Annotated in this window: 34 protein-coding genes and 2 tRNA genes; 25 read left to right on the top strand and 11 right to left on the bottom strand. The window is 57.8% G+C overall.

Features of this window, described 5'->3' with window-relative positions; translation table 11 throughout:
• Nucleotides 1-343, top strand: a 343-nt coding sequence (locus ABCP74_RS03065) for a hypothetical protein (protein WP_343102190.1), incomplete at its 5' end; no start/stop codon positions are given.
• Here the strand turns inward: ABCP74_RS03065 and gyrA are convergent.
• The 7 genes from gyrA to ABCP74_RS03030 all read right to left on the bottom strand — a co-directional run bounded on the left by gyrA (nt 299) and on the right by ABCP74_RS03030 (nt 11,358).
• Nucleotides 299-3,007 (bottom strand): DNA gyrase subunit A, encoded by a 2,709-nt coding sequence (gene gyrA / locus ABCP74_RS03060; protein WP_343000774.1) that lies wholly within the window; start codon nt 3,005-3,007, stop codon nt 299-301. The two genes, ABCP74_RS03065 and gyrA, sit on opposite strands and share 45 nt — an antisense overlap.
• A gap of 41 nt (nt 3,008-3,048) precedes the next feature.
• On the bottom strand, nt 3,049-5,079 hold the full coding sequence (gyrB, locus tag ABCP74_RS03055) for a DNA topoisomerase (ATP-hydrolyzing) subunit B (RefSeq protein WP_161155910.1): 2,031 nt from the start codon (nt 5,077-5,079) through the stop codon (nt 3,049-3,051).
• A gap of 105 nt (nt 5,080-5,184) precedes the next feature.
• Nucleotides 5,185-5,748, bottom strand: a complete 564-nt coding sequence (locus ABCP74_RS03050) for a DciA family protein (protein ID WP_152068592.1) — start codon at nt 5,746-5,748, stop codon at nt 5,185-5,187.
• Nucleotides 5,735-6,841 (bottom strand): DNA replication/repair protein RecF, encoded by a 1,107-nt coding sequence (recF, locus tag ABCP74_RS03045; RefSeq protein WP_006236184.1) that lies wholly within the window; start codon nt 6,839-6,841, stop codon nt 5,735-5,737. The genes ABCP74_RS03050 and recF overlap by 14 nt, the downstream gene beginning before the upstream one ends.
• 10 nt (nt 6,842-6,851) lie before the next feature.
• Nucleotides 6,852-7,955 carry a DNA polymerase III subunit beta gene (dnaN, locus tag ABCP74_RS03040; protein WP_152068594.1) on the bottom strand — a complete coding sequence of 368 codons (1,104 nt, stop codon included), beginning with the start codon at nt 7,953-7,955 and terminating at the stop codon, nt 6,852-6,854.
• Nucleotides 7,956-8,193: 238 nt separating this feature from the next.
• Nucleotides 8,194-9,918 (bottom strand): DnaA ATPase domain-containing protein, encoded by a 1,725-nt coding sequence (locus ABCP74_RS03035; RefSeq protein WP_152068595.1) that lies wholly within the window; start codon nt 9,916-9,918, stop codon nt 8,194-8,196.
• Between the two features lie 15 nt (nt 9,919-9,933).
• Nucleotides 9,934-11,358: an ATP-binding protein gene (locus ABCP74_RS03030; protein WP_229025827.1), complete on the bottom strand. Its 1,425-nt coding sequence runs from the start codon at nt 11,356-11,358 to the stop codon at nt 9,934-9,936.
• 273 nt (nt 11,359-11,631) lie between these two features.
• Here ABCP74_RS03030 and rpmH point away from each other — a divergent pair, with 273 nt between their 5' ends.
• The 9 genes from rpmH (at nt 11,632) to ABCP74_RS02985 (ending at nt 16,671) form a co-directional block, all read left to right on the top strand.
• Complete coding sequence (gene rpmH / locus ABCP74_RS03025) at nt 11,632-11,766, top strand: 50S ribosomal protein L34 (protein ID WP_019127408.1); 135 nt, start codon at nt 11,632-11,634, stop codon at nt 11,764-11,766.
• Between the two features lie 20 nt (nt 11,767-11,786).
• Nucleotides 11,787-12,125: a ribonuclease P protein component gene (rnpA, locus tag ABCP74_RS03020; protein ID WP_006236191.1), complete on the top strand. Its 339-nt coding sequence runs from the start codon at nt 11,787-11,789 to the stop codon at nt 12,123-12,125.
• On the top strand, nt 12,122-12,346 hold the full coding sequence (gene yidD, locus ABCP74_RS03015; RefSeq protein WP_082222962.1) for a membrane protein insertion efficiency factor YidD: 225 nt from the start codon (nt 12,122-12,124) through the stop codon (nt 12,344-12,346). Before rnpA ends, yidD begins: the two co-directional genes overlap by 4 nt.
• Before the next feature lie 29 nt (nt 12,347-12,375).
• On the top strand, nt 12,376-13,146 hold the full coding sequence (locus ABCP74_RS03010) for a YidC/Oxa1 family membrane protein insertase (RefSeq protein ID WP_035136499.1): 771 nt from the start codon (nt 12,376-12,378) through the stop codon (nt 13,144-13,146).
• A gap of 44 nt (nt 13,147-13,190) precedes the next feature.
• Nucleotides 13,191-13,760, top strand: coding sequence for a Jag family protein (locus tag ABCP74_RS03005; RefSeq protein ID WP_022093802.1), 570 nt, complete (start codon nt 13,191-13,193; stop codon nt 13,758-13,760).
• Nucleotides 13,761-13,856: 96 nt separating this feature from the next.
• The gene (gene rsmG, locus ABCP74_RS03000; RefSeq protein ID WP_343000769.1) at nt 13,857-14,594 is read left to right on the top strand and encodes a 16S rRNA (guanine(527)-N(7))-methyltransferase RsmG; all 738 of its coding nucleotides are present in this window, start codon (nt 13,857-13,859) and stop codon (nt 14,592-14,594) included.
• A gap of 134 nt (nt 14,595-14,728) precedes the next feature.
• On the top strand, nt 14,729-15,529 hold the full coding sequence (locus ABCP74_RS02995) for a ParA family protein (protein WP_022093800.1): 801 nt from the start codon (nt 14,729-14,731) through the stop codon (nt 15,527-15,529).
• Nucleotides 15,522-16,427, top strand: a complete 906-nt coding sequence (locus ABCP74_RS02990; RefSeq protein ID WP_343000770.1) for a ParB/RepB/Spo0J family partition protein — start codon at nt 15,522-15,524, stop codon at nt 16,425-16,427. Before ABCP74_RS02995 ends, ABCP74_RS02990 begins: the two co-directional genes overlap by 8 nt.
• Nucleotides 16,417-16,671 (top strand): hypothetical protein, encoded by a 255-nt coding sequence (locus ABCP74_RS02985; protein WP_149926478.1) that lies wholly within the window; start codon nt 16,417-16,419, stop codon nt 16,669-16,671. Before ABCP74_RS02990 ends, ABCP74_RS02985 begins: the two co-directional genes overlap by 11 nt.
• A 199-nt stretch (nt 16,672-16,870) precedes the next feature.
• On the opposite strand, the gene rlmN is transcribed toward ABCP74_RS02985, so the two are convergent.
• Nucleotides 16,871-17,923 (bottom strand): dual-specificity RNA methyltransferase RlmN, encoded by a 1,053-nt coding sequence (gene rlmN / locus ABCP74_RS02980; protein ID WP_035136497.1) that lies wholly within the window; start codon nt 17,921-17,923, stop codon nt 16,871-16,873.
• An 85-nt stretch (nt 17,924-18,008) separates the two neighbouring features.
• On the opposite strand from rlmN, the gene ABCP74_RS02975 reads away from it, so the two are divergent.
• Nucleotides 18,009-18,974 carry a D-alanine--D-alanine ligase family protein gene (locus ABCP74_RS02975; RefSeq protein WP_035136496.1) on the top strand — a complete coding sequence of 322 codons (966 nt, stop codon included), beginning with the start codon at nt 18,009-18,011 and terminating at the stop codon, nt 18,972-18,974.
• Complete coding sequence (locus tag ABCP74_RS02970; protein ID WP_343000771.1) at nt 18,968-21,862, top strand: helicase C-terminal domain-containing protein; 2,895 nt, start codon at nt 18,968-18,970, stop codon at nt 21,860-21,862. The genes ABCP74_RS02975 and ABCP74_RS02970 overlap by 7 nt, the downstream gene beginning before the upstream one ends.
• On the opposite strand, the gene ABCP74_RS02965 is transcribed toward ABCP74_RS02970, so the two are convergent.
• Both ABCP74_RS02965 and ABCP74_RS02960 read right to left on the bottom strand, forming a co-directional pair.
• Nucleotides 21,859-22,776: a helix-turn-helix transcriptional regulator gene (locus ABCP74_RS02965; RefSeq protein ID WP_161155904.1), complete on the bottom strand. Its 918-nt coding sequence runs from the start codon at nt 22,774-22,776 to the stop codon at nt 21,859-21,861. The genes ABCP74_RS02970 and ABCP74_RS02965 overlap by 4 nt on opposite strands.
• Entirely contained in the window at nt 22,763-23,818 is a 1,056-nt protein-coding gene (locus ABCP74_RS02960) for a helix-turn-helix transcriptional regulator (RefSeq protein ID WP_196031402.1), read from the bottom strand. The genes ABCP74_RS02965 and ABCP74_RS02960 overlap by 14 nt, the downstream gene beginning before the upstream one ends.
• A gap of 164 nt (nt 23,819-23,982) precedes the next feature.
• Between ABCP74_RS02960 and ABCP74_RS02955 the strand changes: the two genes are divergently transcribed.
• Both ABCP74_RS02955 and ABCP74_RS02950 read left to right on the top strand, forming a co-directional pair.
• On the top strand, nt 23,983-27,174 hold the full coding sequence (locus ABCP74_RS02955) for a hypothetical protein (protein ID WP_055287286.1): 3,192 nt from the start codon (nt 23,983-23,985) through the stop codon (nt 27,172-27,174).
• Nucleotides 27,175-27,195: 21 nt separating this feature from the next.
• Nucleotides 27,196-27,414 carry a hypothetical protein gene (locus tag ABCP74_RS02950; protein WP_022094153.1) on the top strand — a complete coding sequence of 73 codons (219 nt, stop codon included), beginning with the start codon at nt 27,196-27,198 and terminating at the stop codon, nt 27,412-27,414.
• A 66-nt stretch (nt 27,415-27,480) separates the two neighbouring features.
• On the opposite strand, the gene ABCP74_RS02945 is transcribed toward ABCP74_RS02950, so the two are convergent.
• Nucleotides 27,481-30,912: a SpaA isopeptide-forming pilin-related protein gene (locus tag ABCP74_RS02945; protein ID WP_343000772.1), complete on the bottom strand. Its 3,432-nt coding sequence runs from the start codon at nt 30,910-30,912 to the stop codon at nt 27,481-27,483.
• A 297-nt stretch (nt 30,913-31,209) separates the two neighbouring features.
• Here ABCP74_RS02945 and ABCP74_RS02940 point away from each other — a divergent pair.
• From ABCP74_RS02940 to ABCP74_RS02890, 11 genes are all read left to right on the top strand, one after another.
• Nucleotides 31,210-31,284, top strand: a tRNA-Gly gene (locus ABCP74_RS02940).
• Nucleotides 31,285-31,709: 425 nt separating this feature from the next.
• Nucleotides 31,710-33,056 carry an adenylosuccinate lyase gene (gene purB / locus ABCP74_RS02935; RefSeq protein ID WP_161155898.1) on the top strand — a complete coding sequence of 449 codons (1,347 nt, stop codon included), beginning with the start codon at nt 31,710-31,712 and terminating at the stop codon, nt 33,054-33,056.
• Between the two features lie 128 nt (nt 33,057-33,184).
• Nucleotides 33,185-33,448, top strand: a complete 264-nt coding sequence (locus tag ABCP74_RS02930) for a TIGR03905 family TSCPD domain-containing protein (protein ID WP_117848466.1) — start codon at nt 33,185-33,187, stop codon at nt 33,446-33,448.
• Nucleotides 33,448-34,659, top strand: a complete 1,212-nt coding sequence (locus ABCP74_RS02925) for a twin-arginine translocation signal domain-containing protein (RefSeq protein ID WP_055310311.1) — start codon at nt 33,448-33,450, stop codon at nt 34,657-34,659. The genes ABCP74_RS02930 and ABCP74_RS02925 overlap by 1 nt, the downstream gene beginning before the upstream one ends.
• A 153-nt stretch (nt 34,660-34,812) precedes the next feature.
• The gene (locus tag ABCP74_RS02920) at nt 34,813-35,535 is read left to right on the top strand and encodes a response regulator transcription factor (protein WP_006236208.1); all 723 of its coding nucleotides are present in this window, start codon (nt 34,813-34,815) and stop codon (nt 35,533-35,535) included.
• A gap of 11 nt (nt 35,536-35,546) precedes the next feature.
• Complete coding sequence (locus ABCP74_RS02915) at nt 35,547-37,112, top strand: sensor histidine kinase (protein WP_040360026.1); 1,566 nt, start codon at nt 35,547-35,549, stop codon at nt 37,110-37,112.
• Nucleotides 37,113-37,230: 118 nt separating this feature from the next.
• Nucleotides 37,231-38,109: a phosphoribosylaminoimidazolesuccinocarboxamide synthase gene (locus ABCP74_RS02910; RefSeq protein ID WP_035136481.1), complete on the top strand. Its 879-nt coding sequence runs from the start codon at nt 37,231-37,233 to the stop codon at nt 38,107-38,109.
• The gene (locus ABCP74_RS02905) at nt 38,110-38,685 is read left to right on the top strand and encodes an ABC-2 transporter permease (RefSeq protein WP_022093792.1); all 576 of its coding nucleotides are present in this window, start codon (nt 38,110-38,112) and stop codon (nt 38,683-38,685) included. It begins immediately after the preceding gene.
• A gap of 89 nt (nt 38,686-38,774) precedes the next feature.
• Nucleotides 38,775-40,055 carry an aminopeptidase gene (locus ABCP74_RS02900; protein ID WP_343000773.1) on the top strand — a complete coding sequence of 427 codons (1,281 nt, stop codon included), beginning with the start codon at nt 38,775-38,777 and terminating at the stop codon, nt 40,053-40,055.
• A gap of 28 nt (nt 40,056-40,083) precedes the next feature.
• Nucleotides 40,084-40,159 (top strand) — tRNA-Lys (locus ABCP74_RS02895).
• A 145-nt stretch (nt 40,160-40,304) separates the two neighbouring features.
• Nucleotides 40,305-41,102 carry a TraX family protein gene (locus ABCP74_RS02890; protein WP_161155892.1) on the top strand — a complete coding sequence of 266 codons (798 nt, stop codon included), beginning with the start codon at nt 40,305-40,307 and terminating at the stop codon, nt 41,100-41,102.
• Nucleotides 41,103-41,841: the final 739 nt, after the last annotated feature.

The raw sequence follows: 41,841 nt of genomic DNA, 5'->3' as shown, positions 1-41,841 counted from the left end.
ATCGCGCAAGGGATATATTAGACGAGTCGTCACGCGCACGTCAACAACTTTTTTGAAAATCTTTGGGAGGGATGGTCGCTGGGCTGGCGAGATGGTTTTGGTTTGCTGCTCGGACAGTCCTGCGCAAGACGAAGGCCACATTAAGTGGCCTTCTTTGCGTGCGGAACTCGCGACAAACCAAAACCATCTCGCCAGCCCAGCGACCATGGGGTCCCAAGGTTTTCAAAAAAGCGGTCGGCGCGCAGGTGCGCCGACCGCCGATATATGGGGTCTGATGTTTTTGACCGGAGAGGACTACTTACTCGTCGAGGAGATCCTCCGGCATGTCGTTGCCGTCGCCTAGATCGACAGGGGTTTCTTCGGGAGCGGAGCTGTCTTCTGTGGCTTCGCCTTCGGGCTTCTCTTTGGCGGCTGTCATGCGGGCTACGGCGCAGATGCGGTCGTTGTCGTCGACGGTCATCATCTTGACGCCCTGGGTGGCGCGGCCGGTCTGGCTGATCTCGTCGGTCTTGACGCGAATGACCGTCGCGCCCTCCGTCACGATGAACAGCTCGTGCTGCGGGCCCACCGTCTTCATGGCCGCGAGGTTACCCTTACGCTCGGTCATTTGAATGGTGTAGACGCCCTGGCCGCCGCGATTCTGCTCCGGGTAGTCCGCGACCGGCGTGCGCTTGCCGTAGCCGCGCTCGGTGATGACGAACAGATCGCCGTTGCCGTTAGTGACCTCCATGCCCAGAACGCTCACGCCGTCCTTCATACCGATACCGCGAACGCCGCTGGTATCGCGGCCGGTGGCGCGCACCTGCTCCTCGGAGAACATGATCGCCTTGCCCGCGGTGGTGGCCAGGATAATCTTGTCGCCCTCGCGCACGCGGCGCACGTTCAGCAGCGCGTCGTCGTCACGCAGGTTGATAGCAATCAGGCCATCACGGCGGCTACGATCGTAAGCACTCATCACGGTCTTCTTGACCATGCCGTTCTTGGTGGCAAACATCAGGTACTCGTCGGCCGGGAAATCGCGGCAGCTGATGACGCTCGCGATCTTCTCGCCCTCCTCGAAGGGCAGCAGGTTGACGATCGCGGTACCGCGCGCCTGGCGCGTACCCACCGGCAGCTCGTGCACCTTCAGGCGATAGACCTTGCCCTTGCTCGAGAAGAACAGCACGTACTCGTGCGTGGACGCGATGAACATCTCATCGATAACGTCGTCCTCTTTGAGATTGACGCCCGACACGCCCTTGCCGCCGCGCTTCTGGGCGCGGTAGGCGGCCACCGGGATACGCTTAACGTAGCCGGTGTGGGTGATGGTCACGACCATGTCCTCGTCGGCGATGAGGTCCTCGACATCCAGGTCCTTCTCAACCTGGCTGATCTCGGTGCGGCGCTTGTCGCCAAACTTCTTGGAGATCTCGCGCATCTCTTCCTTGATGACGCCCAGAATCTTCTCCTCGTGCGCCAGCAGGTCCTCGTAGTAGGCGATGGCGCGGCGCAGGCCGTCCAACTCTTCTTGGATCTTGTCGCGCTCCAGGCCGGTCAGGCGGCGCAGCTTCATCTCGAGGATAGCCGTGGTCTGCTCGGGCGTAAAGCCAAAGCGCTCAATCAGGCGGCTGCTGGCCTCGGAGTCGGTCTGCGAGGAGCGTATGATGCTAATGACCTCGTCGATATGGTCAAGGGCCATCAGGTAGCCCTCGAGGATATGGGCACGCGCCTGGGCCTTCTTAAGGTCGAAGCGGGTGCGGCGGGTGACTACGTCGACCTGGTGGTCGATGTAGTGTTGCAGCATCTCGCGCAGGCTCAGGCATTTGGGCACGCCGTTGACGAGCGCCAGGTTGTTGGCGCCAAAGGTCGTCTGCAGCGAGGTGTACTTATACAGGTTGTTGAGCACGACCTGCGGAATGACGCCCTTCTTGAGCTCGATGACCAGACGGATGCCCTTCTGGTTGGACTCATCGCGCATATCCGAGATGCCCTCGATGCGCTTGTCGTTGACGAGCTGGGCGATCTTCTCCTGCAGGGTGCCCTTGTTGACCATGTAGGGAATCTCGGTAAAGACCAGGCGGCTGCGACCGGTCTTGGTGGACTCCACATGTGCCTTGGCACGCACGGTAATGGAGCCGCGGCCGGTCTCGTAGCTCTGCTTAATGCCGGCGCTGCCCATGATGATGGCGCCGGTGGGGAAGTCCGGACCTGGCATGATCTGCATGAGCTCGTCGACGGTGGCGTCGGGGTTGTCGATCAGGTAGCAGGTGGCCTCAATCGCCTCGGTGAGGTTATGCGGGGCGATGTTGGTGGCCATGCCGACGGCGATGCCCTGGCTGCCGTTGACCAGCAGGTTGGGGAAGCGCGCAGGCAGCGCCACGGGCTCGGCAAGTGATTCGTCGTAGTTGGGCTGCCAGTCGACGGTATCCTTCTGCAAGTCACGCAGCAGTTCCATGGCGGGCTTTGCCAGGCGGCTCTCGGTGTAACGCATGGCCGCCGCGCCGTCGCCGTCGATGTTACCGAAGTTGCCGTGACCGTCGATGAGCGGCGTGCGCATGGAGAACCACTGCGCCAGGCGGACCATGGCCTCATAGACCGCGGAATCGCCGTGCGGGTGGTACTTACCGATAACTTCGCCGACCGTCCAGGCCGACTTCTTATGTGGGCGGTTGGGGTAGATGCCGCTCTCGTTCATCGCGTACAGGATGCGGCGGTGAACCGGCTTTAAGCCGTCGCGCACGTCCGGCAGGGCGCGCGCCGTGATAACCGACATCGAATACTCGATGAACGACTGCTTCATCTCGCGACCGAACTCCGAAATCTGGAGCTGGCCGCCGTTGATATCCTCGCCGGCCGAGGCACCACGGTCGACTTCGCCAAAGCTCTCCTCGAGCTCGGCGTCGTCTTCTTCCTCATCATCATCGGCATCGGGGTTATAGGCGTCCGGGTCGCCGTCCTCGCCCTGCTCAGCACGGGCAAGCAGGCGCTTCAGATCATCGGGCATACCGGCATCGCCGGTCTCGTCCATACCCCCGTTATTGTTGATATCGTCTGCCACGTTACCTCCTCTTAAGCGTCAAGGAAACGCGCATCATGCGCATGTTTTTCAATGTACTCGCGACGATAGCCGACCTCGGAACCCATCAGCTCGCGCACGGCGCGGTCCGCCACCACGGCGTCCTCGATCGACACGCGCTGCAGAATGCGGGTCTTGGGGTCCATCGTCGTCGAGGCAAGCTGCTTGGGGTCCATCTCGCCCAGGCCCTTGTAGCGCTGGACGGTATAGCCCTTGCGCTTTTTGGTAATCTTGCCGTCCTTGGCCTTGCCGTCCTCGTCGTTATCGTCGGGGTTCAGGCCCAGACTCTGGATGGTGTCGCGCAGGATCTCGTCTTCGGGCTGGCGGCCGTTGGGATACACGTAGTGGATCTTGTTGCGCACCTTAATGCCAAAGATGGGCGGGCAGGCAACATAGACGTAGCCGGCATCGATCAGCGGACGCATGTACTTGTAGAAGAACGTCAGCAGCAGGATGCGGATATGCGCACCGTCGACGTCTGCATCGGTCATGATGATGATCTTGTGGTAGCGCGCCTTGGTGATATCGAAATCGCCGCCGTCGCCGGCACTCGTCGTGACGCCGCAACCGATCGCGGTAATCAGCGACTGAATGGTGTCACTCGAGAACGCGCGATGGTCACCAACGCGTTCGACGTTCAAAATCTTGCCGCGCAGGGGCAGAATCGCCTGGATGTCTCGGCGACGGCCGTCCTTGGCCGAACCGCCTGCCGAGTCGCCCTCTACGATGAAGAGCTCGGTCAGCTCGGCATCGCGCACCGAGCAGTCAGCGAGCTTACCGGGCAGGGACGCCGTCTCGAGCAGGCTCTTGCGGCGGGTCGCCTCGCGCGCCTTGCGGGCGGCATTGCGCGCCTTGCAGGCCTGTTGCGCCTTCTTGACGATCTCGCGAGCGGGCTTGGGATGCTCCTCGAGGTAATCGACAAGGCCGTCGGTCACAATCTTGAGCGTGAGCGCTCGCATATAGGAGCTGCCGAGCTTTGCCTTGGTCTGGCCCTCAAACTGCGGATCGGGCAGCTTGACCGAGATAACGGCCGAAAGGCCCTCGCGCACATCGTCGCCGGTCAGATTGGCGTCTTTTTCCTTGAGCAGGTTCTGCTTGCGCGCATAGTCGTTGATCACGCGGGTGAGCGCGGTGCGGAAGCCCTCAAGGTGCATGCCGCCCTCGGGGGTGTAGATGTCGTTGGCAAACGACATGACGTTCTCGCCGTAGCCGCTATTCCACTGCAGGGAAACCTCAACCTCGCCCATCTTGGCCACAGGTGCGTCCGGGTCCGATTTGCCCTCGATGTAGATAGGCTCCTTAAAGGCCTCGGGGACGTCCTTGCCCTCGTTAAGGAACTTGACGAAGTCGATGATGCCGCCCTCGTAGCAAAACTCCTCCACGTGGGGAGTAGACTCGCGCTCGTCAGTCAGCACGATTTTGAGGTTCTTATTGAGGAACGCCGTCTCCTGCAGACGGTTGTGCAGCGTATCGAAATCGTAAATGCAGGTCTCGAAGATCTCGTCGTCGGGCCAGAAGGTGACGGTGGTGCCCGTCGAATCCGAGGTGCCCACGACCTCCATCTTCTTGACGGTCTTGCCGCGCGAGAACTCCATCTCGTAGGTGTTGCCGTCGCGACGAACCTGAACGACCACGCGCTTGGACAGTGCGTTGACGACGGAGATGCCAACGCCGTGCAGGCCGCCCGAGACCTTATAGGCCGAATTATCGAACTTACCGCCGGCGTGCAAAATCGTCATGACGACCTCGAGCGTCGGGATCTTTTTAACAGGGTGCTCGTCGACGGGGATACCGCGCCCGTTGTCGACGACCGTGATGGAGTTGTCGGCGTGGACCGTCACCTGGATCTCGGTGCAGAAACCGGCCATGGCCTCGTCGACGGAGTTGTCAACGATCTCCCACACCAGGTGATGCAGACCGCTGGCGCTCGTCGAGCCGATATACATGCCCGGGCGCTTACGAACGGCCTCGAGACCTTCGAGAATCTTAATCTCGCCGCCATCGTAATCGTTTTCGTTTGCCACACGTCCTCCTTCAGTCAAGAAAATGTGTACAGCCTTACTAGTTTATCGTAAAAAAATACCCTCGGGAACGATGGTATTTGGCTCTACAAGGCCACCAGATGCGATTTAAGGCTCTTTTTTGCTTTGCACGCCCTTGGCCCACTCGGCACTGGCTCTCATGGCGTTCTCGAGGGCCTCGCGCAGTTTTTGGTCTTCGATGGGCGCCACTTGGCGCTCAATCTCGGTGCGCTCGGCATCGCTGAGGTCGGCGTGTGGGGCCGGCGGGCGCTCGGTCGCCGCTGGGCGAAGGCGCTCCTTGGCGGCGGGCGGCGTGTGACCGGGCGCGGTGGTTTTGAACACCAGGCCATCCACATGCGCACCGGCGCGCTCCATGCGCGCGCGGATGATCTCGCGCAACAACGTCATTTCCTGCGTCCACGAGGGCGAGTCGAGATATACCAGCAGCTCATTGGACTCGGGCAGGTAGCGCAGGCCCGTCACATGCCGCCCCTCGCGCGTGCCCGAGCACACCGCGTTCCACGCGCGATAGACCGCGCGCGACTCCTCGGCGGCCTCCATCTGCGCACGGCGCTCAGGGGTCGCAGCCGCCAGGATGCGCTGGCGCTCTGCGTTCAACAAGCCACTGAAGGCGACCGTTTCGCTCTCGCGCTCGTAATTAGCACGTCTCACCCATGCTCACCACCTTGGCTCGATCAAGCAGGTCATCGGTAAAGTACCCCAGGTTGGTCGTGGTTATGACCGTCTGGATATCATCGCCGATCAGCCGCAGGAAAGCACCGCGGCGTTCGCCGTCGAGTTCGCTCATCACGTCGTCCAAAAGCAGCAGTGGGGCGGTGCCCAGGACATCGCGAGCCACGGCCACCTCCGCCACCTTCCAGGCCAGAACCAACGTTCGCTGCTGACCTTGGCTGGCAAATGAACGGGCGGAGCGACCCGCCACAGCAAACTCAATCTCGTCGCGATGCGGTCCCACCAACGTCACGCCGCGGCGAATTTCCTCGTCGGCGTGCTCATCAAGGGCAGCCAGCATGCGCTCGTACGCCCAGCCCTTCAGCTCTTCGCGATCATCGACCTGGGGCAAATCCCCCAGCGTGGACGCATAGGACACGTTGGCGGCTTCACCGGACGCCACTTGCCCGTAGGCAGTACGCACATGGCCCGCCAGCCGGTCGAGCAGGGCCAACCGGTGCACGAGCAGAGCCGCGCCCGCGCGGGCAATCGAATCGTTCCACGCGCCGAGCATCTCGCGGCAGCACCAGGCCTCCTTGAGCAAGGCGTTACGCTGGGTCACGCAGCGACCATAGGTGCTCGCAAGATCGGCATAGCGTGCGCTCAGTTGCATGCCAAAGTCGTCGAGGGCGGCGCGGCGCACACTGGCGCCTCGCTTAACCATGTCCAGATGGTCGGGGCAAAACAGCACGCTCGGCAGAACCCCGCGCACACCGGCGGCAGAGCATCTCTTGCCGTTGCGGCTAAACGAGCGTTTACCGTCCTCCGCGCTCAATCCCATATCAAGCACGCGGCCGTCGCCCTCGAGCCTCAGCTCGACCTTGCACGAGCCCACGCCGTCATGGACGAGCTCGGCTGCGGTCGGATGCCTAAACGAGGCGCCGCTCGTCAGCAGCTGCAGCGCCTCTATGAGATTGGTCTTTCCCGCCGCGTTGGGTCCCGCAAGTATCGTCACGCCCTCGTCCAGGGCAAGGCGATAGCTATCGAAGCTGCGGTAGTGCGCGACGGAAAGATCGCGGGCGAACATGGTCATAGGGCAGTTGCTAGATGCGGACCGGCATGACCAGGTACAGGTAGTTGATCTTGTCGTAGGACTTGAAGATGCCCGCCTGCGAGTAGCTCTTGAGCTCCAGCGTGATCTCCTTCTCCTTGGACAGGGCATTGAGGCAGCCAAAGATGTAGTGGTAGTTGAAGGCGATGGTGCCCGACTCGCCCTCGGCCTCGACATCGATCGTCTCCTGCGCAAGGTCCTGGTCATTGGAAATGGAGGACAGGCCCATCTGCCCGTTCTCGACATCGATCTCGAACTTGACGGCGGGGTTGGCGCTCGCGATAACGGCCACGCGCTTGAGGGCGGCGTTAAAGGCGGCGACGTCGATCTTGACGCTCGTCACGCACGAATCGGGGATGAGCTGCTTGTAGTTGGGGTACACGCCCTCGATGCGGCGCGACACGTAGGTGGTGTTGCCGGCCTCAAAGACGACCTGGGTGTCGGTAGCCCCGATCATGATGGTCGCCTGGCTGGCCATGATGTTCAGCGCGTCGTTAAAGGCGTCGGCCGGAACGTTGAGTTCAAAGGAGCCCTCGAGGGTTGAGGTCTCGACCTGCGTATCGCACACGGCCAAGCGGAAGGAATCGGTCGCCACCAGGCGCACGGTGTTGTTCTCGACCTTCATGTGCACGCCACCCAGGATGGGGCGGGCCTTGTCAGTCGAGGTGACGCGCCACACGCGGCCGACCATTTCGGACAAGATATCGGTCGGCAGTTCCACGGCGCTCTCGATGGCATAGGCCGGAAACTCGGGGAAGTCATTGGCATCGAGCGTGTTCAGGCGGAAAGAGCTCTTCTCACAACCAATCAGCACCTGGCGCTCGGACAGCTCAAAGGTGACCGGGGCATCGGGGAGGGTCTTGGTGATATTGGAGAGCATCTTACAAGGGATAACCATCTCGCCCCCTTCTTCGACATGTGCCGCGATGCGATGACGGATCGAGATGGTGTAGTTAGAGGTCTGGAATTCCAAGATGCCGTCTTGCGCCTTGACGAGCACGCCCGACAGGATGGGAAGGGTGGACGCCGAAGCGACACCCTTCATAACGACGCCGATGGCTTGTGTAAGCGAGCTCTGGCTGACGGTGAACTTCATCTTTTAATACCTTTCTTTAGATATAAATATCTTAATAATAGTAATAGCACTGACGAAACTGTTGATTACTCCCAAAGACGCAGGTCAGACCCAGAAAGAGAATCGACAGCAACCTGTGTGCAACGGGGGTGGTTTTCCACGTTCAAAACCTGCGCAAAACTTTTCACCACCGCGGGTTGGGTTTTAGACACCTTATGCCCATGGTTTCGACAAGTTTTCAACAGGTGTCTCTATTTCCCTACGAGCGCAGTGTAATTTTATCGCGCAGCGATTTGAGGTCTTCGGTGACGGTACGGTCTTCCTGGATCATCTTCTGGACCTTTTTGTAGCTCGTGCTGACGGTCGAGTGGTTGCGGTTGCCAAATTCGGCGCCCACCGCCGTGGTCGTCATCTCGCACATCTCGATGGCCAGGTAGATAGCGATATGGCGTGCTTTGGCGATATTGGCGTTGCGACGCGGGCCGATGAGCTCCTCGTGCGTCACGCCGTACTGCTCTTCGATGACGGACTGAACCGTCTGGACGTTGATCTTTTTGGCCGATGTGTCGAAGTACTGGCTGGCGATGGCGTCGATATCGTCAAAGGTGAGCTCCCCGCCCTCGCGCTCGCGGTCGCCCGCCTCGCCGGCGCAGCGCTCGCAAAAGCTCTCGAGTTCGCGGATGTTGGTGCCCGAGACCTCGGCCATGTGTTTAAAGTGCTCGTCGGTCAGGTGTCCGCCGTCGCCCCCATAGGCCGCCAGCAGCGAGTCGTCGCCTGCCTCGGGAGCGGCGACGATGGTGTTCTCGTAATAGCGCTGCAAGATCTTGTATTTCATCTCGTAGCTGGGCTCTGCGACCAGGCAGAGCATGCCGGCGTTGAAGCGGCTGGTCAGACGCTCGTCCATGCTCAGGTCCTTGGGGGCACGGTCTGCCGCGATGACGACCTTCTTGTTGTTGCGGATGAACTCGTCCATGAGCTGGAAAAAGTAGTCCACGCTCGCGCGCTTGCCGATGATGTTTTGGATGTCATCGATGATGAGCACGTCCACGCCGTGGTACGCCTGCATGATGGGGGCGTTGCTCTTCTTTTGGCGGTCGAACTCGGTCATCAGGTCGTCCAGATATGCCTGGGAGTTGGCATACTTGACCTTGATCTCGGGCGACTTCTCGGCGAGCTCGTTTTTGATGGCAAGCAGCAGGTGCGTCTTGCCCAGGCCCGATTTGCCGTAGATGAACAGTGATGTGCATGTGCCGCGCTCGTCCGCGAGGGCGGCAAACTTGAGTGCCGAGCGATAGGCATGGCTGTTTTCGGGGCCGTAGACAAAGTTCTCAAAGGTAAATTTTGAGTTCGCGGCGAGCGGGGCTCCATCCGTATTCTGCTCGGCCGGCACGGTCGGCGCCGGTATGGGTGAAGCGGGGGTCGCAGCTTGCGTGGATTTAGTCGGCGCTCCGCCCTTCATCTGGTTCATCATGCGACGAAAATCATCGGCCGAGAGCGTGTTCTTGATTGCAATGCCCGAATCCGCGCCCGCCGCTGCGTCGTGAGCGATAGGCATGTGCGTGACGGGTGCGTTCGTTGACGTCGCCGCCGCGGTCGGCAACGGTGCCATGGTTTCACGGGAAACATCGCTGTGCTGGTGCTCGATTGTCGGCACGTCGCCTGCGGAGGTCGGTGCCGCCGGGGAAGCGGCGGGAGCCGTGGCGGGCGCCGTCGCGGCAGCGGATTCCGTTGCGGCGCCTTGCGGTGCCACGATGTCGAGCGCGATCGGTGCAAAGGCGATTTCTTCCAGATAGGCCTCAATAGTCGGCTGATGCTTTTTGAGCTGCGCGATGGCAAAGCGCGAGGGGGCCTCGATCGTGAGCGTATCTTCGGTCAGGCTTATGGCCCGCGATTGCCCCAGCATGTTGATGAGGCGTGCATCTTGGCCGTCGCGCTGGCAAAAGGCGATGGCATCCCCCAGGATGATGCTTGCTTCCTCGTCCACTGTCTCTCCCGTTCTTTAGCTCTGAGCTCGCACGCGAGCGGCGCCGAGTTCGGTCAGATGGTATTTCTGGCCATGCTTGATGACCAAGCCGGCCTGCGCCAAGTCATTGAGCGTGCGTGACCAAGTGGGGGCCGAGTTTCCAAACGCCCTCGCCAGATCGGTTGCACCGCACGCTTGATTTTGCGCCAGATAGCCCAGCGCGGCGTTGCCGCGATCGCTTACGAACACGTCCGGTTGTGGCTGCGCATACTGATTTGCTGCATTAGGATACATCATTTGAGCTGCTGGTTGTTGAGAACTCTGCATCGGCGGCATTTGCTGTTGAAAACTTTGAGGCCACTGTTGGTAAGGCTGCAGAGGCATCTGTTGGGCCCAGGGGTTGTACTGCTGCTGCGGCATCTGCTGGTACGGCTGCTGATATCCCTGCTGGTACTGCTGCGGGAACTGCTGGCCATACCCCAGTGGCGGCATCTGCTGATATGGATATCCCCGTTGGTACGGCTGATAGCCCATTTGCTGGCCACCCGGTGCCCCCGTCGCCTGCTGCATTGCTGCTGCATCCTGATCTGCCAGCGGCATGGCCTCTGGCATGTTTGGCGTCATCGACATAGATGCCGCCTGGGGCTCTTGTGTGGGAAGCATTCCGGGCTGCTGCATCTGCCCCACGGGGGGCTGCATCTGCTGCGTTGCCATGGGCTGCTGCGCAAAAGCTCCCGGCAGGGGATATGTGGGCTGCTCCGTCTCGGGCCGCACGGCAGCACCGCGTCCGCCGGCACGCTCGATTTCCTGCACGCGTTTAGGGTTCAGGCTTACCGTAACCACGGTGCCGTTGCCCATGTTGTCCTCGATGGATACGGCACCGCCGGCGTTTTCCAAATACTCCTGCACCATGGGAAACCCTGCTCCGGTTCCACGGATATAGCGCTTCATCTTGCTGTTTGCGCTGGTAACGCCAAAGTCGAAAGCGCGTTCCTTGTCGTCGATGCCGGGTCCTTGGTCAGCAAAGCGGATGGTGTCTCCGCCGTCCAGAATCGAGATGATGGGCTCTGCAAAGTGTGCGTGGATAAAGTTTTCGACAATCTCGCGGATGACCATGAGCGAGATATGGCCACCTTGTTCTTTCATGCACTGGTAGACGGTGTTGGTCGTCTCTTCCAAATACGTGCGGACATCTTGCGGATCGATGACGATCACACGCGGTGTCGACAGCATGTCGTCATAGACGGCGATGCGCGCGGCGTACATGGCTTTTGGCGCCTGCGTTGTCGTCTGTTCACCTTCGTCACGCTCTTCGCGCACGCCGGTGATGTGCTCGTTGTCGGGTGCCGGGTCTCCGGAATCGACCATGGTGTAAAAGTCGTCAGACATGCCGCTCGCAATCTTCCAAAAGGTTTCGAACAAATAGTAGCTCACCGTGCAATGTTTCTCATCTTTCGACAAACTTTCAAAACCTGTTGAAAACTTTGGAAAATGGACGAAAAGTTCTCAACATTGCCAACATGACCTGTTGAAAACTCGATGAAATATCATGAAAAGTTGCCATGCACCGCTAAATCGAGCTTGGCTTATGGGGGAACCGTGTGAACTGCGCAACCTTTTACCTTTGATTTCTTGACATTTGAACATTGATTTCCCTACAATCTTCAAGCTCACGTGTCTATATCTGCGTCCGCGTCCCCGCGGACACTCGAAATGCAGCAGGAGGAACTTAAGATGAAGCGTACGTATCAGCCTAATAAGCGTAAGCGTGCCAAGACCCATGGCTTCCGTGCCCGTATGGCCACTAAGGGTGGTCGTGCCGTGCTCGCCCGTCGTCGCGCCAAGGGCCGCAAGCGTCTCACTGTCTAGCAGCGATACACACATCTCGCATGAAGACTATTAAGTCTCGGCAAGATTTCGAGCATGTGTTCAGTCAGGGGCGTCGTTTCAATCACCCTCTGATTCGAATGACCATATGTGAATCGGTTGGCGAAGGCGACTCCGGAAGGGTCGCCTTCGTTGGTGCTAAGCGACTCGGTTGTGCCGTCGTGCGCAACCGATCTAAGCGTGTGATGCGCGAGGCCGCCCGCAGCTGCGGATTTCCCGTTGCGGGTTATGACATCATCTTGTTTGCAACTCCCAAGACGAGGGTTTCCTCGCCGCAGGAGATGGACAAGGCGTTGCGTTCGCTTATGAAGCGCGCCGGCGTTGCCGGGGAGGAGCGATGAGCAATCACGTTTTGCGACGTGTTGCCATCGCTCCTATTCGCATATATCAACAGGTTATTTCGCCCTTATTGCCTGACGCCTGCATTTATTACCCAACGTGCTCGCAATACGCCATCCAGGCGATTGAGAAGCACGGTGTTTTGAGAGGCTGCTGGCTTGCCGTGAGGCGCATCGCTCGCTGCAATCCCCTGCACGTCGGCGGTTATGACCCTGTGCCCTAGCGGGCACTCGCTATCGGAGGAAAACTTACATGTGGGATTGGATCGTTAACATCCTTTTCGAGCTGCTCAAGCTCATCCAGACCTTTGCGGTCGACTGGGGCCTGTCCATCATCATCCTGGTGGTCATCATCCGTCTGCTGCTGACGCCGCTTATGCTCAAGTCGACCAAGTCGACGGCTCGCATGCAGGTGCTGCAGCCCAAGATGCTCGAGATCCAGGAGCGCTATGCCGACGATCCCCAGCGTCAGGCCGAGGAGATGCAGAAGTTCTACAGCGAGAACAAGTTCAACCCCATGGCTGGCTGTCTGCCGCTGCTGATTCAGATGCCTATCCTGTTCGCCCTGTTTACATTGCTGCGCAACCTGCCGCAGTACTTTAACAACGGCACGTTCTCGTTCTTCAACATCCTGCCCGACCTGACCACCACGCCGAGCGCTTCCTTTGCCGATGGCTTTATGGTTGCACTGCCTGCGCTGGTTTGCCTGATCCTGTTTGCCGTCCTGACCCTGATTCCGCAGCTCTATATGTCGCGCAACCAGACCGGCCAGCAGGCTCAGAGCATGCGTATGATGGCCGTTGTCATGACGGTCATGATGCTTTGGATGGGCTGGAGCCTTCCCGTTGGTGTTCTGCTGTACTACGACGTCTCGTCTGCTTGGCAGGTTATCCAGCAGATTTTTGTGACGCAGAAGGTCATCGACAAGGCGAAGGCCGATGAGGAGGAGCGTCTTAAGAACGCTCCGCTGCAGGTTGAGGTCACTCGTCGCGAGAAGAAGCCGCGCCCGCACAAGAAGAAGTAGTGGGATATCAATCTTATTTAGGTACCTAACTTTTGGAGTACGTTATGTCTGAAGAGATCATCGAGGATATGCTTGAGGAGGTTGCCCCGCAGGTCGCGGGCGATTATCCCGAGATTGCACAGCGCTACAAGGCTGGTGAAGAGCTGACCGATGAGGAGCTCGACACCATTGCCGATGTTGCGATTTCCATCCTGCGTTCCATCCTTTCGCACTTCGATGCCGCCAACTCTCCTATCGATGAGTATGAGGGCGACGAGGGTGAGCTGATTTTGGATGTAACGGCTCCCGACCTTGCTGTTCTCATTGGCCGTCATGGTCGCACTCTTGATGCTCTTCAGGTTATGTTCTCTTTGCTGGTGAGCCGCAAGCTTGGCTTTAGGTATCCGGTTGTAGTGGACGTCGAGGGATACAAGAGTCGCCGTCAGGATAAGGTCGCCTCCATGGCTCAGTCTGCTGCCGAGCGTGCCATCCGCACTCATAAGAGTGTTTCGCTTCCGCCCATGAATGCCTACGAGCGCCGACTGGTTCACATTGCACTTCGTGGCAACGATGCAGTCGATACTCATTCTGAGGGTTCTGACCCTGATCGCCATGTGGTGATTGTTGCTCGATAATCTACTCGAGCTTATGCTAGGGGGACGTGGTTTCCACGTCCCCTTTTTTTGTCAAAAGTTCTCGATACGCTGATTTTTGTCAGAAAGGAGCTTCTGTTGTTTGTACTTACCGATCAGCAGGCTGACGAGATGTTGAGTCGCCTAACTTCCTATTGCAAAGAATATTCCTTGAGCGTAACTGATATTGAGCTGAGGAAATGTATCCAGCATTTGGATTTGGTTCTAGAAACAAATAAGACAACCAATCTCACCCGTATTCTTAACGTAGAAGATGCTGCCGTACTTCATATCCTCGACTCACTTGTTTTGCTCCCCTATATCAATAAGGCTCCTGAGGGAGCTTTGCTCGATATGGGAACAGGTGCGGGCTTCCCTGGTATTCCATTAACCATAACCACGCATCGTAAAGCTACTTATATTGACTCTGTTGGCAAGAAGGTTGATGCGGTTAATTCCTTTGTCCATGCTCTTGGATTGAAACATGCTCATGCGGTTCATGATCGTCTTGAAGAATATGCTCGAAGCCATAGGAAGCAGTTCTCCGTTGTAACCGCCCGCGCACTGGCCCCTCTACCGATTCTTGTTGAGTATGCGGCTCCGTACCTGAAGGATGGAGGGCTATTTGTTATCACCAAGGGCAATCCTTCGGATGAGGAGCTTGCTTCCGGCATGTCAGCAGCTAAGATTTGCGGCTTCACTTTGCTTCTGAATGACGCAATTGATTTGCCTGAAGGCTTGGGTCACAGGGAGTTCATTGTTCTTAAGAAGAGTCATTCAGCATCCGTTTCATTGCCTCGTGCAAATGGCATGGCAAAGAAGAATCCGCTTGCCTAGATGTTTCACGTGAAACATAATGGTTACTAACAGCTTGCAGTGTTTCACGTGAAACATAGCAGTTGCTATCGATTCGGAATGTTTCACGTGAAACATCCTCCGTTTGACAGCTTTAATACACACCAGGAGGGACCGTGGGATTTCGCGACGTTAAGCGTTCTAAGAGCGCAAAAGACACGCGTATCATTGCAATCATCAATCAAAAAGGCGGCGTCGGTAAGTCAACGACGGCTGTAAACCTTGCAGCAGCACTGGGTGAGCAGGGTCGTAAGACACTGATTGTTGATTTTGATCCGCAGGGAAACAGCACCAGTGGATTCGGAATTGAAAAAGAAGACCTTGATCACTGCATCTATGATGCATTGCTGAATGATGTGCCGGCAGAATCGCTTGTTCTTGATACAAATTGCAAAAAGGTATTCGTAATTCCGGCTACAATTCAGCTTGCAGGCGCGGAAATTGAACTCGTAAGCGCAATTGCTCGTGAAACCCGTCTCAAAGATTTGCTTGAGCCGATTCAGGACGAGTTCGATTTTATTTTCATTGACTGCCCTCCTTCGCTCGGCCTGCTTACTATCAACGCTTTGACCGCAGCAGACAGCGTTTTGATTCCGATCCAATGCGAGTATTACGCACTCGAGGGCGTTACGAAGCTGCTTGAGTCAATGAAGATGGTCAAATCTCGTCTGAACAAGGGCTTAGACACCTACGGTGTGCTTATGACCATGTATGACTCGCGTACTTCTCTATCGAATCAGGTTGTTGAGGAGGTTCAATCGTACTTTGGTGATAAGGCATTTAAGACGTTGATCCCCCGTACGGTTAAAATCTCCGAAGCTCCGTCTTTTGGGGAACCGGTAATTACCTATGCACCTCAAAATAAGGGTGCAAAAGCATATATGAACCTTGCAAAAGAGGTGATCAAGCGTGCCTAGTGTAAAGAAACGTGGCGGATTGGGACGTGGACTCAATGCTTTGGTCTCAGAGGCCGAGTATGAGACCGGTGGTTCGGCTTCATCGGCTTCGAATGCCGCATCTGAAACAAAACTACTTATTGAGGATATCGTTCCCAACCCTAATCAGCCGCGAATTCACTTTAACGAAACTGAACTTCGTGAGTTGAGCGAATCAATCCAAGAACATGGCGTCTTGCAGCCGCTTTTGGTTCGCAAGCATGGAAACGGCTATGAGATCATCGCTGGTGAGCGTCGTTACCAAGCGTCAAAGCTTGCTGGTCTTGAGGAGCTGCCTGTCATCATTAAAGATGTTAATGATGAAGAGATGCTGGCTCTTGCTCTGATCGAAAACCTTCAGCGTTCTGATCTGAATCCCGTCGAAGAGGCTAAGGGCTATCGCCAGCTTATCGATGCCAGCGGTATGACCCAGGAGGCATTGTCGAAGGCAGTCAGCAAGTCACGCTCTGCAATTACAAACTCGCTGCGCCTTCTCGATCTCCCTGAAGTTGTTCAGCAGATGATTTTTGAGGGCAAACTTACTGCTGGTCATGCACGTGCGATTCTTGCAGTTCCCTATGAGGACGCTCGAATTCGACTTGCAGAGAAGGTTGTTGCAGAGAGCCTTTCCGTAAGAGCGACAGAAAATCTTGCTCCGTTGTTTTCTGCCGGAGAGACACCTAAGACGCCGAGGCCTGCAACGCCTCAGTCTTTTAAAAAGGCTGCCCGCGTGCTTCGTCAGGTTTTTAATACCAACGTGCGTGTTAAGAGCTCGCGTGGAAAGAATAAGATTGAGATTGAGTTTAAAGACGAGGAAGAGCTCTCTCGTATTCTTGGCGAAATGATTCAGTTTGATCAAGGAGGCCAAGATGAGGAATAGGATTTTAACTGCGATTGCATTGGCGACGACTGTCGCGGCTGGTGCCTTTGCTGGCTATAAGATCGCGACAGACGATGAACTTCGAGGTCGTTTGCTTCGTAGTGCGCAAGATATTGTCGATACATCCAAGAAGAAAATGGATGTTATGACAGAAGATGTTGCCATGCGTACGGCTCAGGTAACGAAGAATCCCAAGATTAATCAAGGTTGGGTTAGTAACCAATGGGAAAATGTAGGCTATTAGGTACCTAACAATTACTTAGCATATTTTGAGGGGTCCTTGTCTGATTCACGAGGCAAGGACCCCTTATTTTGGCCGTAAAAAATGGGACAGGTAGCAGCTGATTCAAAATTAAGGTCAATAAATAAAACGGCCCCGGTTGCATCTCCTGTAACCGGGGCCGTTCGATGTTTCACATGAAACGTTTTGGGGTGCGACTCCCCTATGCGTTCTTCTGAACTTTGAAGCGCTGCTTCAGCTGTCCGCAAGCGGCGTCAATATCGTTACCACGGGAGTTACGAATCGTGGTCTCGATGCCACGGGACTCAAGACGACGCTGAAGATCCTCAACCTTATGAATCGGCGACGGCTTGAGCGGGCTGCCCTCGATGTCGTTAAGCTGAATCAGGTTGACGTGGCACAACGTTCCCTCGCAGAAGTCGCAGAGCGCCTGCATCTCGGGATTCGTATCGTTGACGCCTTCGATCATGGCATACTCATAGGTCGGGCGGCGGCCAGTCTTCTCGGTGTAGAGTTGAAGCGCCTCGTGAAGGCGAAGTAGCGTGTACTTCTTAACACCGGGCATTAGCTTATTGCGTGTCGACTGGATGGCGGAATGCAGGGAAACGGCAAGCGTGAACTGCTCGGGGATGTCGGCAAATTTGCGAATACCGGGAATAACGCCGCTGGTAGAGACGGTGAGGTGACGAGCACCGATACCGATGCCATCGGGGTCGTTGAGGATTCGCAACGCCTTGAGAACCTCGTCGTAGTTGGCAAACGGCTCGCCCTGGCCCATGAAGACAACGCTCGTGACGCGCTCGCCAAAGTCGTTGGATACATGAAGTACCTGGTCGACGATCTCTTGAGCGGTCAGAGAGCGCTTGAGGCCGTTGAGGCCGGTAGCGCAAAAGGCACAGCCCATGCCGCAGCCTGCCTGGGTGGAAACGCAGACGGAAAGCTTGTTGCGACGGGGCATACCGACAGTTTCGACGGAAATGCCGTCGTGGTACTCGAGCAGATACTTGCGCGAGCCATCTTTGGAAACCTGCTTGGTGAGTTCAGTCGGCGTATCAAAGGCAAAAGCCTCTTTAAGCTGCTCGCGGAAAGCCTTGGGAAGGTTGGTCATGTCGTCGAACGAACAAACGTTCTTCTCAAAGACCCATTCGATGAGCTGCTTCGCGCGGAAGGCGGGCTGGCCAAGCTCGGCCACGAGCTCGCGAATATCGTTTTGGCTCAAGTCGCGAATGTCCTGAGATTTAGTCCTGGGATTCATGGAAGCCTTTCGATTTTGGGGAAACGTAGAGGGTATCGCTACAATATGGTATCAGCTGCAGAAATTATAGAGGAGGAGTCTGCCCATGCCGGGTAAAAGCCTAGAGAACATGCACGTAGCGGTCTTGGCGGGCGGTCATTCCGCTGAGCGCGAGATCTCGCTTAATTCGGGAAAGAACGTTGTGGTGGCACTGAAGGAAGCCGGCTACACCTCGGTGGAGCTGCTCGATACGGCCGCTGATGACTTTATGGTAACCATGGCAACCGGCGGCTTTGACGTGGCGTTTATCGCCATGCACGGTGCCGGCGGCGAGGATGGCGCCATGCAAGGCGCCATGGAGACCCTGGGTATCCCCTACACGGCTTCGGGCGTGCTTGCCAGCGCCTGCGGTGCCGACAAGGAGGTCTCTAAGCTCCTGTACGCCAAGGCGGGCATTCCCATTGCCCCCGGCCTTGCGCTCGAGGTGGGCGATGAAGTCGATATCGATCATATCGTCGAGGTTTGTGGCGAGCGCTGCTTTGTGAAGCCGGCCGTCAACGGTTCCAGCTATGGCATTTCCCTGGTCCATGAGCCCTCCGAGCTGCCCGCGGCAATCGCCAAGGCGTTTGAGTACGGCGACAAAGTACTGGTCGAGAAGTGCATCGAGGGTACCGAGATCACCGTCGGCGTATACGGCGAAGATGACGTGCGCGCTCTGCCGATTGTCGAGATTCGTAAGCCCGAGGACTGTGAGTTCTACGATCTGGACGTGAAGTATGTCGACCCTACGGACATCCATCGCATTCCGGCGCAGATTTCACCCGAGAATTACGCTCGTGCCCAGGAGCTTGCCTGTGCTGCTCACAAGGCCCTCGGTTGCCTGGGTATCTCGCGCAGCGACTTTATCGTGAGTGAGGACGGCCCCGTTATCCTCGAGACCAATACCATTCCCGGCATGACCGATACGTCGCTGTATCCGGACGAGATCCGCCACACCGACGACATGACGTTCCCGCAGGTCTGTGACAGCCTGATCCGTATGGGCCTTCGTCGAGCGGGCATTGCATGCTAATCGAGGACGCGGTTTCGTCAGGAACGCCGCAGTTTGTCATCGACTCCTATGCCACGCTTGCCGAACGCGCCAAAACGCAGTCCTTTGGTCTTATCGAGGAAGATGTGATTGTCCTCGATACCGAGACCACAGGTCTTTCGGTGCAGGACAATGAACTGATCGAGATCTCGGCGGCCCGTCTTTCGGGCCGCGAGATCGTCGACCGTTTCGATACCTTCGTGCATCCCAAGCAGCTGATTCCCGCCGAGATTACCGAGCTCACGAGCATTACAAATGCCGATGTGGCAGATGCCCCGTCGGCCGTTGAGGCCGTCGCCGCTCTCGCCGATTTTGTCGGTGGTTGCCCGGTGATCGCACATAACGCCACGTTCGACCGCTCGTTTATCGAGTCGGTCAAAGGCGGCGTCAACGTGAGCGATATTTGGATCGATTCGCTGGCGCTGTCGCGAATCGCGCTTCCGCGCCTGGCCTCGCACAAGCTGTCTTTTATGGCCGATCTGTTTGGCTGTGACTCGGTATCACACCGTGCCAATGCCGACGTCGACGCCCTGTGTGGCGTATGGCGCGTGTTGCTCGTGGCGCTCACCGACTTGCCCCAGGGCCTCATGGCGCGCCTAGCCGACATGCATCCGGATGTGCCTTGGTCCTATCGTCCTATCTTCTCATTCTTGGCAGGGCAGAACCCTGGTTCTATCTTCTCTCTCAGCGCCGCTCGTGCTGACGTTCTCAAGGCCGATCGCGCCGACGATCGGGTGGACGCCGACGAACTGCCGGTCCTCAAGATGCCGAGTCGTGAGGAGATTGAGGCAGACTATGCGCCAGGTGGCCTGGTCAATCGCATGTACCCCACCTACGAGCCGCGTGATGAGCAGATTGCGATGGCGCTCGAGGTCCGCGATGCGCTGGTCACGGGCACTCATCGTGTAATTGAGGCGGGCACGGGCGTCGGCAAATCGATGGCCTATCTGGTGCCTTTTGCCGAGGCAGCACGCCGTAACAACATCACGGTTGGTATTGCGACCAAATCGAACAATCTCGCCGACCAGCTCATGTACCATGAGCTGCCAAAACTTGCCGAGCAACTGGACGGTGGTCTGTCATTTTGCGCTCTCAAGGGGTATGACCACTATCCGTGCCTGCGCAAGCTTGAGCGCATGAGCCGCGGCCAGGCCGAGATTACCACCAAGCGCGATCCGGCGGACACGCTCACGGCGGTCGCGGTCATTATGGCGTACGTCTGCCAATCAGCCGATGGCGACCTCGACTCACTTGGCATTCGGTGGCGCAGCGTCAACCGCCCCGACTTTACGACGGCCTCGCGCGAGTGTGCTCGTCGCCTCTGCCCGTTTTTCCCTGATAAATGTTTGGTCCACGGCGCTCGCCGTCGTGCGGCGCATGCCGATGTGGTGGTCACCAACCATTCCCTGCTGTTCCGCAACGTTGCGGCCGAGGGCAGGATTTTGCCTCCGATTCGTCATTGGGTAATCGACGAGGCCCATTCCATCGAGCGCGAGGCGCGCCGCCAGTGGGCGCGCGTGGTGTCGGCGGACGAGTCACGCGTTCTGTTTGAGCGCCTGGGTGGCTCGAGCACCGGCGCGCTAAGCCAGGTTTCCCGTGATTTGGCAACCTCCGAGGGCTCTACGCTCTATCTGGGCCTTACTGCCAAGGCGACGTCGACGGTTGCGCGCGCGAGCATGGCAATCGCCGACGTGTTCGATGGCGTTCGCGAGCTCGGCCGCCGTGCCCGTGGGGGTTATGACAATGCCAATCTATGGATTGGCCCCGAACTGCGCGAATCTGACGACTGGCATGATTTCTTACAGTCGGCCTACGCTGCCATCGACGCGTTGGAACAGGCTGACAAGAGCGTCGACGCGCTGGTGCAAGCCGTCGCCGCCGACAAGCCCGAGGTTGTTGTCGACCTGGGTGATATCTCGCGCCGCTTGCACGAGCTGGCCGAGAACCTCAAACTCATCATTGACGGCACCGATGAACACTACGTGTATTCGCTGCAGGTCAATCGCAGGTTGCGTGCCGGCGGAGAGTCAATGACCGCAGAGCGCATCGACATTGGCGAGGCCTTGGCAACCGAGTGGCTGCCCGAGGTTCACACGGCTATCTTTGCCTCGGCGACCATGACGGTGTCCAAAAGCTTTGAACACTTTAACCACGCGGTCGGCCTCGATCGCATCGGTGCTTCAACATCCTCATCGTTGCACTTGGACTCGAGCTACGACTTCGATTCGAACATGGCTGTAGTCGTTGCGGGTGATATCCCCGATCCGCGCGATCGTGAGAGCTATCTTACGGCGCTCGAGCGCGTGCTGGTCGACGCCCATCTTGCCATGGGCGGATCGGTGCTCACACTGTTCACCAATCGGCGCGACATGGAAGACCTGTACGCCCGCGTTGAGCCCAAGATGGCCCGTGCGGGTCTGGAACTCAACTGCCAGCAGCGCAACTCATCTCCTCGTCGCCTGCGCGACCGGTTTATCAGCGAGCCGACTTCATCGCTTTTTGCGCTTAAGGCCTTCTGGGAGGGATTCGACGCCAGCGGCGAGACGCTGCGCTGCGTCATCATTCCCAAGCTGCCGTTCTCGAGCCCCACGGACCCGCTCTCGTGCGAGCGCAACCTGCGTGAAGACCGCGCTTGGGCGCGCTATTCGCTGCCCGAGGCGGTGCTCGAGGTCAAGCAGGCGGCCGGCCGCCTTATCCGCTCGTCGACCGATTGCGGCGTGCTGATTCTGGCCGACCCGCGCCTGGTGACGAAGGGCTACGGAAAGAAGTTCTTAACGTCGCTGCCCACGAGCTCCTACCAGCGCATCGAATCGGCACAGATTGGGCACTATCTGCAACTGTGGCGTGCACGCCACGAGCGGCGGCGCTAAAGCGGACAGACGAGGGTTTTTGCCATATCGCACAGACGCTTTGACAGGGCGGGGTCATCCAAGATGCGGATGGCTCCGCCCGCTGCGATTACCTGGCTCAGTAGCCAACGCTCGGAGCCATAATGCACGGTTACCGTTGCCATGTCTGCCCCGCTGCGCTCGATTAGGGTGATGCCGGCCCAGTCCAGATGCTCCGCCATATCGAATGGCATCAAGAGCTTTGCGCTACGCTGCGTCCGAGCAAGGGAATCGTGGAGGGATGTGACGTCCGGTGCATGAGGCACGACGGAGTCTTCCGTCAAGGCGAGTCCCTCGATTTTATCCATGCGATAGGTGCGCTGCTCATCGACCGCGATGTCCCAGGCAATCAGGTATGTTTGGTCGCCGTTTGCCGTAATGCGCAAGGGGTCGACCAGACGCTCACGTGGCCGTGCATCGTCCATCGAGCGATACGAGATGCGGCAGCGAACACCGTCCTGAATGGCGCAGCTCAGCTGCTGCCAGTGCGACCCGTGGTTGACGGTGTCAAAGACGCGCTGGTTATAGCCGAGCTCTTCGGGTAGAAGGGCATGTCGAATCCGAGCTGCCGTATGCGGCTCGATCCCCAACGATTCAAGTTCATGGTTGAGCACAGCGCCCTCGGCGGCACTCAAGCGCAGCGGTAGCACACGCCCGGCGTCACCGGTGAGGACCACACGCTCGCCGCGGCATTCGCAGATGATGCGCGCGCCCGATTCTCGGTCCGCGAGCGTCGAGACGATCTCGAGAATCTCGTCGAGCGATACCCCCGTGATGTCAAAGCGACTGCAAATCTCGGTCCGTGTCATGCCGCTCTCGCCGGCGGCGTAGAGGGCCTCCATGATGTCGATGGCGCGCGAGAGTCTCTGCTCGCTGGTGAGTTTACGCACGGGCATACTCGTGCACCGTCCTTTCAATGAGGTGGTTCCACGCCTGTTTGAGCGATTTGGGGGCCACGGGCCTCATGCCGTCCATGGCGTGGGCCATGCAAAATGAGGCGCCGGCTTCAAGATCGCGCACGTCAACGGTCCAGGTCCATCCCACATCGGTGTGTACGAGCTCACCTCGCCCACGCGTGAGACCGTTGATCATATCGATCTGCGTCTGAGGGGCGAATGAGAACGTGGCTGCAACGGGCGGTCGGTCGGCAAAATCGAATTCAAAGAACAGGTAGTCGCTGAGGTTGAAGTCCGCGGGGATGACGTAGGCCTTCGAAGGACGCCAAGCGCGAACGATACGGTCGCAGCGGAATGTCCTGATGTCGTCGGTGACGTTGTCGAGGCCGCAGAAGTAAGCCACGCCCTCGCGCTCGAACATGCCGTAGACGCAGACGGTACGTTCTCTCTGCTCGCCGCGTCCGTTCTGATATAAAAATCGCAGCGCGCATCGCTCGGCAAAGGCGCTCCAAACCGCATCGACGGTGGGAGAGCGGCTGATCGGCGCCTCGTCTACCGTCGTCCTGCCGGTGAGATAGGCAATCTTGGAGCGAATATCGGCAAGCGGTGCGGCAAAAGTGGATGAGCCGGCCGCTAGTGTCTGGTCGATGGCGTTGAGCAGGATATCGGCGTCGTCTGCGGTAATGAGGCCGCCTGCCGCAAACGTGTGCTCGCGGTCGATTGTCCACGAGCTTTCCTCGGTCTCCTGCGCGCCGGTGGGGCGAACCTCCTTGATTAAGATGCCGCGTTCGAGCAGCTTGTCACGATCGCGTCGAAACTTGCGCTTATCCGAGTCGATATTGCCCGAGCCATATCCCAGGTCAGAATCCAAGACGATCTGCTCGGTCGTCAGCGGTTCGGGGGAGCTATTGAGCACAAAGAAAAGATTGAGGATGCGCTGAGCCGTTTTATCGAAACTGGGCTCCGAATTTCCCTTTTTAATTGTCTCGGTCGTGTCGCTTGCCGTCATAGAGTCCTCGCATGAGAAGTGGTTTGCTGCCATGATTTTAGTCCGATATGGAGATTAGGCTATATCCTTGTCCGCTCGGGGCGTTAAGATGGCCCGAATTCGGTCGTTTGCGCTCGCTCGGGGTATACTTTCGACTATATACGGTTCTAATGTGCATGCATTGGGCCTATTTGTCGGATTATGGATGTGGAGCGCACATGGCGAACACCCAGAACTATATTAACCACCTGCTGCAGAACACCGGCATTACGCCGGCATGCAGCGAAGAAGAGCGCTTGGCTGCCGAAGATATCGCTCAGATCTTCCGCAACCACGGCTTTGACCCCGAGGTTCAGGAGTTCAATGCCCCGGCGCCCAGTAGGTTGGCATTTGCCGTTACCGGTATTCTTGCGTTTGCCGGCGCCCTGCTGATGGGCATCGGCGGCGGTATCGGCTTGGTCGGCACCTTGCTGGCCATTGTCGGCGCCGTTCTTTACGTGCTCGAGCGCACGGGCCACCCCGTGGTTTCGCGCCTGGGCAAGACGGGCGTGAGCCAAAATGTCATCGCCTACCACAAGGCCTCGGGCCCGCTCGCGTCCCCGCGTAACCGCCCGGTGGTCGTTGTCGCACACTACGACTCTCCCCGTGCTGAGCTGCTCGCCCGCGAGCCTTATGCTTCGTATCGTGCGCTCATCGCCAAGCTGTTGCCCGTTGCCACGGTTGCCCCCGCTGCCGTTGCCATCCTGCGTATTCTGCCGCTCCCCGGCGCGCTCAAGGTTCTGCTGTGGATTGTCGCGATCCTCGCTTCCCTCGTTGCACTCGCCAACGCGGTAAACATCATCTCTAACCGCCACATTCTTCCCTATACGTCTGGCGCGGTGTGCAACAAGTCTTCTGTCGCCGCTATGCTCGGCGTTATGGACAACGTTGCTCCCTTCCAGGGCGAAAACGAGTTTCCCGACGATGTTCCGTTCGATACCTATTTTGGGGAGCAGAAGCGTCGTGCCGAGGAAATGGCGCGCGCAGCGGCGGAATATGCCGCGGCCCAGCAGCAAAACGACTACGGCAACACCATCGAGTATGAAGAGCCTACCTACGCCGAGGACGAATTCGGTCAGCCGATTGCTCCCGACGCTCAGACCGAGCCCGAACAGGGTGAGGCTTTCGACGAGCAAATCGAGGGCTTTGAGGGTGCGTCTGCCGACGAGACGCTGATCGGCGCTATCGTGCCCGAGGATCAGAATCAGGCTGCCCAAGCCGAAGAGTTCAATGACGAGGTTCCCGCTGCCGAGCCGGCGGAGGAGTCTGCCGAGCCCGAGCCCAAGCTCTATCGCAACGCCGCCGGCAACATCCGCTTTGGTTCGGATGCCATCCGTGCGCTCGGAATGCTTCCCGAGTCCTGCACGCTCGATTACGAGGAGGGCGAGGAGCCAACGTTTGAGCCCGAGCCTGCCCCCGTCGTGGCTGCGCCTGCGCCCGTTGTCGCTGCGGATGATGAGTCTGCCGCGGTTACCGCTGCCGTTGCCGATCCCGAGGCGGTGTCCGCGTTCGATCCCGCGGCAGGACTGGACATTTTGGCTCCCGCCGCACCGGCGCAAGACGTTGCGGACGAGTCTGACGACGATTACGTTGAACAACCGAGGCGCGTGTCTTACGAGAGCGATACTGATTTCTCGGCCGAGATTCCCGCGGCAACGCCGCATGCCGACATTGCATCCGCGTTCTCGTCGATTGGCGCCAGCGCTTCCAACTTCTTTAAGGGTGCGTTTGCAAAGGGCAAGAAATTTGTCGACGATTTCGAGGAGAAGCGCGCTGCCGCACGCGAGGCTGCCGAGCAGGAGGCTATCGCTCAGCAGCAGGCAGCCGAGGCGGCACGTGAGCTCGCGGCGCAAGAGTTCGAGCAGAACGAGGCTATGCAGTCCGCGCCCGTCGAAGCCGCCGAAGCTACAACGTCCTTTGAGTCCCAGCAACCGGCGTCCGCGGATGTTGTTGAAGCGACGACGTCTTTCGAGGCTCAGCAGCACGTCGATAGCACCATGTCGTTTGATGCCGCGCAGTTCGATTCCACGATAACGTTTGAAAAACAGGGCACCGCGATTGCCGAGCCCCTTCCTGTTTCCGATGAGCAGGGCGACGCGGCAGACGATGACGAGCCTGTTGATGCTGCCGAAATCCAAGATGCCGCCGAGGACGAGCCCGTCGAGGCCAACTCTGACGAAGAGCAATACGCGGCAGCCGAGCAAGATGATTCGACCGAGGTCGAGCAGGAGGAAGTGCCTGCGGTTTCCGAGACTCCCGAGACGGATGAGTCGAGGCCTTATTCCACGCAGATTTTCACCATGCCGACCCCGAGTGGTTCCGGTGCCACGGTTGCCAATGTCGCTCCCACCCAGGACGAAACGGTCGATTCCCTTATGGCCCAGATTTCCTCCCAGGCATCGCCGCGCCCGCAGATGAATGTTCCCGATCCGGCGTCGGCACCGTCGCCTGCACCTTCCTCGTCTCCGCTGGCTTCGGTCCCCGATCCGTCGCTGCCGTCTATGAAGCAGGCAAACGTTGCGTCTCGCACGTCGCTGTTCGACCTTCCCGATCCCTCCGCACAGGTCAACGACCCCTTTGCTACCGCCCAAGGCCCCGAACCCACATCGGCACCCGTTGCGCCTCCTATGCCCGTTGCGTCGGGCGCACAGCCGATCGAGACCATTTCGGCTCCCGCCCCGGCGGCACCCAAGTCTCGTAAGCGCGGCCTGGGTGGTCTGTTCGGCCGTAAAAAGAAAAACGAGCAGGACAGCATGAGTGACTGGCTGGGCGTCGAAGACGATTACGATGCCAAGAAGTCCGGTCGCGGTATCGGTTCGTGGGATAACTTCGAGGACGATAACGATGGCTGGAAGGGTGGCGCTACGTCTTCCGATGGCGCTTCTTCCGAAGATATGCTCTCGGCTGTCGCCTCTATGGGCGATGATGAGCTGCTCGGTCACGATATCTGGTTTGTGGCAACGGGCGCCTCGGATTGTGATGGCGCTGGCATGAAGGCCTTCTTGGCTTCGCATCGCGATAAGCTCCGCGGCGTATTCTTTATCAATCTTGAATCCGTCGGCGCCGGTAGGCTTTCGGTGGTGACGGTCGAGGGCGAACAACAACTGCTCAAGGGCGATCGCCGCATCATGAACCTGGTCAGCAAGGTCTGCAAGTCGTTCCATGTCGATTGTGGCGCGCTCGAGATGCCCTATGCCAAGACCGATGCCTATGCCGCGCTCGAGGCGAGCCGCCGAGCCCTTACCATCGCCGGCGTGGACGGCACGCGTCTGGCTTGCGCTCGTACCGAGGACGACCTGCCCCACAATGTCAACCCGACGAACATTGCTACGGTATCCGAGGTCGTGACCGAGGTTATCCGCCGTTCGTAGACGGAGCTCTAAGGAGTCAACGTGTTTTCGTATATTAAGCGCCATTGGCCTGTCTACGTGATTTTGACCTTGATTGCCATTGCGTTAGGATTTGGGGCTGCCTACATCGTGGGCGCAAAGGGCTCGACCCCCGCTTCCGCAATCAGCGAAGAGGTGGAGCAAGAACAGAGTACGGGTGCTGATGGGATTCCTGAGTCCGAGCAAGCAATCGTTGATGGTGGATCTTCGTCTGCAGAGTAGATACGGCGATTTACATGATTGAAAGCGGGTGAGCCGGGGGACTGGCTCGCCCGCTTTTTGATCGCGCTAGCGCTTCTTTGGGATCGACCTAAGGCGAGCGAACCATAGGGCTGCGGCACCCGAGGTCAGGAACGCGGTGATGCAAGCGGCGATGGGAACTGCTCCTGTTGCCGGTAGGTCCTGCGGTAGGGTACAGCGTTGAATGACACAGTCCTCGTCATGTGACTCAAGTTTATCGCCGCCGCCGTTGCGGCAAAGATCGACGCGTGCGCTGTTGGTGAGTGCAGTTTGGGGCGTATAAGCCGACGTTGCCTGCATGTGCACGACTGCGCCCCGAGCGTCTGTGCCAAGGATTGCTTTGGCATCGTCAAGGTCGTCGTGCTCATCTTTGAGATCATCGCGGGTCCAAGAATCCGCATCGCTTCGAGTCGTAAAGTCGGCGGCTACCGCACCGTATTCAATTCGAATGCCCGTTACGACGGTATTGGGTGTAAGGTCGAGCTCTTCCGCCTCGAGTGTGGTGGATTCCGTGGTCGAGACATCCGCCTTCCAGAGGCGCCAGCCGTCGTAATCGACGAGGCGACAGTCCTCACCAAGGCTCTCTTTTACTTCGTCGGACTCAAGCCAAGGATTTTCGTGCCCATCGTCAAGTGTCGCGTTTGCCGGCTCACCGACGTCTGTCGAGTCCAACGGCGTCGTGCGATACCATACGTTGCACAGACCGTTGAGGTCGCCGATGGCGACGGGGGTTTCGATTGAGATGAATCTCGCTGTGCCGTCTTTGGCGCACTCAAGATCATCGGTAATCGTAAACTCATCAACCCAAGTAGCGGAATCGTTTCGAGCATCGATGGTATAGGAGAAAAGCCCATCACTATTGGTTTGCGTCGTGGCGCGGTTTTTACCATCGCCGTTAGCCAACAGGCCCTTTTCGATAGGTTGGACAAGTTCCTGACGCTTGTCGACCTGTCCCTTGATCTCGATGGGCGCATCCTTCATCGCGACGGTTTGGACTTCTCCCGTATCCTTTATTTCAAACGTTATTTCCTCGGCAAGGTCATAGGTCCGCGGAGACATCATTTCGCGCAACGAGTAGGTGCCGGGTGCAAGATGTTCGACGCGGTGTGGCTTGTCGGATGAGGTCCAGGAGTCTATTTCGGTTTTATCGGGACCATATAAGGTGAGTTGTGCGCCTTCCACTTCCTGCTCACCGCTTGCATCGACCTTGGAGATATCAACCTTGGTGTAATCGTCGGATACGTTAAGCCGTGCTTCTACAACGGGTGTTTTCTGGTCGGCATAAGTAAGGTCGACAATATGGGTTGTCCGATCGAGCAAGAAGCCTGCCGGCGCTTGAGTCTCGACAACCTCGTAGCGTGCGGTGCCAAGTCCCAGCGGGAGGTTGTCCGCGCGTGCTTCTCCAGTTTCATCCGTCGTGACGGTCGCGACAGTCTCACCGTCGAGCGCGGCAATGCTACCGTCGGGGCGCACGATATCACCCGAGGCACGGATCTCAAAGACGGTGCCCGCGAGGCTGCTGCCGTCTATGGCATCGGTTTTAACGATCCTGATGTTTCCGGTCGCGGCGTGGTCATAATACGAGGCGACTGCAACGGGCGTTAGGTTCATGTCGGCGGGTATGTTTACCTCGATCTCTTCGCCGACAAGATAGGGCTCTTTGGCCGAGGTTTCGCGTACATAATAGGTGCCCGGCACGAGCGATTCGGGCAGTGTGACGGTCCCGGTCGCGTCAGTCGTAAAGGTGTCCATTACGTCATGTGCTGGATACCAGCAAGTTTGTGAGACAGGTTCGTGATTGCTGTCGAGGAGTTGGAAGGTGAATCCGGCTAGGGGAACAGAAGCGCCTGTTTGGGCATCGCGTTTTACAATCTGGAGATGCGTCGACAGAGCGTGGTTGTCCACGATATATTGAAGCTCGGCGCCGTCGGAAATCTGATTGGCCCCGACGGTCCATTCCCCTGCACGTTTAAAACCCTCGGGGACGGTTTCCGGAACCTCGCGAACCGTGTAGCCGGCACGGTCGTATGGGACGGCTCCGTGGACACCGGCGGGTCGCTTGCCTGTGCCGAACCATGCTTCGGGCTGATCTTTGGTGGAGGCAAAGCCATAGATGTTTGTGGTCAGTGTGCCAACAACCTGCTGAGAGCTGTTGCTGACAACCTCAAAGACAACACCACCCGCCGGCTGCTCCAGGCCGGATTGGTCGCTATTGCCGTAATCCTTGAATTTGGAAATCTCTAGGTTAAACGCAATGGGGATATCGGAAACGCGAGATTCGATCTCGACCACGCCTGAATCGCCGAGCTGGTCGGCTCCAACGGTATAGGTCCAGCTGTCGTTGGATGGCAGGTAGCCCTCGGGGGCTTTTGATTCGTAGATAGTAAAGGTTCCTAAGGGGACATCGGCGAGGGTGGCCCGACCGCTTTCGTCGGTCGTGAGGATTTGCGCCCATCCAGGGGTTGATTGCGACACACACGTGAACTCTGCTCCTGCGAGTGAAGAGCCTACCTGGGGGCCGGCATTCGTCGCGGTATCGAGTTTTACGATACGCAGGTTGATGGTGCCGGGCTGTTCATCAATGGCGACCCGCCCGCCGTCATTCCCCGTGGTAAAGGCGATGCGATCGTGGCGGGGGACATAGCCGGCCGGCGCCTTCGTTTCAACTAGGTAGTATGCTGTGTTGGGCAGAAGTGTTGCTTGCGCCCGACCGTTGCTGTCCATCTGGATGGTGCCAACACGTGCGTCGCTGGCGCTCTCAAAAACATCGAATGTTGCCCCGGCAAACTGATAAGTATTGTTTCCGCTGGTAATGGCAGCGTTTGCAGACTGCTTTTGGAAGGAAACAGAGACCGCCGGCAGTACATAGAGCATGTCCTGACGTTTGCTGCCGCCCGATACGGCTCCTAGATAGCGCCGCGCGCGGTGCGGAGCGGCTTTGATGCTTCCTGATTTTGCGCTGTCGTGGAGCCACCGCGCCGCCGCCACGACTTCATCGTCGGCGGTAAAGTGCCCGCTCTTGGTTTTGCCCTGAGCGGTCGTGTAAGAGTAGGTACCGTCGACATGGGTAGTGCCGTTGAGCATCCATACGGCAAGCTGGGTTGCGGCGCGGGCACGATCGGGTGAAAGATGGTAACCGCCAAACGACGTGGCGGTAGGATATCCGTGACAAACGATTGCCGCGAACTCGTCGTCGAGCCACACCCAGCCTTGATCAAAGTTGAGCCATGGGCCGCCCGGCTTGGTGGGGCCGGGGCGCTCCTGGTTCATGCAGTAGGCAATCGAGGCGTCTTGAGCTTCATACTTGCCGATGAGGAAGGGCCCACAATCATCGCTAATAGTGCGGAAGCCGAGCTGGTCGTAGCCATCGACGGCAAATGCGGCTTCCGGTGCCAGGCAGCCGAAAAGCAGGAAGAGGAGCAGGAGCAGCGGACCTGTTGCGATTGCGCTGTGGACAGAGTGCGTGGGTGCGTTGGACATGGCTGCTCCTTATCCCTCGTGCGCCGCACGGGGAGGCTGCGACGCGTAGGATGAGGCTACCCCCGAGGTTCATGCGGGTAAGTACCGGAGCCTGACCAAAAGCTTGCCCAATTCCTGACAAATTGAGCTCAAATACAACAATCAAGCAAAAGTGCAGGTAGAAGATAGGGAGAACAGGAAGTCAAAGGTCCTCGTCTCCACAATTGGCGTGATTTTCAAACGAATCTCCACAGCTAAAACAAGCATCACCACCCTTGTGTCGAACAAGACAACCGCGTTATACTAGCCAACACACAAGCGGGCATCGCCAAGTGGTAAGGCATCAGCTTCCCAAGCTGACACTCGCGGGTTCGAGTCCCGTTGCCCGCTCCAGCTAGAAGCACAAGCACGGCACCATTACGGTGCCGTGCTTTTTTCAATAAAGCGCCGGGACTCGAACCCGACAGGGTGCGAGCGTAAAGCAAACGCGAAGCGTTTGTAGCGAGCAGGCGAAGGCGCCGACAGGCGCCTGAAGCCGGTGCGGATTTGCGAAGCAAATACGCGGATGTCCCGTTGCCCGCTCCATCGAGTGCGGGAGACATGGGGACGGCCAATTCAACAAAGTCTTCCCCCGCGGCTTCGTGAGGCTGAGGGGCTCGCCTGAAGCCGGTGCGGATTTGCGAAGCAAATGCGCAGACGTCCCGTTGCCCGCTCCAATTCCAAAATGTTAGGTTAATGCCTGCTGCCCATACTTGCACCTGCGCACGGTACAATGGTTAGGTTACGACCAACGTGCCAATAACCAAAAAGGAGCCGCTATGATCGATCGCTATACCCGCCCGGAGATGGGACACATCTTCTCCCTCGAGAACAAGTACGCCATTTGGCAGGAGATCGAGGTTCTGGCCTGCGAGGCCCAGGCGGAGCTCGGCAAGATCGGTATTTCCAAAGACGAGGCCCAGTGGATCCGCGACCATGCCAACTTTGAGAAGGCGAAGGTCGATGAGATCGAGGAAGTCACGCGCCACGACGTCATTGCCTTCCTGACCAACATGAAGGAATACATCGATGCCGATGTTCCCGAGGGCGACCCCAAGCCCAGCCGCTGGGTTCACTATGGCATGACCAGCTCCGATCTGGGCGACACGGCCCTGTGCTACCAGCTCACCCAGGCCTGCGACCTGATCATCGAGGACGTCAAAAAACTCGGCGAGATTTGCAAGCGTCGCGCTTTTGAGGAGCGCAACACGCTCTGTGCCGGCCGCACTCATGGCATCCACGCCGAGCCGATGACCTTCGGCATGAAGTTTGGCTCTTGGGCCTGGGAACTCAAGCGCGATCTGGATCGTCTTGAGGACGCCCGCAAGAATGTTGCCTTCGGTGCTATCTCGGGCGCTGTCGGCACGTACAGCTCCATCGAGCCGTTCGTCGAGGAGTACGTCTGCGAGCACCTGGGCCTGGTCCACGATCCTCTGTCCACGCAGGTCATCAGCCGCGATCACCATGCCTACCTTGCCGGCGTGCTTGCCACTACAGCGGCCACCTGTGAGCGCATCGCTACCGAGGTTCGCAATCTACAGAAGACCGATACGCTCGAGGCCGAGGAGCCGTTCCGTAAGGGCCAAAAGGGCAGCTCAGCCATGCCGCACAAGCGCAACCCCATCACCATGGAGAAAGTCTGCGGTCTGTCGCGCGTCGTGAAGTCCAACGCCCAGGTTGCCTTCGATAACGTCGCCCTGTGGCACGAGCGTGACATTTCGCACTCCTCTGCCGAGCGCGTCGCCCAGGCCGATAGCTTCATCGCCCTCGACCACATGTTCCAGTGCCTCATCCGCGTTATCGACGGCCTGCAGCTGTATCCCGCCCGCATGATGGCCAACCTCAATAAGACCCGCGGCCTCATCTTCTCCTCCAAGGTGCTGCTCGCCCTCGTCGATACGGGCATCACCCGCGAGGACGCGTACGCCATTGTGCAGGAGAACGCTATGGTAACCTGGCACGAGGTACAGGATTGTGTCTCCGGCCCCACCTTTAAGGAGCGTCTCGAGGCCGACCCGCGCTGCACCGTCAGTCAGGAGAAGCTCGACGAGATCTTTGATCCGTGGGACTTCCTCACCCGTATCGACACGGTCTTTGATCGTCTGGAGCAGCTGAGCTTCGAGTAGGCTCGGGCATAACGTTAGCTTTTTAGGGCGCTTTGCTGGTAATGTGTGTTGCCGGCAAAGCGCCTCGTTGCATTTAGGGAAAGACGGGGATAATAGTCGTCTCGAATAACATTCTGAGAGGGGATCGCATGATTTCGTTTGATTACAAGCCTCAGGGCGTGTGTGCTCGCAATATTCACCTTGACCTTTCCGATGACGGCAACAAGGTGATGGGCGTTGAATTTACCGGCGGCTGCGACGGCAATCTCAAGGCTATCTCCAAGCTGGTCGAGGGCGCTCCTGCCGATCGCGTAATCGAGGTTCTCGCCGGTAATACCTGCGGTATGAAAAAGACCTCCTGCGCCGACCAGCTTACACGCGCTATCGAGGCCGCTCGCGCCGAGATCGCCTAATGGGTATCGCCGATCACATCAAGAACGGAATATCGCGTCGCGGCTTCGTACTCGGTGGGGCTGCCGCGGGCGCTGCCACGGTACTTGCCGGATGCTCGAAAAAAACGGGCACCAGCGATGATGCCGCCGGCGAGCCGCAGGTTATCAAGGACGATTCCAAGATCATCTCGATTACGGATGAGTACGAGGCAGTCGACATCGATCTTGAGCCGGCGGCGTCGTGGACGCTGCCTCTGGGTACGCTGCTGTACTACTGCGACGGCGATTACGCCGCGGCGATGATGGCGCCCGCATCGGCGCTGCACGCCAACACACTCGGTGTGCTCAACCTGGGTGATGGCTCGCTTACCACATTAATCGAGGATCCTATCGAGGGCACGGGATATGCATTCTACGATGTCCGTGCCGGCGACGGCGTATTCGCGTGGGTTGAGATGAACTTTGCCAATTCATCGTGGAAGCTCTACGCTCAAAATCTGTCGGGCGCTTCGCTCTCTGGCGACGTGGTTGAGCTCGATCGAGGTGGCAAGGACTATGATCCGCCCCTGTTCACGGCGTTCGGGTCATCGGTCATCTGGTATAAAATGCCTTCGGCAGGCGGCAATAAAACGAGTAGTGATTCGTTTTGCTATCGTCGCTCGCTTGATGAATCCAAGGCCGAGGTAATTTGGAAATCGACGGGCCGCTTTGCATCGGCCCCGCGCGCGAGCGACGGCATTTTGACCATCTCGCCGCGTGTCCGCAACGACGAGGGCGTCTACTACGGCATAACGGCAATCGATCTGACCGACGGCAACAACACCAAACGTGCCCAGCTAGTTCTTCCCTCGTCAGTCTCGCCTTTCGAGGCCGTATATATGGGCGATACCTTCGTGTTTTCTATCGAGGCGGCCTATAGTGGCGTGGGCAGCCTGGGCAACATGGGCACGTATATCGGTAATGAGGGAGGGCCGTATCTCTTCCTGTCCCGCGAGCCGCTTGCATGTGCGGCTGGCAAGAAGAATAAATACCTTGTTAAGGTACAGGCGTCGCATTTCCTGATCGACACCTCTGCCAAGACCTATGGCTCGCTGCTGTCGCCCGACCGCGCTTTGGAGTATGGCGATTATCCAGCTACGGCGGGAAAGTCGGACTCATTCCTTACGTACGCCACGGTGCGCAACAGCCAGGGTATACCAGAGACAGTCACTGCACGCCTATTCTCTCTTTAAGCTTAGAGGGGTTAAAAAGGCGCCAACAGGGGAATAAACGCGTTGTAATTGTGAGTACCGCCCGCCGAGCTGCCGCGTCATAGCGGCATCTGGCGGGCTCAGGTGCGTTAAAATGGGCTTGTTCTTAGCTAATTGAGACAGGGGGGCCGTGTTATGGCTTCAGATGCAAAAAAGATTCTGCTGGTCGAGGATGAGAAGGCAATCCGTGACGCCGTCGCTGCCTATCTCGAGCGCGAAGGCTACTGGGTTGTGGGCGTCGGCGACGGCCAGTCCGCGATCGAGGAGTTCGAGAAGCATCAGTTCGACCTGGTCGTGCTCGACCTTATGCTCCCCAAGATCCCCGGCGAGCGCGTTTGCCGCACCATTCGCGATACCTCGGATGTCCCCATCATCATGCTGACGGCTAAGGGCGAGATCGAGGACCGTATTATCGGTCTTGAGCTCGGCGCCGACGACTATCTGATTAAGCCGTTCTCGCCGCGCGAGCTCGTCGCCCGCGTTCGCGCTCTGTTCCGCCGTGCCCATCAGGCCGACGAGCCCGCCGTCGAGGTACTCGACTTCGGCGATCTGGTCATCGATATCTCGGGCCACAAGATCTTGGTCGAGGGCAAGGAAGTCGATCTGACGGCTTCCGAGTTCAAGCTGCTCACCACGCTTGCCCGCCATCCCGGCCGTGTGTATAACCGCATGGAGCTGGTCGAGAAAGTGCTCGGGTATGACTTTGAGGGCTATGAGCGCACTATCGATAGCCACGTGAAGAATCTTCGCGCCAAGCTGGGCGATGATCCCAAGAAGCCCAAGTGGCTCTACACCGTCCATGGTGTCGGCTATCGCTTCGAGGCTCCGGCCAAGACCGATAAGTCGGACGAGAAATAGGGAAATCACATATGACACCTGCGCGCTTTGAAATCGGACAAAAGCACAAGCAGGAGAGCGAGGCGGGTTCCAAGGCTAGTTGGAACACGCCTCGCTCCGATTCACGGCCAACGATGAGCTATCCCTCGCGCATGGCACTTGCTTTTGCTCTGACATCGCTCATGACAGTATTGGTGCTGGTGGGCGTTGTCTCTGTTGTGTGGGGCACGGTCTTTTCGGATTACACACGCTCCAATATCGTCGAAATCGCAAATTCCGCTGCCGAGAAGTTGGCAACCTCATATGAGGAAAACGGCTCTTGGACCGCGGGAGAACTGCGCACGGTCGCAACGTCGAGTTTGGTTTCCGACGATCTGGGCATGCAGGTCGTCAATAAAAAGGGCGTGATCGTTTATGACGATTCCTGGCCCTCGGCAAGCGCCACCGCCGATGTACGCGAAAACCAGGCTACGACCGACGACACGAGCGGCAAGAGGGCATCGCATAGCCCGGTCTCGTCTGCTCCAACCGACTCCGATAGCGTTGCTAACGTCGAGATTGTAACGTCTTCCGGCGAGCATGTCGGACAGGTAAAGCTGTGGGCCATCGGCTCCGACGCTCTGCTCACCAAGGCGGACTCTGCGTTTAGGGAGAAGACCTTTAACGCCATGGCCCTCGCCGCGGTTGTTGCAATCTGCATTTCGGTCGTTATCGGATCGCTCGTGTCGCGCATGCTCACCAAGCCGATTCATCGCATCACCAGTACCGCAAAGCAAATCCGTGACGGCGACCTGTCGGCTCGCACGGGACTGCGCGGTGATGACGAGATCGATCAGCTGGGTGAGACCTTCGATGAGATGGCCACTTCGCTCGAGAAGGATATGAAACACGAGAAGCGCCTGACCTCAGACGTTGCACACGAGCTTCGCACGCCGCTTATGGCCATGCTCGCAACGGTCGAGGCCATGCAGGATGGCGTGTATCCCACCGACGATGAGCATTTGGAAACCGTTGCTTCCGAGACGCGTCGCCTGGCTCGTCTGGTGCAGCAGATGCTCGACCTGTCGCGCATGGAAAACAGCACGGCTCCGCTCAACCTTGAGCCGGTGGACATGGTTCCTTTCGTGCGTTCCATCGTTAATGCCCAGGAGCGCCTGTTTGTCGACCGCGATCTGCGCCTGCGTTTTGCGGACGAGACCCAGGGTCACGACGATGTCGTCGAGGCCGATCCCGACATGATCACGCAATGTGTTATCAACCTCATGAGCAACGCCATGCGCTACACCCCCGAGGGCGGTTGGGTCGTGGTGTCGGTGCTCAGTGACCGCAAGCACGTCAGCATTGCCGTTTCTGATACCGGCATCGGTATTGCCAAGGACGATTTGTCGCGCATCTTCGGGCGGTTTTGGCGCGCCGATGCCAGCCGCGCCCGCGAAGCTGGCGGCCTGGGCGTTGGCCTCGCCGTGACCAAGCAGATCGTCGAGCGTCACCATGGCTACATATCCGTGGAGTCGGAGCTTGGAAAGGGTACGACTTTTACAATTCATCTGCCCCGCGAGCACACGGCAGACGCGGCATCTACTACAATGGAGCACTAGCTTTTCGTTATTCGGTGAAGGAGGGGCCGCGTCCCTGCCGCTCCGAGTTTGCGAAAACATGCGGGAAAGAACCCGCATTTCTGTCGTATTTAGGTAAGGAGTGACTCACGTGACAACGATGGAGCGTCGTCCGGATTCCCGTGGCAAGGTTCGTGATATTTACGATGCCGGTGAAAACCTGCTGATGGTCGCCACCGACCGCATTTCTGCGTTTGACTTCATTCTTCCCGACGAGATTCCGTTTAAGGGAGAGGTACTCAATCGCATCTCGGCATTCTGGTTCGATAAGTTTGCCGACATCGTCCCCAACCATCTCGTTTCCATCGACCCGGCGGATTTCCCCGAGGAGTTTGCTGAGTATCGTGACTACCTCGCTGGCCGCGCCATGCTGGTTAAGAAGGCCCAGACGATTCCTATCGAGTGCATCGTCCGCGGCTATCTGACCGGTTCGGGCAAGAAGACCTACGACGAGAACGGCACCGTCTGCGGCATCCAGCTGCCTGAGGGCCTGACCGAGGCTTCCAAGCTTCCCGAGCCGCTGTTCACGCCGTCCACGAAGGCCGAGATCGGTGACCACGACGAGAACATCTCGTTCGAGCGTTGCTGCGAGATCGTGGGCGAGGATATCGCCACGCAGATTCGTGACCTTTCCCTCAAGATCTACAAGGCTGCCGCCGAGTACGCCGCGACCCGTGGCATCATCATTGCCGACACCAAGTTCGAGTTTGGTGTTATTGATGGCAAGGTCACGCTGATCGACGAGTGTCTCACGCCCGACTCCAGCCGTTTCTGGCCTGCTGCCAGCTACGAGGAGGGCAAGATCCAGCCAAGCTACGACAAGCAATTCGTCCGCAATTGGCTCAAGGCCAACTGGGATATGACGGGGGAGACCCCGCACCTGCCCGCCGAGGTCATCGATGGCACGTCCGAGCGCTATCGCGAGGCCTTCCAGATCATCACGGGCTCCCAGTTCACAAGCATGAAGGAGAACGCATAAGTGAGTACCCGTAGCGCCACGAACAAGCGCACGCAATCCCACGAAGTTACCGGGGTTGCGCGCAAGTCTGCCGCATCTGCTAAGCCCGCCCGCCAAGCAGCGAGCTCCGTTCGCGTCGTGCCGGCTTCGTCTAAGGCACGCCGCAAAGAGCTCGAGAAGGGCGAGAACCTCGAGGGCCTCTCTAAAGAGGAGAAGCGCGCCCGCAAGGCTAAGCAGCGCGCCAAGGAGGACCGCATCTATACGGTGTCGAATATCCTCCTCAAGCAGGACGAGGACTACACCAAGCGCCGTCGCATCTGGTGGATTGTGCTCGCCATTGGCATGGTGCTCGTCGTGGCAATTTGGGCCTCGCTGTACTTCGCTCCCGCTGGCATGGTGTCCAGCCCTGTCCAGATGGTCGGCATTGTTTTGTCCTACGTCATCATTTTGGGCGACTTTATCTATGACTTCGCTCGTATTCGTCCCTTGCGCAACATGTACCGCGCGCAGGCCGAGGGCATGTCCGAGAACAAGCTCAATGCTCTTATTGAGCGCGCGGCTGCCGAGGAGGACAAGAAGGACTCCAAGAAGAAGTAGCGTTTGCATACATACTTATCGCTAAGATATAAGGCGCGTCGTTTTTGCGGCGCGCCTTTTTACTGTTCTATAGATAGATGGAGTGGCACATGATTCGAGCTGCCCTGACGGTCGAAGAGGCTCTGGAGGGCATGAAGGCCCTGGAGCCCAAGATTAAAAACTACGCGCGCCTGGTCGTCCGCAAGGGCGTAAACGTCAAGCCCGGCCAGGAGGTCGTCGTTCAGTCTCCGGTCGAGTGCGCGCCGTTTGCGCGCGTGGTGGTCGCGGAGGCCTATGCTGCCGGCGCCGGCCACGTGACGGTCATTTGGGCCGATGATGCCGTGACGAGGCTCACGTACGAGCATGTCGAGAAAAGCTATTTTGAGCAGACGCCCGAGTGGAAGCGCATGCAGCTGGATTCCTTGGCCCAGGATGGTGCCTGCTTTGTCTTTATCGAGGGTGCGGATCCTGCGGCCCTCAAGGGCATCGATCCAGCCAAGCCGGCCGCGGCATCAAAGGCGAGGAATACGCAGTGCAAAGTTTTCCGCCGTGGACTGGATTACAACATCAATCCGTGGTGCATCGCCGGCGCTCCGGTCGTGGCTTGGGCGCACGAGGTGTTCCCGGGAGACGCCGATGAGGTTGCAATCTATAAGCTGTGGAATGCGATTCTGCACACCGCGCGCGCCGATGGCCAGGACCCAGAGAGCGACTGGGAACTCCATGACGCCGCATTCGAAAAGAACCTGCGTTTCCTGAACGACAATCGTTTCGACTACCTGCATTACAACGCGGCAAATGGAACCGATCTGACGATTGGCATGACGAAAGGTCACGAGTGGGCCGGCGGCAAGGGCAAGACGCCCGATGGGCACCCCTTCTTCCCCAACATTCCCACCGAGGAAGTCTTCACTTCGCCCGATCGCATGCGCGCCGACGGTATCGTGTACTCGGCCATGCCGCTCATCCATCACGGCAATAAGGTCGAAGATTTTTGGATTAAGTTCGAGGGCGGCCGCGTGGTGGACTACGACGCCCGCGTGGGCAAGGCAACGCTCGCAAGTATCATCGATACTGACGAGGGCGCTGCTCACCTGGGAGAGGTCGCGCTCATTTCCAAGAACACGCCGATCCGCGAAAGTGGTGTTCTGTTCTACGATACGCTCTATGACGAGAACGCTAGCTGCCATCTCGCGCTAGGTGTCGGTTTCCCCGAATGCATCGATGGTGGGTATGACATGTCCAAGGAGGAGCTCCTGGAGCATGGCGTTAACGTCTCGAGCACGCACGTCGATTTTATGATCGGCACGGACGACATCGATATTACGGGCATTACGCCTGATGGACGTGAAGTTGTGATTTTCCAGAACGGCCAATGGAGTTGGGAATAGTCCCAGACCGTGGTACAATGCCACCCGCGGGCCGTTAGCTCAGCTGGCAGAGCAGGGGACTTTTAATCCCAAGGTCCAGGGTTCGAACCCCTGACGGCCCACCATAGAATAGAAAGCGATCGACTCCGGTTGGTCGCTTTTTTTGTTGCCGGTGCACGGGTTCGAACCCGTCGGGGCGCGGAGCGCCGCAGCGGCCGCCTGCGGAGCAGGCTGAACCCCCGACGGCCCACCCAAAGAAAGGAAAACGAAATGAAAACAGACAGATACGGAATTAGCGGCAGCACATTAAAGATAATAGCGGCCATTTCGATGGTTCTCGATCATGTAAGCAGGATCGTCCTGACCAATGGAATCATGACTCACACATCGTACAATCAGATATCAGACGAGCAGTGGGCGATTCTAAGCGAGGCTTCGGATGTGCTTCATGTTCTTGGCAGAATTGCATTTCCCTTATTTTGCTTTTTGATAGTTGAGGGATTTTTGCATACTCATGACATAAAGAAGTACCTGCGAAATATGCTTGTCTTCGCAATCATTGCGGAGCCCATATACGATTTCGTTCAAACCGGGCAACTATTCGACCTTCGGCAACAAAATGTTATGTGTGAGCTCCTGCTTTCCTTGGTCTTTTTGATTATTCTGGAAAAGATACAAAGTCTTTCAAAATGGAAGAGGCACATCGCAGAATTTGCTCTGATTGTTTTGATAGCACTGGCAGCTGAATACACTAAACTAGATGGCGGCGTGTATGGCATTCTGCTTGTGGCTGCATTCTATTTATTCCACGACAGCAAGGCCAAGATGCTCTTTGCTGCAGTATGCGCAGTGCTCCTTTCGTCATGCCATATAGTTGGCGGCGGATTTGAGTTTGCTACAGCTAATGTATTTAATCCTGATGTTGCTGCCGCGGTCGTTTCGTTGCTGCTTATCAATCTTTATAATGGCAAGCGAGGGCTGAAGCTGAAATACTTCTTCTACATTTTCTATCCGGCACATCTTGCTCTGCTTTATGGCGTCTCACTTATTGTTTTGAACTGTCTTTAATAACTCTCAAACAAGTCTCTGAAAGCAGAAACAAACTGACCCTAAGACTGCTTGTGAATTTCCGGAAGACCTGAGAGATGCGAGGATAGACAACGAGGGCTGCAGAAAGATGCTTCTCAGTTCTCTGGCGGATCGCACGTATCTGTATGAGGATCACTTCCGCACACTCATTAATAGCAGTGATAAACACGGCAGATCCTCAAAACATGGGGCTGCGGAGGTCGAACGATGCTTCGACAGCATGAATGGCAGCGAGAAAGTGAGTTCGGAAACATCCCTTGGATGCTCCACCATAGAACAGAAAGCGATCGACTCCGGTTGATCGCTTTTTTGTTGCCGGTGCATGGGTTCGAACCCGAACTTCTCTATATATAAGAACGCTTGGCGAACAAAACCTGCCTTTTACCGACGGGAAACAAATAGCTGATGCTTTTGGAGTAAAGTGGCGCTCCAGAGATGACCGATGCCTTAACACCTATAAACCAGCTGGTCATCGCCAATATCAGAAGCCAATGCTTCAGTTATAACCTCAGGGACGCGACTGAGGGACATATTCATTTGTGAACAAAATATGGAGTGCCAGATTCCCGCCCACGGCGCCCCTCCGGTCTGGCAATATATCTCCTTGCCGCGCGGCCCGGTCGGACCGGATGAGCCGCAAAGCGTGCACCTTGAGAACCGGATACTGCGAGGATGGACACACAAGCTGTGTCGCATCCGGGCAGACATCGAACCATTT

Origin of the sequence: Collinsella aerofaciens, assembly GCF_039062315.1 — a bacterium.
GTDB lineage: Bacteria > Actinomycetota > Coriobacteriia > Coriobacteriales > Coriobacteriaceae > Collinsella > Collinsella aerofaciens_BG.
This window is presented reverse-complemented; position numbering and strand designations above follow the sequence as displayed.

Bases quoted from the DNA above. Each gene is read 5' to 3' on its own strand.
- ABCP74_RS02910 (WP_035136481.1), top strand. From the start codon at position 37,231: ATGGAGCGTCGTCCGGATTCCCGTGGCAAGGTTCGTGATATTTACGAT.
- ABCP74_RS02930 (WP_117848466.1), top strand. From the start codon at position 33,185: ATGATTTCGTTTGATTACAAGCCTCAGGGCGTGTGTGCTCGCAATATT.
- ABCP74_RS03010 (WP_035136499.1), top strand. From the start codon at position 12,376: ATGTGGGATTGGATCGTTAACATCCTTTTCGAGCTGCTCAAGCTCATC.
- ABCP74_RS02970 (WP_343000771.1), top strand. From the start codon at position 18,968: ATGCTAATCGAGGACGCGGTTTCGTCAGGAACGCCGCAGTTTGTCATC.
- ABCP74_RS02965 (WP_161155904.1), bottom strand. From the start codon at position 22,776: ATGCCCGTGCGTAAACTCACCAGCGAGCAGAGACTCTCGCGCGCCATC.
- ABCP74_RS02890 (WP_161155892.1), top strand. From the start codon at position 40,305: ATGAAAACAGACAGATACGGAATTAGCGGCAGCACATTAAAGATAATA.
- purB (WP_161155898.1), top strand. From the start codon at position 31,710: ATGATCGATCGCTATACCCGCCCGGAGATGGGACACATCTTCTCCCTC.
- ABCP74_RS03005 (WP_022093802.1), top strand. From the start codon at position 13,191: ATGTCTGAAGAGATCATCGAGGATATGCTTGAGGAGGTTGCCCCGCAG.
- ABCP74_RS02960 (WP_196031402.1), bottom strand. From the start codon at position 23,818: ATGGCAGCAAACCACTTCTCATGCGAGGACTCTATGACGGCAAGCGAC.
- ABCP74_RS02920 (WP_006236208.1), top strand. From the start codon at position 34,813: ATGGCTTCAGATGCAAAAAAGATTCTGCTGGTCGAGGATGAGAAGGCA.
- ABCP74_RS02945 (WP_343000772.1), bottom strand. From the start codon at position 30,912: ATGTCCAACGCACCCACGCACTCTGTCCACAGCGCAATCGCAACAGGT.
- rlmN (WP_035136497.1), bottom strand. From the start codon at position 17,923: ATGAATCCCAGGACTAAATCTCAGGACATTCGCGACTTGAGCCAAAAC.
- rpmH (WP_019127408.1), top strand. From the start codon at position 11,632: ATGAAGCGTACGTATCAGCCTAATAAGCGTAAGCGTGCCAAGACCCAT.
- ABCP74_RS02975 (WP_035136496.1), top strand. From the start codon at position 18,009: ATGCCGGGTAAAAGCCTAGAGAACATGCACGTAGCGGTCTTGGCGGGC.
- ABCP74_RS02925 (WP_055310311.1), top strand. From the start codon at position 33,448: ATGGGTATCGCCGATCACATCAAGAACGGAATATCGCGTCGCGGCTTC.
- yidD (WP_082222962.1), top strand. From the start codon at position 12,122: ATGAGCAATCACGTTTTGCGACGTGTTGCCATCGCTCCTATTCGCATA.
- ABCP74_RS02900 (WP_343000773.1), top strand. From the start codon at position 38,775: ATGATTCGAGCTGCCCTGACGGTCGAAGAGGCTCTGGAGGGCATGAAG.
- rnpA (WP_006236191.1), top strand. From the start codon at position 11,787: ATGAAGACTATTAAGTCTCGGCAAGATTTCGAGCATGTGTTCAGTCAG.
- ABCP74_RS02985 (WP_149926478.1), top strand. From the start codon at position 16,417: ATGAGGAATAGGATTTTAACTGCGATTGCATTGGCGACGACTGTCGCG.
- ABCP74_RS02915 (WP_040360026.1), top strand. From the start codon at position 35,547: ATGACACCTGCGCGCTTTGAAATCGGACAAAAGCACAAGCAGGAGAGC.
- ABCP74_RS02955 (WP_055287286.1), top strand. From the start codon at position 23,983: ATGGCGAACACCCAGAACTATATTAACCACCTGCTGCAGAACACCGGC.
- dnaN (WP_152068594.1), bottom strand. From the start codon at position 7,955: ATGAAGTTCACCGTCAGCCAGAGCTCGCTTACACAAGCCATCGGCGTC.
- recF (WP_006236184.1), bottom strand. From the start codon at position 6,841: ATGACCATGTTCGCCCGCGATCTTTCCGTCGCGCACTACCGCAGCTTC.
- gyrA (WP_343000774.1), bottom strand. From the start codon at position 3,007: ATGGACGAGACCGGCGATGCCGGTATGCCCGATGATCTGAAGCGCCTG.